This window comes from Photorhabdus temperata (assembly GCF_025384845.1).
Taxonomy (GTDB): Bacteria; Pseudomonadota; Gammaproteobacteria; order Enterobacterales; family Enterobacteriaceae; genus Photorhabdus; species Photorhabdus temperata.
This window is the reverse complement of record NZ_JAJAFX010000041.1, coordinates 1-46,565: the sequence shown is the minus strand read 5'-3', so window position 1 is coordinate 46,565 and position 46,565 is coordinate 1. Positions and strand designations below refer to the sequence as shown.

Genomic DNA, 46,565 nt, shown 5'->3' with positions numbered 1-46,565 from the left:
TTTGTTTCGAACGGAGCATGTTGACGAAGAATCGTTCATATCATGGTGACAGCATAGACTTCAAAATAGGTGTAGAGGACGTTGCCAAGTTAAACCATTTTGCGGCACAAAACGAAGTCACATTGTACATGGTGGTGTTGGCAGCATTTAAATTGCTCCTTTTTCAGTACAGTGGTCAAACCGATATCGCTGTAGGATCACCGGTCGCAAACCGAGTCAGCTCGGAGTTGGAAAATATTGTGGGACTGTTTTCAAATACGGTCGTAGTCAGAAGTAACATTGAGCGAGGTGCAAGGGTAAGGGACTTTCTTGCAGAACTGAAACGCAGGGTACTGAGCAACTATTCCCATCAAAGTTTTCCATTCGAGGAAGTGGTTGAACAACTCAATCCTGCGCGAAGCGCAATGTTTAACCCAATCTTTCAATACATAAACTCACCCAGGGAAACCTTACATACGCCGGACTTGTCTTGGAAATTGGTCCAGTGTGAAACCAACGTTTCTAAATTTGACATGAGCTTAATGCTGACAGAAACCTCAGATGGGTTACAAGGGGCTGTAGAATTCAGTACTGAGCTATTTGAAGCGCAGCACATTCGCCGTTTTGTTGAGGGCTATAAACAACTGTTGGGCAATATTGTCGATATGGCCGATAAAAAAATCCTTTCCCTCCCCACGTTGCTCAGAGAAGAACAGGTTGAGCTCGCTGCTTGGAATGACACGCATCGTGAGTGGGGCGCTGACGGTACAGTGTTGGATTTGTTTGAACAGCAGGCTCGGCTGCGACCAGATGCCGTCGCCTTGCGCTTTGCAGATCAGAGCACCAGTTATAGACAGCTTGATGAACGTGCAAACAAGATCGCACATTACCTGTTAGCCCAAGGGGTTAAACCGGATCAGAGGGTTGCGGTGTATCTTGATCGTTCACCAGACATGGTCGCTGGAATTCTGGGCATCGCAAAAGCCGGTGCTGCCTACGTCCCCTTGGATAGCAGCTACCCTGTGGAGCGGTTGGCCTTCATGCTCGAAGACAGCAATGCAACTTGCCTGTTATCCCACTCTCAGCTGCGTCGGCTGGATCTTGCTGCGGCCCGCACCCTTTATCTCGACTTATGGGGCGGTGAAAATGTGGTTGCTCATACGCCTCAGCGCGACTATGGGCCACAAAATCTTGCTTATGTCATTTATACCTCTGGCTCTACAGGCAAACCCAAAGGGGTCATGGTCAACCATCGCAGTTTATTCAATCGAATATGTTGGATGCAGAAAGAATTTGATATTGGCCCGGCTGAGCGGATTATTCAAAAGACACCATTGAGTTTTGATGTCTCTGTTTGGGAAGTATTTTTGCCGCTAGTAACAGGGGCAACCATGGTTCTTTTGGAACGAGATAAGCATAAAGATCCAGGTTACCTATACGAGGTGATCCAAAAAGAGTCGGTTTCTTTCTGTCACTTTGTCCCAGCCATGCTGAAGAGTTTTTTACAGTCCAGGAAACATTTTTCCCTGGACAGTTTGAATACCGTCATCTGCAGCGGAGAAGAACTGACAGTTCAACTGCAAAATGACTTTTATACACTTCTTGACGCACAATTGATCAACCTTTACGGGCCGACAGAATGCACGGTCGATGTCAGTTACTGGTATTGTGATCCGCTCCACAATGACAATGTCGTTCCGATTGGCAGACTCATAGCCAACAGCCAAATTTACATACTAAACCAGGATTTGAATGCCTTACCTCCAGGGTATGTCGGCGAACTTACCACCCGCTATGCGGGTGGTTATGATTTGCAGTTTCTTTGTTATTGTCAATGTTTATACTAGCTGACAGGCTTTCCGTGTAACTGATATAGGTTGTGAATTGATATGACTCAGGACGAACTGAAAAAAGCAGTAGGTTGGGCAGCGCTCGAATTTGTCACTCCCGGTACGATTGTCGGTGTGGGGACGGGTTCAACGGCTTCGCATTTTATTGATGCCCTTGGCTCAATTAAAGACCAGATTGAAGGGGCTGTATCCAGCTCTGAGGCTTCTACCGAAAAGTTAAAAAGCCTGGGAATTCCTGTATTCGACTGTAATGAAGTGGATTCTCTTGATATTTATGTTGATGGCGCGGATGAAATCAATGGCAATATGCAGATGATTAAAGGCGGTGGCGCCGCATTGACTCGCGAAAAAGTTATTTCTGCAATAGCGAAGAAATTCATTTGTATCGTTGATTCTTCTAAGAAAGTTGATGTATTGGGTAAATTCCCTTTACCGGTTGAAGTGATCCCAATGGCCCGTTCATATGTTGCCCGTGAATTGGTTAAATTGGGTGGTTTACCAGAATATCGCCAGAACGTTGTGACTGATAACGGCAATATGATCCTGGATGTGCATAATTTAGCAATTATCGATCCTGTTGAGTTAGAGAATAAAATTAATCGTATCGCCGGTGTCGTCACTGTCGGTCTGTTTGCTAATCGGGGCGCGGATGTTGTATTGATGGGAACATTAGATGGAGTGAAAACCATCACTCAATAATATTGCTCATAGAGGGCGGAACCTTTCGCCCTTAAAAATTTTTTACTTTTAATAATAAGTGGAAATTTAGTGATATATCTCATTTCTCTGATTATTAGATAACCTAAATCCTGACTTTATTCTTCTCCATATCATTTTATTCCGCATAAAAACTATCTTATTAAGACTTATTTGGTAGGAATAGCAATCGTTTGTATTGCCGTGTCTGTTTTTTTTGTTATGTTGAGAGAATGAAACTTAAATGTAATGAAAATTGACGTAACAATAGGCAGGGTAAATGGTTAAGGTATCTCTGGAAAAAGATAAGATCAAATTTTTGCTATTGGAAGGTGTACATCAGAGCACGGTGGAAAACCTGCGGGGAGCGGGCTATAGCAATATCGAATATCATAAAGGGGCGTTAGATTCCCAGGCGTTAAAAGAGGCAATTCGTGATGCCCATTTTGTTGGGATCCGTTCTCGCACACAATTGACAGAAGATATTTTCCAGGCAGCCGAAAAATTGGTTGCTGTGGGTTGCTTCTGTATCGGCACCAACCAAGTTGATCTGAAAGCAGCGGCCAAACGGGGTATCCCCGTCTTTAACGCACCATTTTCTAATACCCGTTCTGTTGCTGAGATGGTACTTGGTGAGCTGTTGTTACTACTGCGCCGTATTCCTTTAGCAAATGCCAAAGCGCATCGTGGCGTATGGGATAAACAGGCTAAGGGCTGTTATGAAGTACGCGGTAAAAAACTGGGTATTATCGGTTATGGTCATATTGGTACTCAGCTTGGTATTTTGGCTGAAAATATTGGTATGGATGTCTACTTCTACGATATTGAGAACAAATTGCCATTAGGTAATGCCCATCAGATTCGTCATTTATCAGAATTACTGAATATGAGTGATGTGGTCAGTTTACACGTACCAGAAACGCCATCAACGAAGAATATGATGAGTACGCAGGAACTGGCATTGATGAAACCGGGTTCTATCCTGATCAATGCTTCACGCGGAACAGTGGTGGATATTCCGGCATTGTGTGAAGCACTGGAAAGTGAACACCTGTCAGGGGCGGCTGTAGATGTATTCCCGGTTGAACCTGCAACCAATAATGATCCGTTTGAGTCGCCTTTGCTTAAATTTGATAACGTATTGCTGACTCCGCATATCGGTGGTTCTACACAGGAAGCGCAGGAAAACATTGGTTATGAAGTAGCAGGAAAGTTAGCGAAATACTCTGATAATGGTTCTACTTTATCAGCAGTCAACTTCCCGGAAGTTTCTCTTCCTGCTCATGCTGATGATACCAACCGGTTTTTACATATTCATGAAAATCGTCCAGGTATATTGAATAGCATTAACCAGGTGTTTGCTGCACAGGATATTAATATCGCCGCTCAGTACCTGCGTACCAGCGGGGATATGGGATATGTGGTTATTGATATTGTGACTGAGAACCCTGCTCAGGCTGAAATGGTATTTCAGGAACTGAAAGCTTTGCCGGGTACTATCCGTTCTCGTCTGCTTTACTGATTATTTTGCTATGCCGTAAATGGGCGCTTTGTGTAAGGTGCCCATTCTTTACTGCCATTGCCAGATTTTTTCAGGAGTGATGATTTCTGGTAATGGGATATCCCACTCGGCTGAAGGTAATGTATCGACTAATTGGCAGTTATGAGCCAGGCCAATCGGATAGAAATTTTTTTGTCGCCATTGTCTCAATGTACGATCGTAAAAGCCACCTCCCATTCCAAGTCGCTGTCCGGTGCGGTCGAAAGCAACCAGCGGGATCATCATGATATCCAGCTCAGATAATGGTAAAAGCTGCTGAACATCCAGTGGCGGCTCTTCTATATTGAAACGATTTCTGACAAGTTGCGTATTTGGCTGATAGCTTAAAAACAGCAGATGGTGGCGACTGAAAGGGTGCAATACCGGCAAATAGATCTGTTTGTTTTGTTGCCAGAGTTGGTTGATTAGTGGTCGGGTGTCAAGTTCACCATCAAATGAAAGAAATAGTGCAATTTTATTGGCTTGGTGAATTCTGGGGTGGTTGACAACTTTTTCCGCGGCTTGGTTGGCAAAAAGGACTTGTTGTTCAGGAGTGAGCTCACGACGTTGCTGGCGTATTTTCTTTCTGACGCTTTGTCTGAGTGATAACAGGGGATCTGATAACATGGAACCTGCCTGTTAATGCGAGTAGTGATTAAATTTAGGGTTCTCCAAGATGCCGTTACAGGTAGTAACCCTTGAACCCTTGGTTCAAGGTGAACGCAGCGTCGCATCCTTAAGGCTTCTCGGACGGACCGAGCATGCACACCGGCTGCGGAGCACTACATTCTATCATGTATGAAATATCGGCTCAGGGGACTTTCCCCGTTCACGAACATCTCAGAGAAATTTATTCAGCGCTTACGCTTACTAAGCAACTTTATGTAACCTATTGTATGAAACTAAATACAGAAAGCAACTAAATTATAGAATGATTCACTCACTACTGTATGATTTATCAATAGAATTCATTCATTTGACGCAATAGTGCGCTCAGTAATGCGACCTTGCTCAACTAATGCTTGTTCTATAGTCTGTTGAAGCATCTTTATTTTTTGTTCCATATTGTAGGCATAGTCACGGGTTTTCACTTTTTCTTGTGCCAGCTCATGACAGACATTCAGTGCTACAATAAAAACCAGTTGTTCAGTATTGGTTACTCTGGTGCGTTCTTTTAAATCTTCTAAACGTTGTTCAAGTTCCACCGCGGCAGCCAGCAATGCTTCTTTTTGCTCTGATGGACAATTGACACGTAATGACCGCCCAAAAATCTGGATATCTACTGGTTGTGCAGACATGACCCCTTCCTGACTTATTACTGCGCCCTGGCTTTCATTCCTGATGATAGGATAAAGCAAGACGCCAATCATTACAGTGCGATACCGACAGACAACTCACGATTAGCTATGGCTGCTGTCTGGTATAGCGACTCCCCTTGGTGGTAGCATAGCATGAACTTACACCGTCAACGATGACCAATACACATGTCTATACAGAATTCATTACCAGATTATCAATCTTTTGACGAAATATTACATCAGCAGTCAGTGGCGCTGACAGCGGCTGAGATGCATGGGTTGATTAGTGGCTTACTGTGCGGTGGCAACCGTGATAGTAGTTGGCAAGCTTTAGTTCATGATTTAGCCAATGATGGGCTGGCTTTTTCCCGTCCATTAGCTCAACAATTGCGTGAATTACGTGAAATTACATTTGAATCATTGGATGACAGTCATTTTGCATTTCATTTATTGTTGCCCGATGAGGAAGATAATGTGTTTGAACGGGCAGATGCCCTGGCTGGATGGGTAAACCATTTCTTGTTGGGGTTGGGGGTTGCGCAACCAAAATTCACCGATAAAAAAGAGGTCAGTGAGATTGTGGGTGATTTGCGTAATATTGGTCTGCTTGGCTATGAAGAAGGTGAGGATCAAGAAGAGCTGGCTCAGGCATTGGAAGAAGTTCTTGAATATGTGCGGGTTGCCGCGCAGCTTTGCTATATCGCTTTTACTCAGCCTAAAGCTGTTTCAATTGCAAAAAATAATAAGCCAACATTGCATTAATTGCTGTTTATTGAACTCAAAATAATTAACTAAGTCGCAGGAGAGGGTATGATCAAACAAGAATATTTATCCCGCCGTCAGGCTTTACTGGCAAAAATGGCTCCGGCCAGCGCAGCGATTATTTTTTCTGCCCCGCCTGCGCCCCGAAATTCGGATAATGAATATCCCTATCGCCAGCACAGCGATTTCCTTTATTTGACTGGATTCAATGAACCGGAAGCTGTGCTGATATTAATTAAAAGTGATGATAAGCATAATCATAGTGTTCTTTTTAATCGAACACGTGACTTGACTGCGGAAATTTGGTTTGGCCGCCGTCTTGGACAAGAAGCGGCGCCAGAAAAACTGGGTATTGACCGAGCTTTACCTTTTGATGATATCCAGGAAGAGCTTTATCAGCTGTTAAATGGCCTGGATGTGGTTTATCACGCACAGGGTGAATTTGCCTATGCGGATGACATTGTCTTCCAGGCGCTGGATACACTGAGAAAAGGCGGTCGCCGTAATCTTTCAGCCCCTTTAACGATAACTGACTGGCGTCCTTGGGTACATGAAATGCGGTTATTCAAATCCAAGGCAGAAATTGAAATTATGCGCCGGGCCGGTGAAATTAGCGCACAGGCACATACGCGTGCGATGAAGACTTGCCGCCCAGGCATGTTTGAATATCAACTGGAAGCTGAAATTCATCACGAATTTACGCATCAGGGTGCACGTTATCCTTCTTACAATACGATTGTCGGGAGTGGTGAAAATGGCTGTATTCTGCACTACACCGAGAATGAAAGCAGGATGAAAGAGGGTGACCTGGTATTGATTGATGCAGGTTGTGAATATCTGGGTTATGCCGGAGATATCACTCGTACTTTCCCGGTGAATGGCAAGTTCACCCGCGCCCAGCGTGAAATTTACGATATCGTACTGAAAACGCTGAAGGTTTCATTGGAATTGTATAAACCGGGCACCAGCATCAACAAAGTAACAGAACATGTTGTGCGGATTATGGTGGAAGAGCTGGTGAAACTGGGCATTATGCACGGTGAAGTTGAACATTTAATCGAAACCAAAGCCTATCGCCAGTTCTTTATGCATGGCCTCAGCCATTGGCTGGGTCTGGATGTGCATGATGTTGGGCACTATGGCGCAGAACGTGACCGTATTCTGGAGCCAGGAATGGTATTAACGGTTGAACCCGGGCTTTATATTGCACCGGATGCCGATGTGGCGCTGGAATATCGTGGTATCGGTATCCGAATTGAAGATGACATTTTGATCACTGAAATCGGTAACGAAAACCTGACAGCCAGTGTGATTAAAGAAGCTGATGAGATTGAAGCTCTGATGGCGAAAGCAAAACAGGGTTAAGTTAAGAGATGAACGTGATTATCGTTGGAGGGGGCATGACCGGCGCGACACTTGCGCTGGCAATATCTTCCCTGAGCAAGGGGCAGATTCATGTTTCCCTGATTGAAGCAGCAGAGCCGGAGCAGAAGCACCCCGGCTTTGATGCCAGAGCGATAGCGCTGGCTTACGGTACGTGTCAGCGTTTACAACAGATCGGGGTTTGGTCTGCTCTGGAAGATTATGTAATACCAATAACTCACGTTCATGTTAGTGATCGTGGTCATGCAGGGTTTGTGAACCTTTATGCAAAAGAATATCACATTCCAGCTTTAGGCAATGTTGTCGAACTGTATGATGCAGGCCAGTGTTTGTTCGGCTTACTGAAAAATGCTCCCGGTGTGACACTGTATTGTCCATCCAAGGTTCTGACCGTTGAAAGAACGATATCATCAGTGACCGTTACCCTGGACAGTGGCGATCAACTGCAAGGTGAATTGCTGGTCGCCGCAGATGGCAGTCATTCCGCGATTGGTCAAGCCTGTAATATTCAGTGGCAACAGCACCCTTATGAACAGATTGCCGTGATTACTAATGTGCTGACATCAGAGTATCCACAGGGCCGGGCATTTGAACGTTTCACCGAATATGGCCCACTGGCTTTGCTGCCAATGTCTGGGGGGCGGAGTTCACTGGTATGGTGCCATCAGTTGGATCGGCGAAAGGAAATAGCTGGCTGGAATAATGAGCAGTTTCTGAAGCAGTTACAGCGGGCATTTGGCTGGCGACTGGGCAAAATGTTGGAAACCGGCTGGCGCCACAGTTATCCACTCACACTATCCACTGCAAATCAACAAGTCAGCCACCGATTGGCGCTGGTGGGTAATGCTGCACAAACATTACACCCGATCGCCGGTCAGGGTTTTAATCTTGGTATGCGCGATGTGATGACACTGGCTCAGGTTGTTTCTGAGGCTTTTGCGGTTGGTCAGGATATTGGTACTTACCCGGTTTTGGCTAATTATCAACAGCAACGGGTGTTAGATCGGGAAAATACCATTGGTATTACTGATGGATTGATACGGATATTTGCCAATCATTATTTTCCATTACGAGTTGGGCGCAATCTTGGCTTGATGGCGATGGAAAAATTCTCTCCTGTGCGGGATATGCTGGCCCGTCAGACTCTGGGCTGGGTCGTCCAAAGATAACCTCAGATAAAGCAGACAAAATAAGAGGACGTTATATTATGCAATCATTTGATGTGGTTATCGCTGGTGGCGGTATGGTAGGTCTGGCGCTTGCCTGTGGCTTACAGGGCAGTGGTTTGCGGGTGGCAGTGGTAGAAAGCTATCCGCCTGCTCAATCGGTTTCTGCTGGAGAAGAGTATGCTGTGCGGGTTTCTGCAATTAATGCTGCCAGTGAGCGTCTGTTACAGCATCTTGGCGTGTGGCAACAGATTCTGGGTGTGCGTACCAGCCCTTATCAGGGAATAGAAGTTTGGGATCGGGATAGCTTTGGCCGCATTCGGTTCAACGCGGCTGAATATGGCCTGGAATATCTTGGTCATATCATTGAAAACCGGGTTATCCGTGAGATGTTATGGAAAAAAGCGGAAAGCTTGCCGGACGTGACCATGCTGGCGCCTGCGGCTTTACAACAGATTGCCTGGGGAGAAAATGAAGCTTTTATGACATTATCCGATGGTCGCATGCTAACAGCCCGTTTAGTGGTTGGTGCTGATGGCGCTCATTCATGGTTGCGTCAGCATGCGGATATCCCTCTGACATTCTGGGATTATGAACATCATGCGTTGGTGGCGACTATTCGCACTGAAGAACCTCATGGCAGCGTTGCCCGTCAGGTCTTTTATGGTGATGGTATTCTGGCGTTTCTGCCTCTTGCTGATCCACATTTGTGTTCTATTGTCTGGTCACTGCCGGGTGACGCCTCAGATCAGTACAAACAGCTTGATAACACGCTTTTCAACCAGCAACTGGCGGTGGATTTTGATATGCGTCTTGGTCAGTGTGAGCTGATTAGTGAACGCCAGACAATTCCACTGACTGGTCGTTATGCCCGTAACTTTGCCGCTCATCGTCTGGCCTTAGTGGGAGACGCGGCTCATACCATTCATCCATTGGCAGGACAGGGTGTAAATCTGGGTTTTATGGATGTGGCTGAACTCATAGGTGAATTGCGTCGTCTGCATTGCCAGGGGAAAGATATTGGTCAGTACTTCTATTTACGTTGTTATGAACGCCGCCGTAAACACAGTGCTGCTGTCATGTTGGCTGGAATGCAAGGGTTTCGTCAGTTGTTCGACGGCAATAACCCAGTGAAAAAGTTTTTGCGGGATGTTGGGTTATCACTGGCAGACAATTTACCCGGAATTAAACCTCCATTACTTCGTCAGGCAATGGGATTGAATGACTTACCGGGCTGGCTCTCTTCGTCATCCTGTTCAGCTGAAAAAATCTAATTTAGCTTCTTCTTATCGATTATTTTTTCTCATGCATCACTGAAATATGGATAGGTGATTTTATTCATATTTCAGTTAACTCTTAATGGAAAATGTGTGTTTTCTAAAGTTAATTGTTAATTTTGAGTATTATGGCTCATTTTAATAGTTAAAAGTTCTGCATACTCATAGCATGTTTTTTTATTGTTACTGAATTGGACCCTATTTTTACTTATGGTTCATTTTTGTTTTCAGTGATAACTTTTATGTTAAGACATCGTTTGCGTCGCGTTTTTTAGCCGCTTTTTGTTCATGATTCACAGTAGCTGTCGGTTAATACGCGGTATGTTTTCATGTAGGAAATGAAAAGAGGGAAATAATGGCAAAACACACTCCATTGTATGACCAGCATCTGGCCTGCGGTGCGCGTATGGTAGATTTTCATGGCTGGATGATGCCTTTGCATTACGGTTCACAAATGGATGAGCATCATACTGTCCGCACTGATGCCGGTATGTTTGATGTTTCCCACATGACGATTGTGGATCTGCATGGTACTGGCTGCCGTGATTTCCTGCGTTATTTGCTGGCAAATGACATTGCTAAACTGACAGAAAAGGGCAAAGCCTTATACACCGGGATGCTGAATGCTTCCGGCGGTGTCATTGATGACCTGATTGTTTATTACTTTAGCAATGATTTTTATCGGATGGTGGTCAATTCTGCGACCCGTGAGAAAGATCTGGCCTGGATCAATGAACATGCTGCCAATTACCCGATTGATATTCAGGTACGTGATGATCTGGCATTGATTGCTGTTCAAGGGCCTGAAGCTCAGGTAAAAGTACAGTCTCTGCTGAATGATCAACAAAAACAGGCTATTGCCGGAATGAAACCCTTCTTTGGTGTTCAGGCTGATGATCTGTTTATCGCAACAACGGGTTATACCGGCGAAGCGGGCTATGAAGTGGCGATGCCAAAAGAGCAATCAGCCGATTTCTGGCAAAAATTGCTTAGCGTCGGCGTTAAGCCCGCAGGGCTAGGAGCCCGTGATACTTTGCGGCTTGAAGCGGGTATGAACCTCTATGGACAGGAAATGGATGAAACCATTTCTCCACTGGCAGCCAATATGGGCTGGACAATCGCCTGGAAACCAGAAGATCGTCAGTTTATTGGCCGTGAAGCGCTGGAAAAACAGCGTGAAGATGGCACTGAACAGTTGGTTGGCCTGGTGATGAGAGAAAAAGGTGTATTACGTGGTGGTTTAGCGGTCAGTTTTACTGATGAAGCGGGCACCTTACACACTGGCGTTATTACCAGCGGTACATTCTCCCCAACATTAGGATTCAGTATTGCCCTTGCCCGTGTGCCACAAGGGATTGGTGAACAGGCAATTGTACAAATCCGCAATCGTGAGATGCCGGTTCAGGTAGTCAAACCCAATTTTGTGCGGGCGGGTAAACCTCTCGTATAGTCTAATAACTTGATGAAAAATAATACCCTATCTCAGTAGTCGTAATTGGTGCAGGAAAACAAAATAGCCTAATGAGATAAGTTCTAAGATTGAAGGAGACGATGGTGATGAGTAATGTACCCGCAGAGTTAAAATATGTTGAATCACATGAGTGGGTTCGCGCAGAAGGCAATGGTGAATACACCGTTGGTATTACCGAACATGCACAGGAACTGCTAGGCGACATGGTTTTTGTTGATTTGCCAGAAGTCGGTGATGAATTTAATTTTGGTGATGAATGTGCCGTTGTTGAATCAGTAAAAGCCGCTTCTGATATTTACGCGCCACTGAGTGGTGAAGTGATTGCCGTTAATGAAGCGCTGGGTGAAGCGCCTGAATTGGTTAACAGCGAGCCTTATAACGAAGGTTGGCTGTTCCGTATTAAAGCCTCTGATGAGAGTCAATTGGCGAATCTGCTGGATGCCGCAGGATATCAGGCACTTCTGGACGAAGAAGAATAATATGCCCACCGTCGCCCTGTTTCACATCGTGAGCAGGGCGTTTTTATTTGTATGCCATTTCTGGCCAGCTTCAGGAATCAGTAACAAATGACCCAAACATTAAGCCAACTCGAGAACCAGGGCGAGTTTATCCGCCGTCATATTGGCTCTTCTACCGAACAGCAAAAAGAGATGCTGGCGACAGTGGGGGCAAGTTCCCTCAATGAATTAACACAGAAAATTGTTCCCCGCGATATCGCGTTACCAGCGCCACCCGATGTGGGCGGTGGTGCCACTGAACAGCAAGCACTGACTGAATTGAAAGCCATTGCCAGCCAAAATAAGCGTTACCAATCCTATATTGGTATGGGGTATGTGCCTTCTGTCTTGCCACCGGTTATTTTACGCAATTTATTAGAAAATCCTGGCTGGTACACCGCTTATACACCTTATCAGCCGGAGGTTTCTCAAGGGCGTCTTGAATCACTGCTGAATTTCCAGCAAGTGACAATCGATCTGACGGGTTTGGATCTTGCCTCTGCATCTTTGCTGGATGAAGCCACCGCTGCTGCGGAAGCAATGGCAATGGCAAAACGTGCCAGCAAACTGAAAAACGCTGATCGTTTCTTTGTTGCTGATGATATACATCCTCAAACATTGGATGTTGTCCGTACCCGCGCTGAAACCTTTGGTTTTGATGTGATTGTGGATAAAGCCGAAAAAGTCCTGGAGCTGGAAGGTATATTTGGTGTGTTGTTGCAACAGGTGGGGACAAAAGGTGAAATTCATGATTACACCGACCTGATTGCGCAACTGAAACAACGCAAAATCATTATCAGCGTTGCTGCTGACTTGATGGCGCTGGTGCTGCTGACTGCACCGGGCAAACAAGGGGCGGATGTGGTGTTTGGTTCCGCTCAACGTTTTGGTGTACCGATGGGTTATGGCGGCCCCCATGCGGCATTTTTTGCCTGCCGTGATGAATTCAAACGTTCTATGCCGGGACGTATTATCGGCGTTTCCCGTGATGCGGCGGGTAATACCGCACTGCGCATGGCAATGCAGACCCGTGAGCAGCACATTCGTCGTGAGAAAGCGAACTCCAACATCTGTACCTCACAGGTGTTGTTGGCAAACATCGCGGGCATGTATGCGGTCTATCATGGTTCGAAAGGACTGAAACGCATTGCCGGCCGCATTCATCGTTTGACTGACATTCTGGCCGTTGGGTTACAGCAAGCGGGATTTACTCTGCGCTACAAAACCTGGTTTGACACCTTGACCGTTGAAGTTGCCGATAAAGCTGCGGTACTGGCTCGGGCAGATAAAGCGGAAATCAACTTGCGTAGCGATATTCACGGCGCAGTGGGTATCACATTGAGTGAAACCACCCGCCGAGATGATTTGGTCAAATTGTTCTCTGTACTGACAGGCACAGATAGCAAGCTGGATGTTGAAGCACTGGATGATAATGTGGTAGCGGAAAGCTATTCCATTCCTGCATCAATGTTGCGCAATGATGACATCCTCCAGCATCCGAATTTCAACCGCTATCACAGCGAAACAGATATGATGCGCTATATGCACCGCCTTGAGCGCAAAGATCTGGCACTGAATCAGGCCATGATCCCTCTGGGCTCTTGTACCATGAAACTCAATGCTGCGGCAGAAATGTTACCGATCTCCTGGCCTGAATTTAATCAACTGCATCCATTCTGTCCGCCAGAGCAGGCACAGGGTTATCAGCAGATGATAAGCCAGTTATCTCACTGGCTGGTGCAATTGACAGGTTATGATGCTGTTTGTATGCAACCAAACTCAGGTGCGCAGGGTGAATATGCGGGTTTGCTTGCTATTCGCCGTTACCACGAAAGCCGTGGAGAAGAGGATCGTCATATCTGTTTGATCCCAAGTTCTGCTCATGGCACCAACCCGGCTTCGGCTCATATGGCGGGTATGACCGTTGTGGTGGTGAGTTGTGATAAAGAGGGCAACATTGATCTGGCAGACTTGCGCGAAAAAGCGGAAAAATCCGGTAATGAGCTTTCCTGCATCATGGTGACCTACCCATCAACACACGGCGTATATGAAGAAACTATCCGTCAGGTGTGTGAAATCATTCATCAATATGGTGGTCAGGTTTACCTTGATGGTGCGAATATGAACGCACAGGTTGGCATCACCGCGCCCGGTTTTATCGGCGCTGATGTTTCACACCTCAACCTACACAAAACATTTTGTATCCCACATGGCGGTGGCGGCCCAGGCATGGGGCCGATTGGCGTAAAAGCGCATTTAGCGCCGTTCTTGCCGGGGCACTCAGTGGTTCAAATGGATGGTCTGACTGAACAGAGAGCGGTCTCTGCTGCTCCGTTTGGCAGCGCATCCATTCTGCCTATTAGCTGGATGTACATCCGAATGATGGGTTCGCAAGGGCTGAAACAGGCAAGTCAGGTAGCGATTTTGAATGCCAACTATATTGCTGCCCGCCTGAAAAATGATTATGACGTGCTGTATACCGGTCATAACGGCCATGTAGCGCATGAATGTATTCTGGATATTCGGCCACTGAAAGAAGAGTTTGGTATCAGTGAAATGGATATTGCCAAGCGTTTGGTTGACTATGGTTTCCATGCGCCCACGATGTCATTCCCGGTTGCCGGCACGCTGATGGTGGAACCAACAGAATCAGAAAGCAAAGTGGAAATTGATCGTTTTATCGATGCAATGCTGTCAATCCGTGCTGAAATTAACAAAGTTGCGCAAGGTGAATGGTCATTGGAAGATAACCCATTGGTCAATGCGCCTCATGTACAAACTGAGCTGGCTTCTGATTGGAATCATAATTACAGCCGTGAAATTGCTGTTTTCCCAACCGCAGAAACCAAAGCCAATAAATATTGGCCTGCGGTTAAACGCCTGGATGATGTTTACGGTGATCGTAATCTGCATTGTTCCTGCGCACCTGTCAGCGATTATCAATAATCACTAAATAATGTGGCAACATCGGTATAATTACCGGTGTTGTTATTTTTTGTCATTTTTAAACTATAGTGGTCTATTTTCCTCCCGCCAGATCGATGAAACTACCAGTGACATATGAAGCCTCATCAGACAGTAACCACACTATCGCTTGGGCTACCTCCTCAGGTTGACCGCCACGTTTCATAGGCAAATTATCTTTTACTCGATCAACCCGCATTGCTTCACCACCATAAGCATGCATCTCGGTATAAATGAATCCAGGACGAACAGCGTTAACGCGAATTCCTTGGGCGGCCACCTCTAGAGATAGACCAATGGTTAAGGTGTCAATAGCACCTTTTGAGGCGGCATAATCCACATATTCATGTGGAGAGCCTAGTCGAGATGCTGCTGAGGATACGTTAACAATGGCTCCTCCCTGACCTCCATGGCGAAGCGCCATACGTTTAACCGCTTCACGTGCGCAGATAAAACTGCCGCTGACATTAGTGGCAAATATAGTGGCTAACCGCTGTGCATCCAACTGTTCAATGGATGCCTGAGGCATAAGTATTCCGGCGTTGTTTACTAATCCGGAAATTGGACCGAGCTCTTTATCTATTTGCTGGAACAGTTCCACGATCTGTTCTTCTTGGGCAATATCTGCCTGTACGGCAATGGCTTCCCCGCCAGCATGAAGAATCATATCGACAACCTCTTGCGCGCAGGCTTTACGCGTATGATAGCCAATACAAACCTTATGTCCTTTGCTTGCCAGACATAACGCGGTAGCCCGACCAATGCCGCGATCACCACCGGTGATCAGGGTGATTTTATTTTTCATGTTTTATTTATCCAGTCGCAAATTTATTTTTGATTTATTTATCAACATCAAAATAGCAATACTAAGGCAAAACAACGCCATTACGGTAAATACCCCTTTACCCCACCATTCTAGCAACGCGCCACCGATAAAAGGCCCCAAGGATAACCCCAGAACCACAAGTGTTGATGCACCTAAATAGGCTCCACGATAGTGTTCCGGTGCCAGACGGTCGAGCAAGATGCTCAGATTAGGTAACAAGATGGCTTCTGCAATGCTGAACACCACTGCAACCAAGCCCCACCAGAATGCACTGGCGGTATCGTTAATCCAGAACAACAGCTGGGAAACGGCAAAGATCAGCGCGCCAACTGTGATGCGTTGCCCGAGTGGCGTATTGGTTAACAAAGGCACCAGATAAACCTGAGCGACTAACACTGTTATCGCATTGGTGATTAGGATCACTGTCACCAAATCGACTGCGCGTGTAGTATCCAGCATCAATAAATATTGCGGCACGATGGATTCAATTTGAGCATAAACGAGATAACAGAGAATGCTACTAATCAGTGCTACAAGATAGATATTGTCCCGTACGATAATAGAAGTGACATGCCAAATATTTGTTTCCTCTTTATGTTTTTCTACCGAATTATCACTAAACAGCAGCTTCCCTGCCGGAATGCTAAAGAAGGCAAAAAGTAAAAATTATAGGCCATGAGTGCATTTTCTTTGGCGGGAAAAAGGCTAAAATATAGCAAGTGACTACTTCACCGTATTTTCGGTGGTGTGGGAGGAGGCTGACTGTGAAGTCAGCCCTTATCCCGATTCGCATTGGACGAGGATTTACGGTGGTTTTTGCTAACCGCCTCCCCTGAAAAATTCACCTAATTAATTGGTTGTTAATAATTCAACGCATCAAGAATTTATTTCTTCAACAAGGCGATTTCATCCGCATTTTTTTGACTCAACAGAGTAAGATTAGTAATAGAACGGATAAGATTGTCTATCGTGTTTTTCAACGTTTTAATATCCGTTTCCAGTTGCTTATTTTTTTTATCCAATGCACTAATTTTTACCAATTCAGAATATAATTGCTGACCATTTACCGCCTCGGTGCTGTTATTTGAAACATTCCCAGCAGCAACATTCACGATCTTACGTTGATTATTCGGTTTTCCGACAGAAACAATATTTGGTTTGTTGGCAACAGAATTTGCACCTAATGCAATGCTCCCACTTCCTGTTACAGAGGCGTTTTGACCAATCGCAATTCCCTGAGACGCACTGACATTAACCTTTTGCCCCAGAGCAATAGAAGACGAACTGCTGGATGAGATGTTTTGACCAATCGCAATTCCCTGAGACCCACTGACAATAATTTTTTGCCCAATAGCAATAGAAGACGAACCGTTGGATGAGGAGTTTTGACCAATTACAACTCCTTGGTACCCACTGGCATTAACCTTGTGCCCCAGAGCAATAGAAGCCGAACCGCTGGATATAGAATTTGCACCTAATGCAATGCTCGCATTACCTGTAGCAGAGGAGTTTTGACTAATTGCTACTGCCTGAATCGCACTGGCAACAACTTTTTGCCCAATAGCAATAGAAGCCAAGCCAGAGGATACCGAATCAGCACCAATCGCAATTGGCCAGATAACTTTATAATCGTTAGTTTCTTCTTTCCTACCCGCCTGTTGATTTTGCCCAATAGCAATAGCTGATTCACTAATTGATTTAGAATTTAGTGGTGAAGCACCAATTGCTATAGCATGTATTGCTGGTGCTTCTGCATTGCCAACGACAACTGAATCTTTACCAACTGTTTGATCAGTTATATTCATATTTTCTGTAGACATATATACCTCTCAATTTAGAAATTAAATTACTATACTCTTCATCTTTCAAGTTGCTGCTTTGTTGGCTGCGTTCACTTACCCCAGTCACATCGTTATCTATGCTCTTGGGGATGCGTTCACTTGCCGCCGCGCTGCAACTTGAAATCTATTGGGTATATAATTTTTACTTATCGGTAAAACAAATATTATACGTAAAATTGAGGTTGTAAATAAATTAAAATTATGAGGTTTTAAATATATTTCATGGGATTTATTTAATGTGTCACTAAGCTTTTAATAATGTATTTTTTATCAAGTTTACCATGATTAATTACCTGTAATTATATTATTTCCATATGCTTTAATTATTATCTGAATAATTTATTAATATAATAAACCCAAGTAAATTAAGTAAAATTTATTGATTATAAATGATTTGTTTGTGCTCATTAACACTACCCCTGTTTTTAATTCTTTCTCTTCTTTCATAACAGCCATCGCGTTTACGACACGGTTTACTGGCAATTCTGAGCGATATCTTCAATGTGGAAAAATAAAAGAGAGACCAGTCACAGGATAATCTGAAAAATTAACGATTATCTCAACTATCCGGTTACTACCCATAATAGTCAATTTTGGTATAATAACATTTGTCTCTATCTTATATATTTTAGTGAAAATTGATGGCGAATATAAATTTAAAAAAACACCTTTCTTGAGAATTTTTGTTTTTTTATTGAAGAATAAAAGATATTTAGAATATTGTTCCCCGTAACAATTCGGATATAAATTGTTTTTATTTCATACTGAAAACATTTATATGATTTTTTTATTTATAATATAAGACTAAATTTATTTGACAGTTTTGTATTTGGTGACTATTGTTCTCTTCTGATTAGCAAATGTTATTGCTAATCTAATAATATCCTTTGTTATTATTTCTTTTAAATAGAAATGATATTTATGTGAAATTATTTAACTTATTGTTTTTATTTGTTTTGTTTTGGGGTTGTGACTTTAATTAAATTAATTTTAATAGGTTATTATATTCATTTGATGATAAATTGAAACTATTTCTTATGTGATAATTTATCATCGAATATTTATTTTTAAATTTGGCAGATGTCTTGGTGTGGTTCGTGATTTTAATTACTGATGACCACACGGTTACTTTTTTTGCAATTGATATAATGCAGTAAAAATACCTTATCCATAATAAGGTAACAATTATTTATCCGTCGTTGTTGACAAAATATTTAAAATAAATTGGCCATAGGCCATACAGGAGTAAATAAGTGAAATACGACTTTATTGTCGTTGGTTCAGGGGCAATTGCAGGTTCAATCGCCTATGAGCTGGCAAGTAGAAATCTTTCGGTTTGTAGGGTTGGAAGTACTGATCGAACCAATGCCGCCTCCAAAGCAGCAGGTGCAATGAATGGTTGTTTTGGCGAAATTACCAGTGGCTTATTAGCGAGCGAACACGGTAAGTTGAAATTGAACATGGATTGTATTTCCAAAGCGCTTTGGCCTGCCTGGGCGCAGCGATTAGCTGACTCTTCTGGTGATACGCGATCTCTGTTCACCGCTAAAGGGACTCATGTGATACTGAATACTGCCGGGATGGAAGAGATTGACAGTGTCAATTATGACGCTATCGAACAAACCCTGAACGAATATGCGGCCCCTTATGAAACCGTTGATCCGCGTGAAATTGAATGGTTAAAGCCTAACGATCTGGTGCGTCCGCTTCGTGCTTTATATATCCCTGATGAACATGCCCTGGATTCGCATTTATTGCTGGAAAAGCTGGATGCGGCATTGGTTGCTGAAGGTGGCGTTCTCAAAGATGAGAATGTTAAGAGTGTACTGATTGAAGACAGTTTAGCCATTGGCGTCGAATTGCTGAGTGGTGAGCGTTTAATGGCGGATAAGGTGGTGGTTGCCGCTGGGGCGCACTCGTTGGATCTGTTATCGAATATCCCTTCTGTTGTTCGGCAGATCCCACCGATATTTGCCGGTTATGGGGTATCCATTCTGGTCAAGATGCCAAAAGGCAGAGAATTACCGACGTCGGTGATTCGTACTCCTAACCGGGCATTTGCTTGTGGGCTGCATTGTGTACCCCGCGGTGATGGTGTTCTGTATCTGGGTGCGACGAATATTCTGGCTGAAAAACCACGCAGTCAGGCACTGATTTCAGATGTGCAGTTCCTGCTGGGTTGTGCGTTAGATCAGTTGGATATTAACTTACATGATGCTGATATTCTTTCAATTCAGGTCGGTAACAGACCAATCCCTGCTGATGGGTTTCCATTAATTGGTGAATGTGGTGTGAATGGCCTTTGGCTGGCTACCGGGACTTACCGTGATGGCTTACATCAGTCACCGTTACTGGCAGATTATGTTGCTAATGCGTTGACTAGAATAGAAAATACGCAAATTAACCTGGACTCCTTCAATCCGGTTCGTCCTCCGTTAGTGGGTTTCTCCCGTGAAGTGATGGCTAAAGAAACCGTCCAGCAAATGCTTGCCACTGGTTACGAATATCGCTGGGATATCAAACCTTATTGGTTGCCGCTGCTGAATGAAGGCATGACACGCAATTATCAGGATTTGATTGAATCGCTTCATCCTCAGTTCACACCACCGCCAGAACTGGTCGCTTTCTCTTATATTTATGAATCCATGCGTGAACGGTTACGTAGTTACTACGAGGCATGGTCATGAATTCTTCATTGAAAGATCAGGCTGCTATTGATAAGGCCAGGGAATTACTGGCAGAGGCGGGTGTTTGGGATGTGGAAACCGATCTTGATTGCCTGATTGACCGTTATCTGGAGAGGCGCTGTCAGGATCGCGCCCGCGATGAATTTATGCTTGCGGTTCATGAGCGTTGTAACCGGATCCCACTTGGGCATATTGTCGGCATTGCGGATTTTGATGAACTGCCTTTGGTGGTCGGTACGGGGGTATTTATTCCGCGTCCTCATAGCCAGATTATCCATAAATGGCTGGAGAATGAACATGAAGTACCTCAGGGATCAGTGGTTCTGGATTTATGTTCGGGGAGTGGTGCTATCGGTTTAGCCATCGCTAAACGTCGCCCGGATTTAAAGGTCACTTGTGTTGAATATGACGACATCGCTTTTCAATACCTGACGCGCAATATCTCCCGGTTGGTTAGCTGGGCGGTTAAAGCGGATGCATTAAAAGCCGATTTACGGGATTGGCAGGCATTTTCTCAATTTAACGGATCGGTAGCGTTAATTGTCGCTAATCCGCCTTACGTTCCAGAGCAGCAGACAATATTACCGGAGTGGGAGGAACATCATCCTTATGTTTCGGTGTATTCCGGGGATGATGGACTCGATTTAACGCGGTTGATTATCAAACAAGCCAAACAGCTACTGCAATCAAATGGCTGGTTGGTCATCGAACATGGTGAAAATCAGCAGGAGAGCGTCAGAACACTATTTTCAGACGCCGGTTTTTCTTTGGTCCGAACAATTATCGATGAAAATATTTCTGACACAACAGGCAGTTCGGTAATCACTGTAGGTTGTCAGCTCATTTGAACTCAGACAGCAGGAGTCTAGATAATGGATGTAAAACAGAAGCAGGATTGGATGACGATTCGCAGGTCACGGACCACCGGCGCTTTAGCGCAAGCTATTGATGAAGGGCTGACCAGTTTCACGGTAGTAGAACGTCAAGGTAAGCAAATTACGACAGAAGAAGGCAACGTTTTTACGGAATTTGTTTCCTGCTCTTATTTGGGATTAGAACATCATCCTGCGTTAATTGAGGCAGCAAATCAGGCAATGGCCCGGACCGGAATACATTTGTCATCGTCCCGTGGTGCGATGCGCCCGCAATATTTGGGGCAATTGGAAGAGTTGCTGGAAGAAATTTATCAAGGTGGCTCCGTTGCTGTTTTCACTTCCACTAGTAACGTTCACCTGGGTGTATTGCCGTTATTGGGCAGTGGTTCTTTGCCTAACTATCCACTTACCCGGCCAGTACATTGGTTGATGGATAAAACTGCTCATGCGTCTATGCAGGTATTACGCGGTATTCTCGAACAGTTCGGGCCAGTATCGCGGGTCGATAGTGCTGATGAACAGTCGGTACAGCAAGCTTTGCAGAACTGCGGAGAGAATCAGCGTACCCCCATCCTGCTGATCGATGGTATTGGCTCAATGAATGGTTTGATTCCGGTTGCAGAATTAACCCAAAAATTGGCGGCTGCCGGAGGCTATGTTTATGTCGATGATGCTCATGGTATTTCCATTGTAGGGCGTCATGGTGCGGGCTATGCCTTTGCGGCACTTGACCATATTTTACCATCCAACCTCATACTGGCAGGTTCGCTATCCAAAGCGTTTGGTGGCGCGGGGGGTTTTGTGGTGGTTGCCGGTGTCGATGATATTGAAGTAATTAGTACTCTGGCGAATCCTCTGGTTTTTGGTCATTCGATTATGGTGCCGATGTTGGCCGCTAACGTTGCCGCAGCAAAACTCCATCTTAGCCTTGAAATAGAAATACGGCAGGAACAGCTATGGAAGAACGTTAATCTGTTTGATTCCTTGATAGGTAACAGCTTGATGAATGCCGGTGTGCAATCTCCTGTTCGTGGCGCTTTATTCGAAAATGAAGCTGAAGGGCTTGACGCTGCACGTCTGCTGCGTGACAACGGCATCTTATTGTTCCCGGTATTTTATCCACTGGTTCAGGATGGCAATGCCATGTTGCGCTTTGCCTTCTCCAGTGAGCATAAGGAGAGTGAAATCATGCACTTAGCAAATACCTTACTCAAAATACGGGAAAAAGGGCTGAATTGGTCTGAGCCACAAGCTATTGCTCCACAGGTATAAGTGACATAAATTTATTGATGAAAATGATTGAAATAAACCAGTGATAAAGACCAAATATATGACTCAATCAATAATAGATAAACAGGATATATTGCAACCTCACAGGGAATCTCTGGATGTTATTAATATGCAGATTTTAGCGCTGCTTTCAGAACGTATGAAGATCTGTATGAAAATCGCTGAGATAAAGGCGGAACAGGATATTCCGATGATGCAGCCACAACGTATTACCTCGTTATTGGATATATTGAGGGATAAGTCAACGGATTTTGGGTTACGGCCTGAATACACTGAATTAATATTTCAACTGGTTATTGAAGAAACCTGTCGTCGAGAAGAAGAGCTGATTGATCAGTTGCTACACGAGAAAGCAAAGAATAATGAAAATACTGCTCATTGATAATTATGATTCTTTTACGCAAAACATTGCTCAATATCTGTATGAAGTGACCGGGAGCGTGCCATCTGTCGTCACCAATTCTCTGACTTATGAAGCGCTGGCGATAGACAATTATGATGCGGTTGTACTTTCTCCAGGGCCAGGGCATCCGGCTGAAAACAGCGATTTTGGTGTCTGTGCGGAAGTCATTGCCCGCGCCGAAATTCCACTATTGGGTATTTGCCTTGGTCATCAGGGAATTAACCTGGCATTTGGTGGTTTTGTAGAACATGCACCTAATCCGGTGCATGGCTATCGCAGTCGCATCAGGAATACCGGAGAAGGGTTATTCCTCGGTTTGCCTGAGCAATTTGAAGTGGTCAGGTATCACTCGCTGGTCTGTACCCGGTTGCCTGACAATCTTAAATGCACCGCCTGGACTGATGATGGCTTAATTATGGCAATTGAGCACACCCAAAGACCGATTTGGGGTGTTCAGTTTCATCCTGAGTCGATTGATTCTGAATATGGGCGTGAATTACTGAGTAATTTTGTTCGTATAGCAAAGACGTATAAAGAGAATAACGGGCAGGAAATGACCGCTCAGAATAAGTGTATTTCTGCCCATGAAGCTTATCTAGCGGTGGGTGGAAAGCAGCATCTCAACCTGAATTACCGTGAGTGTCAGGGCATCATCGATCCTGAATCTCTGTTCATTCAACATTATGGCGATGATACTCACTCTTTCTGGCTGGACAGTGAAAATTCGGATAGGCCCAATGCCCGATTTTCAATCATGGGAAGTGGTAATGAACCGGGTGCTGTCAGGCTTGAATACCATGTACAGACGGAGAGTTTGCGTTTGACCGGTCCTGATGGTGAAAGGATTGTGCAGGGTGATTTTTTCTCATTGATGTCTGAACTGCTTGATCTGGTGAAAATTTCCACGCCAAAACAGATGCCATTTGTCTTCAAAGGTGGCTTTGTTGGTTATTTAGGATATGAGTTAAAGGCGTTGACCATTGGCAGCAGTAAATATCATTCAGAACATCCTGATGCCAGTTTAATCTTTACTCCGCATTTTTTTATCTTCGATCACCAGCAGCATAAGCTTTATGAGTGTCTTATCACGCCAGTAGGCCAACCACAAAATTGGCCGTTGGAACCTGTAGTGACCATGGCAAAAAATACCGGTGGGGTGATACCTGACTTTATTCCAGGCGCTGTTGATCAGAACAAAATTCGTCTGGAATATGGGGCTCAGAAGTATATGGATGGGATCCATAAATCACTTCAATACATCACCGATGGCGAGTCTTATGAAATCTGTCTGACGAATAGAGCGAAGATGGCTTATTCAGGGTTGCCATTGGATGCTTACCGACGAATGCGTCATGCCAGCCCTGTGCCTTATGGCGCCTATCTGGCATGTGGGGATTTTGCTGTACTCAGTGCATCGCCGGAGACGTTTTTACGCATCGATGAGACCAGAGGTATTGAATCCAGACCGATTAAGGGAACCCGGCCACGGGGAAAAACGGAAGCTGATGATCAGCATTTTCAGGTGGAATTGAGTCAGTCAGCCAAGGATAGAGCTGAAAACCTGATGATAGTGGATTTAGTGCGCCACGATCTTAATCAGGTGTGTCGTCCCGGCACTGTTCATGTGCCTGAATTGTTTAAAGTTGAGAGCTTCTCTTCTGTACACCAATTGGTTTCGACAATACGCGGTGAATTACGTGAAGGCACTTCATCAATGGAAGCCATCCGGGCATGTTTCCCGGGAGGATCAATGACTGGCGCACCGAAGAAACGCACAATGGAGATCATTGACGCTTTGGAGTCATCGGCACGCGGTGTCTACTCTGGTGCGCTTGGATGGTTATCTTTCAGTGGTGAAGCAGAGTTGAGCATTGTTATCCGAACGGCGGTGTTACATCAAGAATGTGCCGAGTTCGGCATTGGCGGCGCCATTGTCGCTCACTCCGATCTTTATGGTGAATTTGAAGAAACATTGGTGAAGGCCAGTGTGCCCTATTTCAGTTTTAGCCATATAGCGGAGGAAGTGTGAGTAACCATAAAGTCGTCATTCTTGGTGGGCAAGGTGCTATTGGTTCTTTATTGGGGCATCTTTTTACTCAAAGTGGTTGCACGGTATACCGTGTTGACCAACGAACGCAGGGAGAGCATTCTTTCTGCTACCAGCTTGATATCTTAAATCCCGCGGCTGATTCTGAGGCGATTTTTACTGAGGCAAAGGCGGTCGTCTTTGCCTTACCGGAAGCGGTTGCAATACAGGCTCTGCCTTGGGTGCTATCGGTGATTGGTGATGATGTACAGATAGTATCAACCTGTTCGGTTCAGACACCTTTCCATTCCGCTTTAAGAGCTGCTGCCCCCGGGCAGCCTTTCATCGGTGTTAACCCGATGTTCTCGCCATCCTTGTCGGAGCAAAAAAGGCCAGTTGCAGTCATTCTTGATAACTGTCATGTTAACGAGCATTGGATTGAGTTGGTATTGACGCAGGCGGGTATGCGCATCAGTAGAATGACGCCGGAGGAACATGATCGGGTGATGGCGTTTTGTCAGGCTTTACCCCATGCCGCGATATTGATTTTTGGCCTGGTTCTGGCGAAAAGCCCGTTGGATATTGGTACCTTGGTGACGGTTGCACCGCCGCCAATGCGTACCATGCTGGCGTTATTATCAAGGGTTTTACTCAATCCAATGGAAGTGTACTGGGACGTTCAATATGAAAACCCTATGGCTGCCGAACCGCGTCAGGAGTTACTGCATGCCATACAACAGTTAGATTCAATAGTGCAGGCTGGCGATCAAACTGAATTTAGCAATAACCTCAGACACATTGCACAACAGCTGGGGGAACAGCTCAATATTAGTGCTGCTGATTGCCAGCATATTTTTTCAACGCTTGAATGATAATTAGGAAAGGAGTTGAGGGGATGTCATTAAATAGAGTTGCTGAGGCTAACGGGCAGGCAGGACTCAGAAATTGGCTGGGATTACTGATATTGATGTTGCCGGTATTGTTGGTGACTGTGGACAATACGATCTTAAGCTTTGCTTTACCGAAAATTGCTGAAGCTCTGGGACCCAGCGCCAGTCAGCAATTATGGGTAATTGATGCTTATTCACTGGTATTGGCGGGTTTACTGGTATCAATGGGGAGTATTGGTGATCGTGTCGGCCATCGTTCATTGCTGTTATTTGGATCTTTGGGATTCACCATTGTTTCGGTATTAACAGCGCTGTCAACTTCACCCGAACAATTAATTGGAGGGCGAGCCGCACTTGGGTTTTTTGGTGCGATGCTGATGCCTTCAACTTTGGCTTTAATCAGCACTCTTTTTGAGGATCGTGAACAGCGTCGGTTAGCTGTCGCTATTTGGGCGACAACATTAACTGTCGGTTCAGCGTTGGGGCCTGTCATTGGTGGTGTTCTGTTGCAATTCTTTGACTGGAATTCCATTTTTCTATTGGCAGTACCGGTATTGGTGCCATTGTTGATCTTCGGCCCGATGTTATTGCCGGAGTCCGATAAAAAACAGACGGGTATTATTGATGTATATAGCGTTGTATTATCGATCATCGCCATGGTTGGTATTGTTTACGCGATTAAACATCTTGCCAGTGACGGGTTTGAAATAAGTGTGATAGTGGAATTGTCTGTTGGCTTGGTTGCCGGCGTGTTATTTGTTCGTCGGCAGCGGCGTCTGTCTGTACCGTTGATGGATCTTTCACTGTTCCGTAATGGTATGTTCACCGGTTCGATTATGGTCAACTTATTGAGTCTGGCTTTGCTGGTTGGCTTTGTCTTTTTTGCCACTCAGGTCTTGCAAATCGTATTGGGTATGAAACCGATTTCGGCCAGTTTAGCGCTGGTTCCCGGGCAAATAATGGCGATTGTGATTGGCATGGCGATAGTGCCTGTTGCTCAACGGGTGCCGGCTTATTACCTTGTGCCAATGCTGCTTGCTTTTGCTGGTGCTGCGTTTCTTCTGGTAGCCAGTTTCGGCAGCGATTTGACCACGTTGGTAATTGCTTTCGCATTATTAAATGTTGGTGTGGGCGCAATTGCGTCGGTGTCTAACGATCTGGTGCTTTCGTCAGTGCCGTCATCGAAAGCCGGGGCGGCATCGTCAATAAGCGAAACTGCTTATGAAGTAGGTGTTGTACTTGGCACGACCATTATCGGTGGATTGGTGACTGCCTTCTATCGTGTCACTCTGCAATTGCCGGATGGGATCTCTCAGGAACAGACTGGGTTGGCGTTAGAGACTCTGGCTGGTGCTTACGTTGTAGCGAACTCATTAGCCGAGGCGGAAGGGCAACAACTCATGACAGCAGCAGCGGAATCTTTCACCAGTGCTATCCATATGATGAGCTGGATGACCGCGGTATTGACCGGTGTCGTGGTATTGATCGCCTGGCGTTTACTGAAAGCGCCACAGAAACAACAAGTGCTTGAGTATTGATAGTTTTATGTGCAGCCGTTGGTAATGGCTGCACCGCGTTATGCTGATATTTAAATCATATTCATAATTTCATTATTCAATAATATCTATAGGTTTCTGTCTTGTCGTTATTTTTGAAAAAGACAATCATGTTGATTGTCTTTTATTTACATTTCCTAATAATACCTAATGAGATAAATATAAAATTGAAGTTTTTAATTAGCACATATTAAAAAGTAGTGATGTACCACAGAAATATTATCTTTAATTAATGTAAAAGTTGGGTAATTACATTAATATTTCAAATTATGTAATTTAAATGTTGCATCCAATCGCTTTCTGTAAAGTGAATAAATACTTACCTAATTAATTCTTATAGGAATTATTTTTCTGGCTATTAGCAATTTAGTGTCACAATCATAGTGATAGCAATGGATACTTTGGAACTTGACCAAATGGACAACTGATATATGAAGTTATCTTAAACGTATAAACTTAGACTCAGGAGAATTCCCGTGGATAAAAAAAGAACTGTTGCAGAAACTTTAGCAATATTACATCAGTATCATCATCCGGTTGGTATAGAGCGGCAACCAAAACAATTGAAGACCGCGGATTTTGACGGATCGGTCATATTTTCCGACGATCCGAAAATAGCCACTATTCCACCTGCGTTTTTTACTGTACAGACTATACAAGAACTGAAGAAGTTAGGCGGGGTGTCTGACAGCGATTATGGTCCTGGAAAAATGGAACCCCATCATCCATTACCTGAACCGTTTTCTGCTGAACGGCTGGCAAATGCCCCGGGTAATCATATTGATTTGTGCAAAGCTTTTCGTGCCTATATTTACGGTAATTCTGCTTTGGTCAAAGATTATGAAGACATTATTAATGCTAAACGTTTTCCGATGAAAGTGGCGTTATACAGTGGTGATAGTATTACTGTTGCTGCAAGTAATCCATTGATCGTTCAAAGTCAAGATGGCCACGGTGAGCCTGTTGTATTGGTTTATAAGCAGATAACTATTGAGCCTGGCGGACAAATTATTTATCGCACTAATGGTACTGTTCAAACGAATATAATAGCAAAGGTTAGCATTTCAGATTCAGATGACGAACCGTACAATATCATTAATCAGGGAGGTAATGGGAGTAATGGCGGTAATGGGAATAATGGATATGATGGGAGGAGTGGCAATAATGGTAACGCTGGGAAGGATAATAAAAACTCCTGTGCAACGGGAGCTACAGCAGGTACTAACGGCTCTAACGGTATAGATGGTGGTGTCGGAAGCAATGGTGGAAATGGTAGTAATGCATACGATATTAATCTTAACGTTAATCACATTACCGGCTCAGTGAACTTAGAAACGATAGGGGGTAATGGGGGTAATGGGGGTGATGGGGGTAATGGCGGAATAGGAGGAAATGGCGGTAATGGGGGGTACTCTACCAATTATTGTAGTGCTGGAAGGGGAGGAAACGGGGGGCGTGGAGGAAATGGCGGAGATGGGGGAAATGGCGGTAAAGGAGGAAATGGGGGTAATATCTATTTTAACTATACTAGTGGCACTCCAACCATTAGCGCTAAGTCCGTAGGCGGTTATGGTGGCGCTAGAGGTTATGCTGGTTCTAGAGGGATTGGCGGTTATGGTGGTAGTGGTTCTCCCAGTGGTAGCTCTGGTCCAAATAGTGTATCGGGTAAAGATGGAATTGTCGGAGCAACCGGTGCCGTGGGCTCTGTCTATATTAACGGCAAAAAGCAGTAATAACACGAGATACTTTTATAGAAGAGTTAGGGATATTGCTCGCCTGTGGTTGCAGGCGGGTAATGATCAATTAGAAAATATTGTAAACAGAGTGGTTTATGATTAGTAATAGAATGATATTCTGGTATGTCATTTAAAAATTTATTTATGAGATTAATTTATTTAAGAGTTGGGTTTTATTATTGAAATTAGGATTTTATAATTTTGTATAATTATTTTGCAATATTGATTTAACTCGTGTTTATAATTTAATTATTAAACAATTCCTGTATTTTTTATCTTATTATAATTATTGGCAAATATCATTATTTTTTATTGCTGTTCTTTTATTTTTATTTGCTAATAATAGAGTTATGAAATTAAAAATTCTAATTGGCTAACATTAAAAATTAGCTATGTGTCACACAAATATCTTCTTTAGTTAATGGAAAAAACTGGAAATCACATTAATATTATTAATTGTGGAATTTAAATGCCATATTCAATTACTTTCCGTAAAGTAGATAAATATTTTTTCTACTCAACTTTAGGTATTTTTGGTTAAAAATTAAGTTTGTAAGGCAATATGTTAATTCTCATGAGAATTATTTATTCAAAGTTTTCCGCCGAATTATTTATACGGTTATTGAGTATTTATTGTGATAACGAAAATAATCATTTAGAGAGATAAAATCCAAATGAAAACACATATTCTACATTTTGATTTAGCTCAAGGCCATTTGCGTAGCCAATCCAACCAGTTAAGCCTTTGGGTTGGTGAACATAATATACCGTTGCAAGAACATGATGAATCAAGTTTAGCCAAGTCAGCTGCCGGAAATTCAGCTCTGGATATGGTTTTACGTTACGGCTCGCACAATATTAGCCATTTTGCTGAGGTACCTGAGCACTATTTTTTACCTCATTACGTTACCCTGATTAAAGTGGTTGGTGATAAGTCCGGACCTTATCGTTCCTCATTGCCGGTTCTTTACCATATTTCTTACCATGTCCCTAATGCTCATTTACGTCGTTATGCTAAACGTAATATAGAAAAACTCGCAGTAAATAATGTGGGTATGGCTTTACCTGGCAAACTCAGTGCTTTTGGTGTTAATAGTCAACATTTGGCGCTAAATTCTATTCATTGCAGTGATCTGTTGGTTGCAGCTAATGAAGTAAAAACGCCGTGGGATGTTGCCTGCTCTATTGTGTTTTCCCATCCGGAATTGGCTAACAGCCAGGCCTATTCGGCATCAATTGTCATGAATGCACATATTGCCCCCCCGGAGGCAATAGACCCGTTGCAATATAACCGAGTTTATGAACTGGCTATATCGATATCAAGCCAAGGGCCAGCGACGGAAACCGGGGGGTTTGCCACTTATGGGCAATTGGTTGCTCCTGATGGCAGCGAAATGTTCTACGAGTTTGATTGGGTCGGTCAAGATGGACAGGTGATTTTTCCCGCCGGTGATCCGGTGATGCAATATAATTTATCGGATGAAACAGAGGGAGGATCAGGTTCACCTGCATCCAATGCGTTGAGAACTTCGCGTGATGATGGTCGCCTGCAAAATCATAATTGGAGTGTCAGCCAAAGTGCGTCTCTGGACGTTGCCGAATTCAAAGATCAGGCAGCAGCATTGGCTGTTAAGCGGGACACCAACCAAATTTGGACTGCCACCAACCGTACTCCTAATCACGGTATGGATGTGTATGCCGACAGCATCCGTTACGATAGCAGCCAAAGCCATTTTTCCATTGATTTTAAGAACAAATACTTACGTCAGCTAGGTGTCTATATTCAGTTCTTTAAAGACACGAAGATGGAACAGCCGATCGATAATCCAAAGGTTGACGGTGATTGGCCGTTTTATTTCCCTCAAGAGCTAGCTGCGTTATTCGAAACGCCATCACAAAAGGCCCTGGGTGTATTGGCTAATGTCAATACGATCATGGGGATCCCGATGCCCACGGATCCCACTAACTTTGGCTTGCCCTGGCCGGCTGAAGCCCAGGCAGCTAAATTCTTGTTTGGTGGCCTGGGAACCTCCCGTTGGGAGAACCCGATTGTTTGGCCGGGTGTGATTTTGACCGGTATGTTCCAATACGGTATTCCGGCTCTGATGATGTTAGCTGGGGCCATGGTAACTAACAGCCAGTGGTATAAAGATTTTATTTCTAATAAGGATAACGTTGCCATACTGGCCGGTATTGCTTTCCCATTGATTGGTGGTGGCGCCGCTGTCGGTTCAGCGTTATTCAATACTAAAAAGGTGCTAACCAGTTTAGCCAGTATTGCCATTGGTATTCTGGCTAAAAAAGGGATGGAAGCGTTAGCGACTTATGTTACAGCCCAGGTAGCAGCCAGTGCGGCTGCGCAGGCGGTTCCGGTGGTTGGTTGGGCGTTCCGGCTAGCTGCGATTGCGCTGGATGTGGCACAGATCGCTGTAACTACAGGTGAATTACTTTCCTCGCCCGCCACATTGGAAGTGGATATCAAGCGTCAGATGACACTTGCTTTTACTCTGCATCCTGATCCTGCTCATGGTGAAGCGGGCCGTCCGGAAACCGCAATCTGGCCACCGGTGGCAGTACAGTGCCAGGTGACGGTTGAATATACCAACGGCACCTACTATACCCAGACTATTCCATTACCCGCGACAGGTTCCAATACACCACTATCTTTTAATTTCAATTCGGTTGGCTGGGGTGGAACACTCAAAATCAAGGCTAATGTCTATTCAGCCACTGGTTGGTTAGCGGGGAGCTACACCAGTGATCTGCTGAATGCGCAGCCAGACGACCCTAATGAAGGCATCATGCGCGTCAGCGGTAATATAAAAGAGATGTTGGTGCCGCTGACTCAGGTGACTCAATACGAATATTGGGAACAGTTGTCTTACGATAGCGGTAAAAAAGAGTACCAGTGGATTGAAGGCAGCGTGCCGCTGGAAACCCAGTCTTCACTCAATTGCAGCAATGTGGGCAAGAACATCTGTAAACTGGTCAATATGACAATATTGGATTCGGATTATCAGGTTGGTTATTGCTATCAAGCTTCCGGTCAGGATATCCCACTAGAAGATCCATTAAGTCCACCAAATAGCGGCCAGATGTATGTGTTGCAAAACATTTCCACTCTGAGCAACGACACATTGAATGAACGTCTGAAATTATCTGCGGTGGGTTTCAAAGTACAACCGCTGATCAGTTATAACAGCTTCGGCGCTGGGCCGGACGAAAAAACCATCACGCCTTATAACTTTATTATTGATTCACGGTTTGGTGAATATCACTTACGTCGGGTGGACCTGCGTGATGGCAGCCATAATTTTGGTTTGACGGATAATCCGCTTTCGTGGGGGACTTTCACCATTCCACATCTTGATGCGATGGTGGTTCACCCGAGCGGCTATGTCATTGCTGTCAGTTGGCAATATAGCAAGATGCAGATCCTGGCGTTGGGTGATCAGGGCTATCCGGATGATCAGGCTCCAGCGGCACAGATTGTCTCTGGAGAAGGGATTCGGCAAGGGCTAACCCATGGGCCAATTGCCCTGACCGTAACGCCAGATGGCCGCATACTATTATTGGAGACAATCAATACCCGTATTCAGGCGTTTGATACTAAAGGGAACCCATTCCCGAGTTTTGCGGGTGCAACACTGTTTCAACTTGCTACCGCTGATTATCAGGCAACACTGGATGCTCAGGAGTTTTCCCCGGCATTACAGCAAGCATTTCGTGAGCAGGGGTTGACATTCCTGTTCAGTAACAGTGATCCGAACTTTATACGTTCGCTGAATGCTGGAGTACTGGACGAGCAGATTATTGCCGCCTTTGCGGAAGATGGGATCTACCTGAGTTATAACCAGACGGCGGACGGTAACATTGACCCAGTCGGCAGTACCGTTGTTAACGTAATACAGCAGGGGCAGAGCTGGTCGGTATATGATCCGCAAAAACCCGCGACTTACACGCTGACAGCCAAGGGACAAACGGTATCTGTATATAACGATTTGAGTAATGTGCGGGTTATCGCTATCGGTCAAGGTGTCAAATGGCAAATTGATGATCTTAGCGGTGCTCGCTCCTGGCTGTTAACCCTTAATGCAACGAATCCTGCTCAGATTACGGTAGCGGATTATCTGTCCTATATGCCACTGAATAAGCCAGCCGGGATTACGTATCTGGATGTTGCGGTTGAGGCGAAGGGATATATTTATGTCTTGTCATACCGTAACGAAGGGCGGGATCCAACGGATTATATCCTTGATATCTATAATCCTGACGGTACTTTCCTGGTAACTGTCCCTGATTCGACATTAGTGCCTGATCCAGCTAAACGCCAGCATATTGTTGCTGGACATCTGGCGATAGATTCATTCCGTACTCTGGTGGCGATGAATTACGGCAAATTCTTGGATGAAAATCAACGTACCCAACCACAGATCAGCCAGTGGACGCCAACTACACCAATATTCGATCTGGGTATCGATCAATTACCGATATTCCAGCAACACGATATGGATAAAATCCGCGCAGTTTTTGCTGACAACAAACACCCTCTTAGTAACAAGGCAACGATCGAAACTATCAATGAAAATGGTTATTTCATCATTACTGATGTTAGTACCCGTTACCCAGTTATTTGCACCGTGGATGGCGATAATCAGCAGATTATTTCTGTTTACAGTTTCTCGGAGACAACTATGCCATTAAAAAATTATAGCTCAGGATTTAAAGAGGTTTTGCAATTATTAGGTATCCCAGAGAGCGATGTAACGGAGAAAGTCGTTGTTGCATCTTCGTCGCAAGGCTCTTTACGGCCTGACGACCCACAGTCACTGGCTCCTTCTTATACGGCAGAAGTGTCGTCAGCATCAGAGCTGTTGACCCTTTCTGGTATCCCCCCTGTTGAAGCGCCGATATCCTTTCCGGCAACCGTTGATGTTTTTGCGATTGCTGAACTGGAGATTGCTGATGACGGGGTTCTGAACATTAGCAATCCGACTTCAAGACCGATAGTGGTGGTGGTTGACACTTTGGCGCTTAAGCAAGGTGGGCAACTGATATGTGACGCCTCTGTGATTCTAAACGTACAAACTTATACCAAAACTCAGGAGAATTCCCATGAATAAAATGAAAACGGTTAACGAAACTTTGGCTGAATTGCGTGAGCATTATCATTTGACCGGTACCGAGCGGCAGCCAAAGCAACTGAACACTTCGGACTTTGACGGGCCGGTGATATTTTCTAACGATCCGAAAATAGCCACTGTGCCACCCGCGTTTTTCATCGTACAAACCATACAAGAGATGAAGGAGCTTGGGGGAGTGCCTGATAGTGAGTATGGACCAGGCGGAATGGAACCACACCATCCGTTACCTGAACCCTATTCTGCTGAACGGTTGGCGAATGTCACCGGTAATCATGCTGATATATGTAAAGCTTTCCGCGCTTATATCTATGGTTATTCTCCTTTGGTCAAAGATTATGAAGATATTCTGAACGCTAAACGTTTCCCGATGAAAGTCGCGTTATACAGTGGTGAAGATATCGTTGTCACTGCCAGTAATCCATTGATTGTTGGAAGTAAAGAGAGTCACGGAGAACCTGTTAACTTAAATTTTAATAAGATAACGATTCAACCTGGCGGTAAAGTTATTTATCTCACCAATGGCACGGTTCAGGCGAACGAAGTGATCATAGTTAATACCTTAGGTACAGATAATGATGGCCCGAACATTGAAAATATTGGAGGGAACGGAGGCAATGGCGGTAACGGAAACAGTGGCTCCAATGGGAAAGACGGCAGTAATGGTAACCCCGGTAAAGATAATAAAAACTCCTGTGCAACGCAGGCTACGTCAGGTACTGCGGGTGGCGGTGGTACTGATGGCGCCAGAGGAAGTGACGGCGAGAAAGGAGGGGATGCAGAGGATGTCAATTTTAAAACCGGTACCATCACAGGCTTTGTGAATATGCTGACACAAGGCGGTAATGGTGGTAATGGCGGTAATGGTGGTAACGGTGGTAATGGCGGGAAAGGAGGGAATGGCGGTGGCTCTACCAGCGAATGTAGTGCTGGAAACGGCGGTAATGGCGGTAGTGGTGGCAATGGTGGCGCCAGCGGTAATGGTGGTAACGCGGGTAACGGCGGTAACATCTATTTTACTTACGACGAAGGGGGGAGCGCATCCTTTAAGGCCAGGGCAATTGCCGGCAATGGTGGTAATGGTGGCAATGGTGGTTCTGGTGGTGTCGGCGGCGGCGGCGGTAGTGGTTATTCCAGTGGTAGCTCAGGTAAAAATGGTACATCGGGGAGCACAGGAACTGCCGGAAAAGCAGGTACCGTAGGCTCAGTTTATGTCAACGGCAAAAAACAATAACGGCAAGGAGGAGTCATGGTCGCAAATATTCAAATTTTGGGTACTAATGGCGTGAATGGTGCCGATGGAGCCAATGGCGCTGATGGTCAACGGGGGGTTGATGGTCAGAATGGCTCTCGACGCAAGCCACCCACTGCCGGTGGCCCTGGTGGTGATGGTCAACCCGGTCAGAATGGCCTGGATGGTCAATCAGGTTCTAGCTGGTGGTTTGCCCTGCGTTGTAATCGTTTTGACGTACAGAGCGTGGTGCGTATTAGCAATAGTGGCGGTAATGGCGGTAATGGTGGTACAGCGGGTTATGGCGGCAATGGTGGTGATGGCGGTAATGGTGGCCGTGGTAGTTCATTATCGTCAGGGAAGCCGGGTGGTATCGGCGGTAACGGTGGCAATGGTGGAAATGGAGGCAATGGCGGGGCTGGCAGCGATGGCGGTAATGTTTGGGTCAGATACATCCAGACTAGCTTACCGAAACCAATATCTGCCACCTCTGATGGCGGGGATGGCGGCGTCGGACAGCCAGGTGGCGCTGGGGGGATTGCTGGGCGCGGGGGTGTAAATGGTGATGGTTCACATGCACCCGATGGGGGATATGGCATTGGCGGTATTAGCGCCAGTGGTGGTCAGGCCGGGAGAGCCGGAAAGGTTTCTGTAGTTCAATCAAGAGGATAATGACATGAGTGAATCCAGATCTTTTGCCGGTAAATGGCAATTTGCAGCAACTTCCGGCCAACTGATTACTGTTCAGACGGATGGTACGCTCAGCCTTTCAGCCAAGCAATCAGGGGCGATAAATCAAATGATTAATGCTTATGGCATTAGTAGCTTTTGGTTACAGGCGGGCAATGGTCAATACTTGGCCGCGAGCGGTAATACTCCTCAAGCTAATCAATCGCGCAATGGCGCGGTTGCCGAGATCCGGTTGGAAAAGATGGGATCTGGATTTCGCTTGTGTCGTATCAGTAGCAGTGGTAACAGCTATTTGGTAGCGCAACAATCTGGGTTGGTCTGGCAAGCGGTCAGTGACAATCCGCCCCAGACAGCCCAATTTACTCGTACTATAGTGACAAAAGACTTGGAATTTCTAAAAGATTGGGGAGCGATGGGCTCAGATCTGCGCTTGGCTTATCTCGCCGAAGAAAATTTGAATAATATGGTGATGATGGCCGTCGATTTGTCCAATGCTGACCTGCGTGGTTCGACATTGCTTGACGCTGATTTAACTAATGTCAAAGCTGATGGTTGCAATTTTAGTGGTTGTGATTTAAGCAAGACTGATCTAACGAATATTCATGGTAAAAATACGCTTTTTGAAAAGTGTATCGTGGGTGGTAATACCAATATGCCTGACGCTGAACTACCAAATGCCATTTTTCGTGGCTGTGAGAACAGCGGTGGTCAGCCTATATTTAATCGTCTAAAAGCGCCCGGTGCGGATTTCTCTGGAGCGTTGTTATCTTCAGTGATAATGGAAAATGCCGATTTATCTCAAGCGAATCTGGTTAATGTTGATCTAAGCGACGCCAGTCTGGCTTCCTGCAACTTTACCAAGGCAATCATGACATTGGTGAATTTGCAAAATACCACCTTACAAGCGACTAATTTTAGTCAGGCCACATTAGCCGGTACTGATTTTACCGGGGCGAATATCAATAATGTTAATTTTAGTGGCGCTAATCTGACCAATGCCCGTCTATCGTTAACCACCGGTTATAACCGACTAAACCTCAGTGACAGCACCTTATTGGCTACGGTACTGACAGGGATGAATTTGGTTGATGCCACTATTACCGCTAAAACCGATTTTACTCAGGCACAGATGGATGGAGTCAATCTGAGCAGGCAGAAGCTGGATCAGGTTATATTCCTGATGGCGTCTATGAAGAAAGCGAATCTGGATTCTACGTCACTGAATGGCGCCGTTCTGGTCGGCGCTAATCTGGCCGGTGCCACTATCTTGGGTAATGTCTCCTTGGTAGGGGCGAATTTGTCCAATGCTAGCCTGGAGAATGTTAATCTGACCGGCGCTCAGTTTGGTGCCTTATCCACAGTGGCATGTTTGGATGACGCCGATGCTCAGTCACTGGATAATCAGCAACTGCCCGAACAATTACGCAATCTGTTGTATCAGGGTAACGTGCTGATTAACGGCCAAGCAGAGGTGCTGGTTCGTCAGCCAGGTCAGGACTGGTTGGTCGAACATGATGGTAAACCGTTATTTATCCACCGTCAGAATGGGCAATTGGATGTTATTCAAGACAATGGCGGCGATGCGGCGATTCTTGCCAACACGTTTATGCCTAATGCTATCCTGACTGGCGCTAATCTCTATGCGGTTGATATGTCGGGCGCTCATTGGTACGGCAGTAATGCCAAAGCCGACAACGCCAATCTGGAACAGGTCAACTTGTCGAATGCGAACTTAGCTACCATGAATTTCACTCAGGCGCGGTTATATGGGGCGAATTTATCCTATGCCAATCTGGTGGGAACTAACTTTAGCAAGGCAATGTTGGAACCAACCCAAGGTCTTAAACCGGCATCTCTGGCCTTTGCTTCAATTCAAGGCACTATCTTTACTGAAGCCAAATTGACCGGAGCTAACCTGACTAATGGCGCGGTGACTTTATCATTTGAGGAAGCAGGCAAGAAGTTGACAGGTGTTCCCTTATTCAGTGCCGCTCTTACGCTAGCGAGCTCATTAGATAGCGGCGTGATCTCAAAGGAATTGCGTCAGGTATTTACCGATAATGGCTATAGTCTGCTGTCTGGCGCCAAAATCATTGATAAACAAAATGATCAGTATTGGGTCATATCCAATCAGCCGCCGGATACCGATTTGAGTTATCGGGGGTACTGTAAATTTACTGTGATTCGGATAAGTGAAATCGGTAATAACCATCTGCAAATCTGCGGTGGATCGCCATTACGTGTTATCCGTACTGCGGCTGATAATACATTACAGCCGATCAATATCGCTTTTGGGGTAACGATCGATATCACTCAGGCCATGAATGATGCCACCACTTGTCCAAGTGGTTTGCGTTATCAGTTACTGAATAGTGGTATCAGCTATCAGTCATTGATGACACCAGGATTGCCACCTCATCCGCCGAAATGCATTCCCAGCCCGACCGAATGGTGTTAATGAGTAAGCACAATAATCTGGTAAACGGCTAACTGGAGTAAAGAATATCACTATGGATATCATACTCCAGTGCCACCTGAACGCGGGTCAACTTAGGCTTATCGTTATCGCAATCTGCCAGGGCGAATGGTGGCGCGAGAGGGGGGAATTAACCGCATTAATTTAAATTACATTCATAATTTCATTATTCAATAATATCTATAGGTTTCTGTCTTGTCGTTATTTTTGAAGAATAAAATCATACTTACTATTTTTATTTGTATTTCCTAATAGTACCTAATGAGATAAATATAAAATTGAAGCTTCTAATTATCACATATTAAAAGGTAGTGATGTATCACAGAGATATTCTCTTTAATTAATGAAAAAAGTGGTAAGTTATATTAATGTTTAAAATTATGTAATTTAATTGTTGCATCTAATTGCTTTCTGTAAAGTGAATAAATACTTACCTAATTAATTCTCATAGGAATTATTTTTCTGGTATACCTGCTGTTGAAGTATCAGAATTCTTTGCCAGAAAAAATCGATGCTTCCGCTATGGCTAATCTGGTTATTAGCCAAGGGCAAGATTCTGGCTATGAGTTATTTAGTGTCACAATCGCAGTGATAACAGTAGATACTTTGGAACTTGACCAAATGGACAACTGATATATGAAGTTATCTTAAACGTATAAACTTAGACTCAGGAGAATTCCGGTGGATAAAATAAGAACTGTTGCAGAAACTTTAGCAATATTACATCAGAATCATCATTTGGTTGGTATAGAACGGCAGCCAAAGCAACTGAAGACCTCGGATTTTGACGGCAAGGTCATCTTTTCTAACGATCCGAAGACAGCGACTGTGCCCCCTGCATTTTTTACAGTACAAACCATACAAGAGCTGAAAGCGCTCGGCGGTGTGCCTGACAGTGAATATGGCCCTGGCAAAATGGAGCCCCACCATCCGTTGCCGGAACCGTTTTCTGCTGAACGGCTGGCAAATGTTACGGGTAATCATATTGATTTGTGCAAAGCCTTTCGGGCCTATATTTATGGTAATTCTGCTTTGGTCAAAGATTATGAAGACATTCTTAATGCTAAACGTTTCCCGATGAAGATGGCGCTGTACAGTGGCGAAAGTATTACTGTGACCGCAGATAATCCAGTGATTGTTGAAGATAAAGAGGGTTATGGCGAGCCGGTTGCCTTGGTGTATGACCAGATAATCTTTGAACCGGGAGGTCAAATTATTTACCACACTAGTGGCAGCATCAATGCGAACAATGTTATAGGGAATGAAAGCGCTGAAAAAGAGAACATTGTCAGTAGAGGTCATGATGGCGCCGATGGTTTAGAGGGTGCGCCAGGAAATGATGGGGCTGATGGCAGCAATGGGAGTGAGGGGATGGGACATAAAAACGGCTGTTACTTTGACGGCACTCCAGGTACTGATGGAACCAGCGGTACTGTCGGAGGACTCGGGGGGAATGGCGCACCAGGTGGAAATGTAAATGACATGACTGTGAATGCTCAATCTCTTACTGGGTTAATACGGGCGCTATCGAAAGGGGGTAACGGTGGTAATGGTGGACATGGCGGTATGGGGGGCCGTGGGGGGCATGGCGGTAATGGGGGGGCAGTGAGAACATCCGGGGATTACCAGTGGTGTGTTCCTGGGTGTGGAGGAAATGGGGGGCCAGGAGGAAATGGAGGGAAGGGGGGTAATGGGGGGAAAGGTGGGGACAGTGGTAACGTCTATATTAATTTCTCTGACGGTAATCCAATACTTGATGTTGCGTCATTTGGCGGGCTTGGCGGGGAAGGTGGGAAAAGCGGGTTTGGCCGAAATGGCGGGTCTCCTGGAGATCCTCATAGAGGAAACTCTTCCGGAGCCTGTGCAAATAAACAAGGGCCCAACGGTAGGGGGGGTGTACAAGGAGATACGGGTATGGATGGTTCGAAAGGAGAATTTGGCGATGACGGTGACTGCGGCAAGATATATATCAACGGTCATGAACGGAAACCTAATGCCTAGTGGTGCAGCAATCAGACTGGTCTGAACGATTATCAATGAGGGCGATGGGTTCAGATCTTCGCACAATAATCTGGTAAACAATCCAGCGGAGTAAAAAATATCACTATGGATATCAATATGATGAAAAGTAACAATATGCCGATTGCCATTATCGGCATGGGTTGCCGTTTTCCGGGGGGAGTCAGCTCCCCAGAGGAATTTTGGCATCTGTTGTGTGGTTCAAGTGATGCTATTACCCCCGTGCCGCCTGAACGTTGGTCAACACAGGCTTATAGTTCCCGGGATCGTAATCTGCCGGGACGAATGGTGGCGCGCGAGGGAGGATTTATCGCTGATGTGGCCGGCTTTGATGCGGCAGTGTTTGATATCAGTAATACAGAAGCGCCTTTTATCGATCCACAACATCGTTTGATGTTGCAGGTGACATGGGAAACACTGGAGCGTGCAAGGATACCGCCAAAATCGTTGGCAGGTCAGGCGGTTGGTGTGTATATCGGTGCTTTCACTCATGATTATATGCACTTGCAATTTACCGATTTACGCCAGGCAACGGGTTATACTTCAACGGGTGCAATGGGAACCATGCTGTCAAACCGTATCTCCCATGCATTTGATTTTCAGGGGCCGTCCTTGACCATCGACAGCGCTTGTTCATCGTCCTTGTTGGCAGTACATCTGGCTTGCGACAGTTTGCGCCGTGGAGAATCACAACTGGCGTTGGCGGGTGGGAGCCAGTTGATGCTGATGCCTGATTTTTCGGTAGTAGAAAGCCGTACCGGATTTTTATCGCTTACCAATCGTTGCCACAGTTTTTCAGCTAACGCTGATGGTTATGTGCGTAGTGAAGGGATTGGCGCTGTTTTGTTGAAACCCTTGAGCGCGGCTTTGCAGGATGGTGATCCTATATTAGCCGTGATCCACGGTTCAGCTGCAAATCAGGATGGCCGGACTTCTACCATCACTCAACCGAGCAGTACCGCGCAGCAACAGGTGATCCGTGCAGCTTGTATTCAGGCGGGGATTGCTCCAGAAGAGATTGATTATATTGAGGCTCATGGTACTGGGACGGCGGTAGGTGATCCGATAGAAGCAGAGGCTCTGGGGCGGGTATGCCGCCCAGAACCGACAGATCGCCCATTGCTGATCGGCGCCTGTAAATCCGTGATTGGTCATACGGAAGCCGCTGCGGGTATTGCTGGATTGATTAAAGCGGTATTGTGTTTACAGCGGGGACAAGTGCCGGGCAATCTACATACAGATCCGCCTAATCCCTATATCCATTTTGCCGAATTAGGCTTGCAAATCCCCCGGCAGTTAACGTCGTTGCCTGAAGGCAGGGTTATTGCAGGGGTCAATTCCTTTGGTTTTGGCGGGACGAATGTCCATGTGGTATTGAGCAATAATACAGCGCCTTCCAGACAATTTCAGGCGAGGGAAGAGCAGGCTTTCATGTTGCCGTTGTCTGCACAATCTGAATTTTCCCTGAAACAGCAGGCGCAAAATATTGCCGATTTGCTGCAACAAAAGCCAGATATTGCCCTTGATGATCTGTGCTATAGCTTGGCGACGACTCGTCACTGTTTTCCGTTGCGTAAAGGGGTTGCATTCAGTAATCGAAAACAATTGCAACAACAGTTAACTAATCTGAATGTACCGTCGCAGCGTAACGGTAAAAAAGTAGATCGTTTGGCTTGGATATTTGCTGGCATTGGCAGTGAAGTTTGGAAAGATTCTGTAGCTTGGTTCCAGCAATTTCCTGAGTTTACTGAGCAGTTCAAGCGTTGCGAAGCAATTTGGACGGGGTTTGCTGCACCTTCCTTATATGCTGCATTGATCTCTGCCGATGAGTTGATAGAGCCGCCAATGCAGTTTGCAGTTCAGGTATCAATGGCTGCGCAGTTGCAGAAGTGGGGGTTCAGACCAGCGGCATTACTGGGTCATAGTTCTGGTGAAATGGCGGCCTGTTATCTGGCGGGAATTTATGATTTGACGCAGGCGCTGACACTTTTACACCAGCGTTATCATTATCTGCAACGTGTGCTGAATAAAGGTGGGGGATTATTGATCGTAGCCGCTACGGTGGAGCAGATACTCCCTCATTTGTCTGCCCCGGATACTAAACCGACTGTGATGATAGCTGGACGCAATAGCCCCGATCGTTGCTTGTTGTCTGGGCCTGTAAGCGAATTAGCCGCCATTTCTGAACGCTTAAAGCATCAGAGGATCGCCAGTAGTCGGCTCAATTATAGAATTGCTTCTCATTCCCCCTATTTGGAGTCAATCAGGGCAGGGTTGGCTGCGGATGCGGCAACGGTTCCTGCGGCAAAACCCTTGTTGCCGGTGTTTTCATCCGTCACCGGTGAGTTAATTAATGATAAGTTGATTCCTGAGCATTGGGCTGACAATGTGGTCAGTCCATTCCGTTTTGACGATGCGGTAGAAAATATGCTCAAAGCGGGTTTCCACCATTTTCTTGAGATTTCACCTCAATCCCTGCTGAGTGGTGGGTTGCAGGATTGGAGTAAACCTTATCGCGGACAAGTGTTTGCCTGTCGCTCGGGGCAGAACTGGCCACAGTTATTGGGCCAATTATTTGAAGCCGGTGTTGAACCTGACTGGCGGGCTCTTATGCCGACAGCTCGTGCAATCGATCTGCCAACCTACCCTTGGCATCAGCAATCTTATTGGCATGAGCCAGAGATCAGCCGTCGCCGTCGGCTGCGTATATTGAGTGGTGTGCTATTAGGCGAAGCCCTGCCGGGTAACAAGAGTTGGCTGGCTGAACTGGCTGTGGAACAAGTGCCTTGGTTACTCGATCATGTCGTCATGGGGAATGCGATGTTTCCGGCCGCCGGTTATATCGAAGTTATGCTGGCGGCGGCCCGTATCTGTTTTCCTGGCGTTGGATTGGCTCTTGATAATGTTGGATTGCAGTCGGCTTTACTGCTGGAATCAGGCATGGAATTCAGGCTAAAAACCCAGTTGGATCGTCAACGGATGGAAGTACAGGTCTATATTACCCGTCATCTGGACGAGGGTGCACAGTACCAACTTGCCGCCAGTGCACAGGTGAATATCGTTGTTCCGGGCGCTACGGCTTGCACTATTCCTCCGTTGGCTGCAAATAAGCGCTATCCTGGCATGCGGAACCAAGAAATGTTGTATCAGGCATTCCAACATCTGCATTTCAGCTATAGTGGCGTGTTTCGTACTCTGTGCCATGCGTTTATCGGTGAAGGAGAAACAATCTGTGAGATTGAATTGCCGCCTGCACCAGAGGGAATGGGTTTTCACCCTGCGGCCTTGGATGGTATCTTCCAATCATTGTTAGTGATTCAGTCTGCTGATATTCACGCCCCAATCCCTGCCGGCGATTTTCGTATTCCGGTGAGCATTCAGCATTTGCGTATCAATGGTAAATTATCGGGCCGGGTTCGAGTGCATGCCCGAAATACTCAGCAGACACAACAACAGTTGTTTGGTGATATCGATGTTTATACTGACAGTGGCATATTGCTTTGCCAGATCAGCGGGTTTTGCGTTCAGCTTGTCGGTAATAGAAAAAACAGTTTGTCCTCCAGGCTTAACAATCTGGTGGTAGGCCAACCACAGTGGCGTAAATTGTTATCTCAGCCATCAACAGAGTCTGTGACGCAATGGGCTATCTTGGGGGGTGAAAATGCTCTGGCAGGAGAATTGGCTGATGAGTTGCAACGCCGTGGTGGGTATGCTTCGTTGCATTCTGGTTTGCCTGATAGTTATCAGAAAGTTCAGGAGCTAGTTGGCGCTCTTCCCACAGAGACTGAAAGAATATTGATCCTCTGGCCATTGCAGGCTCCGCGGATGGCTTATCATTCTTTAATCCATTTGTGCACAGCGCTGGCTGAGCGATCTGTGAAGCCGCGTTTGTGGATAGCGACTCAATGTGCTCATCAAGTCACTGAGCAGGATCTGCCTGATCCGTTTGCCGCAGCATTATGGGGAATGATGCGGGTTATTGGTCAACAGGAAGTGACTGCATTGTGGGGTGGATTATTGGATATTGACAATACCACTGCTCCAGCCGAATGGTGGGATGCGCTATTGGCGGATGATGGCGAGGATCAATTGGCTCTGCGCCATCATCAACGTTATGTATTGCGTCTTGTGCCATTGCCTGAAATACCAGCGCTACCGCCAGTGCGTTTTCGTCCGGATGGCTGCTATTTACTGACTGGTGCTTTTGGTGATATGGGGCGTCAGTTGATTCCCTGGATGGTACAGCATGGTGCTCGTCACCTGCTATTGGTTGGGCGTCGTCATACTCTTAATACAGAGGATCAGGCGTTACTGGAAATGCTGCACCAACAGGGGGTTGAGGCTGATTATTTGCCGATTGATCTCGGTGATGAGGAAATGACCGTCGCTCATCTGACACGATATCGACAACAGGCCAGCCAGCCGATGCGTGGAGTGATTCATTGTGCCGCCCATGTTGAAGATCAGGGGTATCGTGAATTGAGCCCCCAAGCGTTTGATAGAGTATTTGCTGCCAAAGCATTAGCCGCCTGGACATTGCATCAAGCGTTGGCCGATACACCTTTAGAACATTTCGTTATGTTTTCCTCATTGGGTGCATTATTGGCTTTGCCTGGCATGGCATCTTATGCAGCGGCTAATGCCATGTTGGATAGTCTGGCCTATTTGCGGCGTCAGCAAGGTTTACCTGCGTTAAGCCTTAATTGGGGACCATGGGCGGCGGGGATCGCTTTGCGGGATAGTCGAACGCTACCAATACTGGAAAACAGTGGCTTACAGCCATTCGGTTCAGAGGAGGGATTAGCCATTTTAGATCGCTTGTTTGCCCGTATTGAGCCGCAACTGGTGCCGTTCCTGGCGGATTGGTCAAGTTTACTCGCTAGTCAAATGCGTCATTTGGCGCTATTGCGGGATATCCGGCAGGAAAGTGTGGTTCAGTCTTTACCCGCAGATGCAGCACTTGCGGTGAATAATCTGGATGATGTTGTCAGCCTGTTACAGACTTTTTGCAGTGAGATTGCCGGGACACAAGCAGAGGTTTTCCATCCTGATCTACCCTTGACCGACAACGGTATTGATTCATTGAATGGCTTGATGTTGGTACAAAAAATCAACAAACAACTACGCTTGGATATCCCGCTGGAGTTGCTGTTAAGCGATAAACCGCTGTCGGAACTTGCATCGTTGATTACGTATCGACTGCAAATTAAATTAATTGCGAAGCAGGAATGATCTTAGAATTGTTTAACCAAAACATTTTCTGAAAGCCCGATAGGGCTTTCAGATTGTTGACGTTCAGCGTTTCGACTATCACGGCTAAAAGAATATAACATCTCCAGCCTTATCGCCTTTTTTTAGCATTTAATATATCTCATTCCCCATTGTCAGGATTAAAGAACCCGATCTTGATCACATTTCATACTACCCATTCAGACAGATAAATAATTCCACATTAGAATAGTTTAATGATGACACTATAAAATTATCAATATTCTCTATGGAAAGATTATCGTTTTATCACCGGAGCCTGGCAGCACTTACCCTGCCGGCAATTTCCGCACTGGCACCAGCTTCAATCCCTGTCAGCCCGGCGGATCAGGAAACGATCACTCAACAACAATGGACAGCGCTGCGTCACAATTTGGTCAGCATCACTGACTTTGTCACACTTAATTTAAGAAAAGGAAAAGTTAGAAGTTAAACAAGGCCAAATCACCATCGGCGGCAAAGGGCTGGATGGCAAGGCAACGGATTATGTCGATATCATCAGCCGGGCGACGGAATTAAATGGAAAAATTCAGGCCAACACCCTGTCACTGACGCAAGGGACCAACCGCATCAACCTAAAAGACGGCACGGTTAATTCTCTCACCGGAGAAGGCGCTAAACCGCAATTAGCCATTGATACCAAAGCGTTGGGCGGCATGTATGCCAATAAAATCCGGCTGGTCGCCACTGAGGATGGCGTTGGGGTTAATTTGAAAGAGTTAACCAG

Annotated in this window: 30 protein-coding genes, 1 other RNA gene and 2 pseudogenes; 27 read left to right on the top strand and 6 right to left on the bottom strand. The window is 45.5% G+C overall.

All coding sequences use genetic code 11. From position 1 onward, the window contains the following. The 3 genes from LGZ99_RS16090 to serA form a co-directional block, all read left to right on the top strand. A partial coding sequence (locus tag LGZ99_RS16090) for a non-ribosomal peptide synthetase (RefSeq protein WP_262979341.1) occupies window positions 1–1,826 on the top strand: 1,826 nt, incomplete at its 5' end. A 42-nt stretch (window positions 1,827–1,868) separates the two neighbouring features. Beyond that, the gene (gene rpiA, locus LGZ99_RS16085; RefSeq protein WP_021323998.1) at window positions 1,869–2,528 is read left to right on the top strand and encodes a ribose-5-phosphate isomerase RpiA; all 660 of its coding nucleotides are present in this window, start codon (window positions 1,869–1,871) and stop codon (window positions 2,526–2,528) included. A gap of 277 nt (window positions 2,529–2,805) precedes the next feature. Continuing rightward, a complete protein-coding gene (gene serA / locus LGZ99_RS16080) occupies window positions 2,806–4,047 on the top strand; it encodes a phosphoglycerate dehydrogenase (protein WP_021323999.1) in 1,242 nt (413 codons plus the stop codon). Window positions 4,048–4,095: 48 nt separating this feature from the next. On the opposite strand, the gene LGZ99_RS16075 is transcribed toward serA, so the two are convergent. The 3 genes from LGZ99_RS16075 to zapA all read right to left on the bottom strand — a co-directional run bounded on the left by LGZ99_RS16075 (window position 4,096) and on the right by zapA (window position 5,363). After that, window positions 4,096–4,692 carry a 5-formyltetrahydrofolate cyclo-ligase gene (locus LGZ99_RS16075; protein WP_023045324.1) on the bottom strand — a complete coding sequence of 199 codons (597 nt, stop codon included), beginning with the start codon at window positions 4,690–4,692 and terminating at the stop codon, window positions 4,096–4,098. Between the two features lie 37 nt (window positions 4,693–4,729). Next, window positions 4,730–4,915: non-coding RNA, 6S RNA (ssrS, locus tag LGZ99_RS16070), on the bottom strand. Between the two features lie 118 nt (window positions 4,916–5,033). Further along, window positions 5,034–5,363 carry a cell division protein ZapA gene (zapA, locus tag LGZ99_RS16065; RefSeq protein WP_021324001.1) on the bottom strand — a complete coding sequence of 110 codons (330 nt, stop codon included), beginning with the start codon at window positions 5,361–5,363 and terminating at the stop codon, window positions 5,034–5,036. 186 nt (window positions 5,364–5,549) lie between these two features. Here zapA and LGZ99_RS16060 point away from each other — a divergent pair, with 186 nt between their 5' ends. The 7 genes from LGZ99_RS16060 to gcvP all read left to right on the top strand — a co-directional run bounded on the left by LGZ99_RS16060 (window position 5,550) and on the right by gcvP (window position 14,865). Next, entirely contained in the window at window positions 5,550–6,125 is a 576-nt protein-coding gene (locus LGZ99_RS16060) for a YecA/YgfB family protein (protein ID WP_021324002.1), read from the top strand. 48 nt (window positions 6,126–6,173) lie between these two features. After that, entirely contained in the window at window positions 6,174–7,490 is a 1,317-nt protein-coding gene (gene pepP, locus LGZ99_RS16055; protein ID WP_021324003.1) for a Xaa-Pro aminopeptidase, read from the top strand. An 8-nt stretch (window positions 7,491–7,498) separates the two neighbouring features. Further along, window positions 7,499–8,677 carry a 2-octaprenyl-6-methoxyphenyl hydroxylase gene (gene ubiH / locus LGZ99_RS16050; protein ID WP_036840615.1) on the top strand — a complete coding sequence of 393 codons (1,179 nt, stop codon included), beginning with the start codon at window positions 7,499–7,501 and terminating at the stop codon, window positions 8,675–8,677. 38 nt (window positions 8,678–8,715) lie between these two features. Then, on the top strand, window positions 8,716–9,948 hold the full coding sequence (gene ubiI / locus LGZ99_RS16045; protein WP_036840612.1) for an FAD-dependent 2-octaprenylphenol hydroxylase: 1,233 nt from the start codon (window positions 8,716–8,718) through the stop codon (window positions 9,946–9,948). Between the two features lie 358 nt (window positions 9,949–10,306). Further along, window positions 10,307–11,401, top strand: coding sequence for a glycine cleavage system aminomethyltransferase GcvT (gene gcvT / locus LGZ99_RS16040; RefSeq protein ID WP_021324005.1), 1,095 nt, complete (start codon window positions 10,307–10,309; stop codon window positions 11,399–11,401). A gap of 107 nt (window positions 11,402–11,508) precedes the next feature. Beyond that, a complete protein-coding gene (gcvH, locus tag LGZ99_RS16035) occupies window positions 11,509–11,901 on the top strand; it encodes a glycine cleavage system protein GcvH (RefSeq protein WP_036840610.1) in 393 nt (130 codons plus the stop codon). A gap of 87 nt (window positions 11,902–11,988) precedes the next feature. Further along, window positions 11,989–14,865: an aminomethyl-transferring glycine dehydrogenase gene (gene gcvP / locus LGZ99_RS16030; protein WP_036840609.1), complete on the top strand. Its 2,877-nt coding sequence runs from the start codon at window positions 11,989–11,991 to the stop codon at window positions 14,863–14,865. Window positions 14,866–14,938: 73 nt separating this feature from the next. Here gcvP and LGZ99_RS16025 read toward each other — a convergent pair whose 3' ends face one another. The 3 genes and pseudogenes from LGZ99_RS16025 to LGZ99_RS16015 all read right to left on the bottom strand — a co-directional run bounded on the left by LGZ99_RS16025 (window position 14,939) and on the right by LGZ99_RS16015 (window position 17,529). Then, on the bottom strand, window positions 14,939–15,688 hold the full coding sequence (locus tag LGZ99_RS16025) for an SDR family oxidoreductase (RefSeq protein WP_036840607.1): 750 nt from the start codon (window positions 15,686–15,688) through the stop codon (window positions 14,939–14,941). Window positions 15,689–15,691: 3 nt separating this feature from the next. Further along, window positions 15,692–16,363: pseudogene (locus LGZ99_RS16020) on the bottom strand (MFS transporter); the annotation flags it as partial. A gap of 230 nt (window positions 16,364–16,593) precedes the next feature. After that, window positions 16,594–17,529 (bottom strand): hypothetical protein, encoded by a 936-nt coding sequence (locus LGZ99_RS16015; protein ID WP_036840605.1) that lies wholly within the window; start codon window positions 17,527–17,529, stop codon window positions 16,594–16,596. Between the two features lie 1,274 nt (window positions 17,530–18,803). Between LGZ99_RS16015 and LGZ99_RS16005 the strand changes: the two genes are divergently transcribed. The 17 genes and pseudogenes from LGZ99_RS16005 to LGZ99_RS15925 form a co-directional block, all read left to right on the top strand. Beyond that, window positions 18,804–20,237 (top strand): NAD(P)/FAD-dependent oxidoreductase, encoded by a 1,434-nt coding sequence (locus tag LGZ99_RS16005; RefSeq protein WP_036840604.1) that lies wholly within the window; start codon window positions 18,804–18,806, stop codon window positions 20,235–20,237. Continuing rightward, window positions 20,234–21,085 carry a HemK/PrmC family methyltransferase gene (locus tag LGZ99_RS16000; RefSeq protein WP_021324010.1) on the top strand — a complete coding sequence of 284 codons (852 nt, stop codon included), beginning with the start codon at window positions 20,234–20,236 and terminating at the stop codon, window positions 21,083–21,085. Before LGZ99_RS16005 ends, LGZ99_RS16000 begins: the two co-directional genes overlap by 4 nt. Window positions 21,086–21,109: 24 nt before the next feature. Beyond that, entirely contained in the window at window positions 21,110–22,384 is a 1,275-nt protein-coding gene (locus LGZ99_RS15995) for an aminotransferase class I/II-fold pyridoxal phosphate-dependent enzyme (RefSeq protein ID WP_036840603.1), read from the top strand. Window positions 22,385–22,442: 58 nt separating this feature from the next. Beyond that, window positions 22,443–22,784 (top strand): chorismate mutase, encoded by a 342-nt coding sequence (locus LGZ99_RS15990; protein ID WP_021324012.1) that lies wholly within the window; start codon window positions 22,443–22,445, stop codon window positions 22,782–22,784. Next, entirely contained in the window at window positions 22,765–24,834 is a 2,070-nt protein-coding gene (pabB, locus tag LGZ99_RS15985; RefSeq protein WP_262979340.1) for an aminodeoxychorismate synthase component I, read from the top strand. Before LGZ99_RS15990 ends, pabB begins: the two co-directional genes overlap by 20 nt. Further along, window positions 24,831–25,703, top strand: a complete 873-nt coding sequence (locus LGZ99_RS15980) for a prephenate dehydrogenase dimerization domain-containing protein (protein WP_023045316.1) — start codon at window positions 24,831–24,833, stop codon at window positions 25,701–25,703. The genes pabB and LGZ99_RS15980 overlap by 4 nt, the downstream gene beginning before the upstream one ends. A gap of 23 nt (window positions 25,704–25,726) precedes the next feature. Next, complete coding sequence (locus LGZ99_RS15975; protein ID WP_262979339.1) at window positions 25,727–27,259, top strand: MFS transporter; 1,533 nt, start codon at window positions 25,727–25,729, stop codon at window positions 27,257–27,259. 494 nt (window positions 27,260–27,753) lie between these two features. Next, on the top strand, window positions 27,754–29,010 hold the full coding sequence (locus LGZ99_RS15970) for a hypothetical protein (RefSeq protein ID WP_036840596.1): 1,257 nt from the start codon (window positions 27,754–27,756) through the stop codon (window positions 29,008–29,010). 677 nt (window positions 29,011–29,687) lie between these two features. Further along, the gene (locus LGZ99_RS15965) at window positions 29,688–34,136 is read left to right on the top strand and encodes a C-type lectin-like domain-containing protein (protein ID WP_036840593.1); all 4,449 of its coding nucleotides are present in this window, start codon (window positions 29,688–29,690) and stop codon (window positions 34,134–34,136) included. After that, window positions 34,129–35,388: a hypothetical protein gene (locus LGZ99_RS15960; RefSeq protein WP_021326140.1), complete on the top strand. Its 1,260-nt coding sequence runs from the start codon at window positions 34,129–34,131 to the stop codon at window positions 35,386–35,388. Before LGZ99_RS15965 ends, LGZ99_RS15960 begins: the two co-directional genes overlap by 8 nt. A gap of 15 nt (window positions 35,389–35,403) precedes the next feature. Beyond that, window positions 35,404–36,057: a hypothetical protein gene (locus LGZ99_RS15955; RefSeq protein ID WP_036840591.1), complete on the top strand. Its 654-nt coding sequence runs from the start codon at window positions 35,404–35,406 to the stop codon at window positions 36,055–36,057. 4 nt (window positions 36,058–36,061) lie between these two features. Further along, on the top strand, window positions 36,062–38,533 hold the full coding sequence (locus tag LGZ99_RS15950; protein WP_051769637.1) for a pentapeptide repeat-containing protein: 2,472 nt from the start codon (window positions 36,062–36,064) through the stop codon (window positions 38,531–38,533). A 495-nt stretch (window positions 38,534–39,028) separates the two neighbouring features. Then, window positions 39,029–39,184, top strand: coding sequence for a hypothetical protein (locus LGZ99_RS15945; RefSeq protein ID WP_023045411.1), 156 nt, complete (start codon window positions 39,029–39,031; stop codon window positions 39,182–39,184). Between the two features lie 48 nt (window positions 39,185–39,232). Further along, window positions 39,233–40,552 carry a hypothetical protein gene (locus LGZ99_RS15940; RefSeq protein ID WP_036840588.1) on the top strand — a complete coding sequence of 440 codons (1,320 nt, stop codon included), beginning with the start codon at window positions 39,233–39,235 and terminating at the stop codon, window positions 40,550–40,552. A 117-nt stretch (window positions 40,553–40,669) separates the two neighbouring features. Beyond that, window positions 40,670–45,802, top strand: coding sequence for a type I polyketide synthase (locus tag LGZ99_RS15935; protein WP_160171164.1), 5,133 nt, complete (start codon window positions 40,670–40,672; stop codon window positions 45,800–45,802). Window positions 45,803–46,067: 265 nt separating this feature from the next. Beyond that, complete coding sequence (locus LGZ99_RS15930) at window positions 46,068–46,271, top strand: hypothetical protein (RefSeq protein ID WP_021326184.1); 204 nt, start codon at window positions 46,068–46,070, stop codon at window positions 46,269–46,271. After that, window positions 46,255–46,565, top strand: a pseudogene (locus LGZ99_RS15925) (two-partner secretion domain-containing protein); the annotation flags it as partial. The gene LGZ99_RS15930 and the pseudogene LGZ99_RS15925, both read left to right, overlap by 17 nt.

Excerpts from the sequence above, each read along its gene's own strand:
- pabB (WP_262979340.1), top strand. The coding sequence starts at position 22,765 with ATGAAAATACTGCTCATTGATAATTATGATTCTTTTACGCAAAACATT.
- LGZ99_RS15990 (WP_021324012.1), top strand. The coding sequence starts at position 22,443 with ATGACTCAATCAATAATAGATAAACAGGATATATTGCAACCTCACAGG.
- ubiI (WP_036840612.1), top strand. The coding sequence starts at position 8,716 with ATGCAATCATTTGATGTGGTTATCGCTGGTGGCGGTATGGTAGGTCTG.
- zapA (WP_021324001.1), bottom strand. The coding sequence starts at position 5,363 with ATGTCTGCACAACCAGTAGATATCCAGATTTTTGGGCGGTCATTACGT.
- LGZ99_RS15950 (WP_051769637.1), top strand. The coding sequence starts at position 36,062 with ATGAGTGAATCCAGATCTTTTGCCGGTAAATGGCAATTTGCAGCAACT.
- pepP (WP_021324003.1), top strand. The coding sequence starts at position 6,174 with ATGATCAAACAAGAATATTTATCCCGCCGTCAGGCTTTACTGGCAAAA.
- rpiA (WP_021323998.1), top strand. The coding sequence starts at position 1,869 with ATGACTCAGGACGAACTGAAAAAAGCAGTAGGTTGGGCAGCGCTCGAA.
- gcvT (WP_021324005.1), top strand. The coding sequence starts at position 10,307 with ATGGCAAAACACACTCCATTGTATGACCAGCATCTGGCCTGCGGTGCG.
- ubiH (WP_036840615.1), top strand. The coding sequence starts at position 7,499 with ATGAACGTGATTATCGTTGGAGGGGGCATGACCGGCGCGACACTTGCG.
- LGZ99_RS16075 (WP_023045324.1), bottom strand. The coding sequence starts at position 4,692 with ATGTTATCAGATCCCCTGTTATCACTCAGACAAAGCGTCAGAAAGAAA.
- LGZ99_RS15975 (WP_262979339.1), top strand. The coding sequence starts at position 25,727 with ATGTCATTAAATAGAGTTGCTGAGGCTAACGGGCAGGCAGGACTCAGA.
- serA (WP_021323999.1), top strand. The coding sequence starts at position 2,806 with ATGGTTAAGGTATCTCTGGAAAAAGATAAGATCAAATTTTTGCTATTG.
- gcvH (WP_036840610.1), top strand. The coding sequence starts at position 11,509 with ATGAGTAATGTACCCGCAGAGTTAAAATATGTTGAATCACATGAGTGG.
- LGZ99_RS16000 (WP_021324010.1), top strand. The coding sequence starts at position 20,234 with ATGAATTCTTCATTGAAAGATCAGGCTGCTATTGATAAGGCCAGGGAA.
- LGZ99_RS16060 (WP_021324002.1), top strand. The coding sequence starts at position 5,550 with ATGTCTATACAGAATTCATTACCAGATTATCAATCTTTTGACGAAATA.
- LGZ99_RS15965 (WP_036840593.1), top strand. The coding sequence starts at position 29,688 with ATGAAAACACATATTCTACATTTTGATTTAGCTCAAGGCCATTTGCGT.
- LGZ99_RS15930 (WP_021326184.1), top strand. The coding sequence starts at position 46,068 with ATGGAAAGATTATCGTTTTATCACCGGAGCCTGGCAGCACTTACCCTG.
- LGZ99_RS15960 (WP_021326140.1), top strand. The coding sequence starts at position 34,129 with ATGAATAAAATGAAAACGGTTAACGAAACTTTGGCTGAATTGCGTGAG.
- LGZ99_RS15995 (WP_036840603.1), top strand. The coding sequence starts at position 21,110 with ATGGATGTAAAACAGAAGCAGGATTGGATGACGATTCGCAGGTCACGG.
- gcvP (WP_036840609.1), top strand. The coding sequence starts at position 11,989 with ATGACCCAAACATTAAGCCAACTCGAGAACCAGGGCGAGTTTATCCGC.
- LGZ99_RS15935 (WP_160171164.1), top strand. The coding sequence starts at position 40,670 with ATGATGAAAAGTAACAATATGCCGATTGCCATTATCGGCATGGGTTGC.
- LGZ99_RS16025 (WP_036840607.1), bottom strand. The coding sequence starts at position 15,688 with ATGAAAAATAAAATCACCCTGATCACCGGTGGTGATCGCGGCATTGGT.
- LGZ99_RS16015 (WP_036840605.1), bottom strand. The coding sequence starts at position 17,529 with ATGTCTACAGAAAATATGAATATAACTGATCAAACAGTTGGTAAAGAT.
- LGZ99_RS15955 (WP_036840591.1), top strand. The coding sequence starts at position 35,404 with ATGGTCGCAAATATTCAAATTTTGGGTACTAATGGCGTGAATGGTGCC.